This window comes from Pusillimonas noertemannii (assembly GCF_003096595.1).
Lineage (GTDB): Bacteria > Pseudomonadota > Gammaproteobacteria > Burkholderiales > Burkholderiaceae_B > Pusillimonas > Pusillimonas noertemannii.
The window spans coordinates 796294-847891 of sequence record NZ_QEKO01000002.1 but is presented as its reverse complement, the minus strand read 5'-3'; the positions used below and the strand labels follow the sequence as shown (position 1 = coordinate 847891).

Below are 51598 nucleotides of genomic sequence, written 5' to 3'. Positions count from 1 at the left end.
GTGCCCAGGTAGGCCAGCGGATCGCGGCTGAGCGCTTTTTCGGCGTTGACCGGCGGCAGGTCCAGGCGGTTCAGGATGGCGCCCATCGACTGGACTGCGATCTGCGCCATGGCCAGGGTTTGCGGATGGGTCGAGGCGCTGGTCAGGATGGTGACGGTCTGGCCTTTTTCCAGCTTCGAAAGCTTCAGGACTTGTTTCCAGGCCTCAAGCAGTTGGTGGTCACATACAGCCATGGTGTTCTCCGAGGTATGGCTTGTCATGGGTCAGCAATAACTTCATGTGTCCTCCGGCATCAATCCCGCGTCGATAATGTCGTAGATCATCTGTTCGAGGTCAGGATCATTCTGGCTCAACAGGCGATCGACGGGTGGACCTCCTTTCAGGAAAGCTACTATCTCGACCGCGTCCGATGCCTGGACTCCCGATAGCCAGCAGCGCTTGTCGGCTATCACCACGTTGGGGCCGCTGTTGCAGGCGGAGAAGCATAGATAAGGCTTCACCTGAAACGCAGTTACGCCTTCATCGCTCAGATGGGACTGCAAGGCATCTAAAACTGATTGGGCGCCTCGGCTACGGCAGTCAGTGTTTGTGCAAACAAATATGGTGCTGGCCTTGTTATCCACGTATTACTCCGCTTCCTGGATCCGATTTCATGTACTTCTTCATGCCCACGCTTGTCCTGGGCTGGCTGCGGTCTTGTCTTGCTCAAGGCCTTGACAGCGAGCCCCGCACTCTTTCTCCGCCGCGCATGCGGTGGACGAAATGAACTGATCATTGTGGTATGGACAGAGTACGAAATCCGTGCGGTGATGGGCTGTGCGCTCGATAGGGCAGATATGCATGATTTCGAGTTGCTTCGTGGATACCGGGGCACGGGCAAAATACTGCCGCAATACACTTTCGTCGCTCATGCATAGACTCATCAGCAGAGGAAGGAAGAACGCGAGCAAGCCTGTAACCGGCACGGCCAGGGCTACAGTCTCGGTACCGAAATGGCCGCTTGCCATAAGGACGCCAATAGCGGTCGGTATCCACATCGACGTCAGGCCGATACGGTTGTAAGCGGGCAAGTAGGCGCGCCGGAATTCGCTCCAGGCCGGCATGCGCATGCGTCGGCGAACGAGCCAGAACTCCCCCAGCATGACGTTGGCCCAGTTGACGAGAAACACGCTTAGCATCGTCATGATGGCACTGAAATACTGTAGCCACGGTGAAACGATGAGCAGATAACAGATGACGAGAAAAGGAAGAATGTAGGTTACGCGGCGCCAGTTGGCTTTCAGTGCGACGGCCGAGAAGTTCTCGAGCGCGTTCGTGCCGAAATATACATTGATGACATTGATGCGCAATTGGGTCAGAAAGATTAGCGCCAGCCCGAATCCGCCCAGAAGCTTGGTAATCGACACCCCGGGATCGGGAATCTTGCCCCCCGATGCGGCGAGTAGATACAAGCCCAGCAGCGGCGTAATGATCATGCATACCGTCATGCCCAGGCCCGAAAACAGCAATGCCGCCTTATTGCGTTCGGCTCGCCTGGAAAAACGCGCCTGCTCTGTGCACAGCAAGAGCATGATGGCTCCCAGCACGCCGGAAATGACCCCGAAGGCGCTCAGAATATTGACCCATGTCAGAGGGGCGCCTGACGGATTCACCGTCCACCACGCAGCGTCCAGGTTTGTGGCTGCAACCTCGGGGTTGACGTTGCTCATGATGCAATACAGCACCAGCAGTATTCCGACCAGGTACAGCCATATCGTGGCGCCCTGGAAAAGCGCCAGGAATTTCATGCCATATACCGACAGGGGAATGAACGCGATACAGACGATCGCCGCGCTGACGGCGGTTGACCAGCCGGTGAGTTCGCTCAAGCTGCTGGCCATGACGTGTCCTTCGAGCGCAAAGTAGACCGAAGCGAGCAGGCCGTAGACGATCAGCTGATAAGAGGCACCGACGAAGCCGAACGACTGCTTGCTCATCAGTATCTCCATTGCGCCTTCGTTTGCCGCCTTGCGGGCAAAGTAGAAAACACCTAGCCATGTATAGGCAAGTGTCATCAGAAAGGCGATCAACGTAGCCGTTCCACCATAGAATGTGGCCAGCAGCCCCGCCATCAGAGGGAACACCATTGCGGTATTCAGGCCGGAGAAACTCCATAAGGCCTGCCACGCGGACCAGCGCCACGACGCAGGTACGCGGCGCAGCGAATAGTCTTCGGTTTCCGCGCCGTGACCGCCTTCCCGGTGGCTGAAATGCCGGGTGTCCAGTACGTCGTCTTCTTCCAGCGCCTGGAGTTTGGACAGAAGCTTCATAACGCTATTTCCTCTAGAGAAAGAAAGTGGGTTGCGGCTTGCCGGGATGATTTCGGTCAAGCCAAGTCATGGTTTTCGCTATGACGCATGGTGCTTTATGTGATCGCGCGCGAACTCGGATCGGAATTTCTCCAAGGCGCTCAGTACCGGCGGGCCGGGCATTCGAATGAACCCGCAGATGCCTTTCGCCGCGTTGGCCTTGATCACTATGGGAGCTTGTGCAAGCAGCTTTTCCGACCCTTCGCCAGCCAGCGTTTGCTGCATGATTCGATGCAATACTTGTGTTTGCATGCGGCATCCGGGACATTGGCCGCAAGAGTTGCTCATGAAGAACTCGGTGATGCGGCTGAGTTCCAGGATCAGGTCGGCGTCTTCATCGAAGGCTCTGATGACGCCGCATCCCAATGAGGCGCCCGCTTTCTGCAGCGAGGCGTGGTCGAAGGGCACGTCGAGTTCGTCGTGGCCCAGGAAGCCGCCCGAAGGGCCTCCAGTTTGAACGGCCCTGATGGGCTTTCCAGATATCAGGCCCCCTCCATGGCCCATGACGATTTCGTGCAGGCTGATACCGAGAGGAACCAGCCGGACCCCGCTGTTGACGAACTCAGGCCCGAAGGTGCATAGCGCAACCCCCAGCCCGGCCGGGCTAAGCGCCCGGTAGCGCGAAGGGCCATGCAGCAGGATATAGGGAAGGTGCGCCGCGGTTTCCACGTTATGCACCAGTGTTGGTTTCCCATCTATCCCTTCCTGTATCGGAAAGGGAGGGCGCTCCCGGGGAATGGGCGGCCGCCCATTCAGCATCTCCAGCAATGCCGACTCTTCGCCCAATAGGTAGGTCTCGGGCACCGGCGAGATACGGACATCCAATGCACTGGGTTTCATGCTGCGCATGAAACTTTCTTTTATGTCGCGCAGCGCTTCCAGCGCCCCCGTAGCTGATTCCGGAACTGCAAAGTGCAGCACGTTGGCCGATACAGTATGGGCCAGAATCAGTGCTCCTTCGAACACCGTCAGCGGGTGCTCTTCAAGCAGATGGCGGTCCTTGGCTGATCCGGGCTCATGCTCGCCGCCATTGATGACCACGTGGCGTGTTCCGGCCGCCTGGCTCATTATGAGCTCGAGCTTGCGGGACACGGGAAACCCGGCGCCTCCTTTGCCGATCAGGCCAGAGGCTGCAACCTGTGCACATATTTCGCCGGGCGATAGCCGGCGTGCTTTCACATACGCCGGAAGCTCCCAGGATGCGCCAGCATCCAGCTGGCGGCGATCGAAGATATCGAGCACCAAATCACCAATTACATGATGTTGGCGACGCCCGACTGCATGTCGATGGCGGGCGCATAGTTGCCAAGCTGCTTCGACAGCGAGGCGGTATCGCTGTAGAACATGACTGTCGTCATCTTTCCGTTTTCAGTATCGACGAACATGCTTTCAAAGACATCGAACTGCAGGCCGCGGACGTCTCTGCCCGCCCAGTTTCCGGTGCCTGTTCCCGTGGTGCGCAGCGCGGCGAAGACCTTCGATCCTTCGGAAATCATTCCGGTGATTTCGAAATGCACGTTCAGCGAGGAGAAGATCAATGTGAAGAGCTTGCGCACGTCGTTCTTGCTGTTCAGCGGAATGGGGGCGGCCACATCGATCATGGTGCTGTCTTCCGCAAGATAGTCCATCATTGCTTCCACATTGTGGTCGTTATGCGCATCGACGAAGGCGCGTACTATTTCTTTGGGGGTCATGGTTTTCTCCAGGCAGAATTCTTCGGGTCGCGCGGTGCGTGTTTCGGTGCGATGGGAGTCATGCGGGCTTCAACTCGATGGCGGGCTTCTTGCTCCAGCCTGAAGTCTCGTGTTCGGGCTTCCAGATTTCCCATGGCATCCCATCGGGCACGGTCGGGCTTTTGTGCAACTCCATGGAAAGAGACGCATCGGCAAAGGACAGCATCAAGGTATACAGCGTGCGCGTCGATGCATCGGCTTGCGCATAGCTGGCGGCATCCCGCAAATAGGCGATTATCTCGGGCATGTCGGCCAACATCGCGTCATAGAATTCACGGATATCTTCGAGCGAGCTCGATTCGCGCTTGGATAGCCGCAGGGTCTCGGTGGGCTGCGCCCAGTCCAGAAACGCTTGCAGGCCTTCGAATCGGGCGGGCAGGGTATGTTTGGACATCATGGTTTTCTCCGGGCTCATGCCGACTGTATTTCGTTGGCCAGCACTCGTTCGGCGTGGCGGATGAGCACTTCCTGATCCTGCAGGTACATGCGCTTGAATACACCGGAATTGATCGATCGCTGCGCGCCGACCGTTGTGTTTCCGTCCTCCCGCCACAGGTCGCGCAGGCTGTATTTCATGTATTCGGCCGCCCATTGCCCCGCCAGGTCGTTCGTTTCGACGGGAGGAGCGTAATAGCGGGCGTTCCAGCTCGAGTGGTCGACCTGCTTGCCTGGCATCATCTTGTGGCCGATATATGCCTGGTAGCCGAGAAAAACGATGTGAAAATTTGGAAACAAATATAGAAAGTCGAAGAACCAATCCCGGGCGCGCGCGGGATTCACTCCGGGGCACCAGGTGTTCACGTCCACGCGGTTGGCCGTGTCGCTTGCAAGCGTCTGGCCTATGCGGCTCGCCAAGGCGGCCACCGGCGCCACACTGGATAGGTCAGCTTCGATCTCGGCCCGGTTTCCATAGAAACTTCCGGAACCATGCTTGCCCAGCAGCTTGAAATCGTAGGCATGCCGATCGGGGGCATCCGTCGATTCCATGAACCGGGGCGCTGACCTGCGATGCAGGTACTTGAGGTGGTAGCCGTCCAGTTGAGAGTCGCGCAGTACGGGCCAGCTGCATGGAAGGTCGGCGCGATACGAAAGATGTACGGTAGTCGTGTCGAATGGATAGTCGCCGTATAGGTCGAGAAGCTCCTGGCCCAGATGCTCACGCAGGGATTCCCGTGGCGTCGGATTCAGATTGACGAATATGAACCCGCCCCAGGTGTCGACGCTGACCGGAACCAGGTCCTTTTCCATGGACGGGACGTCGAAGAACATGCTTTTTTCCGTGACGAGCACATTCTTGCCGGTCAGCGAGTACGACCATCCATGGTAGATGCAGGTCAGCTTGCCAGGCACGGTTCCATAGTCGTCAAATAGGAGCTGGGTGCCACGATGCAGACAGGTGTTGTGAAAGCCGCGAATTACTCCGTCCGTCCCTCGAACCACAATGACAGAGGCGCCGGTGGCCTCAATGTGCTCGAGAAAATAGTCGCCCGGACGGGGAATTTCCTCTACCCGCTTGCCGGTACAGAGCCATGTCCTGGAGAACAGGCTCTTGATATGCTCGAAATAGCCAGGCGATGAATAAGAATCGATAGGCACGGGTCCCGTGCCCAGCTCCGGGTAATTCAATGTCCACCGCATATTCTGCAGGTCGCTTAGCTTCATGGTGAATCCTCTTCTTCATAGACCAGCACAGCTTGTACGTAGGCATTCTATGAACCGTTGCCGGGGCCCGGCTTGTGCCTGACAGAAGAAAAGTTTGTCTTGCAGTGCAGTCCGGATATCCGGAGACCTTGGGGAAAACACGAGTGGTTCGAAAAATCGGAACGCTATAGGATTAATTTCCCCATAGTGCGACGTTTCTGGCCAGCGTTTCATTCGTCGTTGCAATGAAGCTGTTCACTGCTGGCTTTCCATTTTTTCGAAATGAGCAAAGTATTCGACACCTCGACGGCGGGTACTGCGCTGGAAGACAAGCAGCGCTTTTGGTACCGCGCTATTCAGTCCTCTGTATATGAACTCGATATTTCGTTTGGCTCGACCACTGATTTCGGGGGCATGGTAGAGAACTGCGTTCTGGGTGATGTGCACTGGACTCGCGTCAAGTCCGCGCCGCTGCAATATCAGCGCAGCAGTAAACATTGCGACGGACGGTCGCCGCAAATCCTTCTCTGTGTTCCGCTTGTGGGCCAGACTGAATTCGAGCAATTTGGCCGCCAAATCAGCTCCCCCAGGGGGCACTTCATGCTCGAGCACAACGACTCGCCTTATCGCTTCAGCTATAAGAACCACAGTGATCTATGGGCGATACGCATTCCGGAAGAAATGCTGCGAATCCGCATGCGCAGCCCAGAGCGTTTCTGTGCAATGAACTTCGACGGCAGAAGCGGCGTTGCAAGGTTTCTACTAGACTACCTGGATGCCGTGGCGGGCAATATCCTGAGCACGACAGAGCCCGTTCGCGCCTTGATCGGCCGGCAGCTTGTCGATTTGCTGGCGGCCGCGATCGAGAACGATGACCGTGTTTTGAGCGCTGCCGGGTCCACTACCAAGGCCGCCCATCTAGCGCGAATAGAACAGTATTTGCGCAAGCACTTGTCCGACCCCGATCTTTCCGCGCAACAGGTGGCCGCTGCGTGCGGAATTTCAGTGCGTTATCTTCATTTGCTGTTCGAGGAAAGCGGATGGACGATGGCCCGCTGGATACGCGAGCATCGCCTTGAGCTGGCTAGAGAAATGCTGCGACTGGACCCAGGCGGAGGGTCTATCTCGCAAATTGCCTATCGGCTTGGATTCAGCGACCATGCCCAATTTTCCAAGGCGTTTCGTAAGAAGTTCGACTGTACCCCCAGCGACATGGCAAAAAGAATTGCACGCGACCGCTGACACTGTGGGGCATCGCCTCATGCTCGCGCCGATAGCCAGGTTTTATTCATAATGTGCGACGCGGCGGCCATGCGAAACCCCATGGATCGCGGCAGGCAGGCTATTAACAGCCTGCCTGCCGCAAGCAAGGGAAACTACCAACGGATCAGAAGATCCGGCTGCCTCAGGGCTTCACGAAGCTCCACTTTCCGTCCTTCACTTCGATCAGTACGCGGCCGCGCTGATCCAGCCCGATGTGGTCGCTGGGGCTCATGTTGTATACGCCGTTCACGCCCACCAGATCCTTGGTGTTTTCCAGGTTGTCGCGCAGGGCGGTGCGAAACTCGACGGTGCCGGGCTTGCCCTTCTCGAGCGCGGCGGGAATGGCGTTCTGCAGCAGCAGCCAGGCGTCCCAGGTCGAGCCTGCGAACGTCGACCGCGAATCGGGCCCGTATTTGTTTTCGTAGGCGGTGTTAAGGTCTACGCCCACCTTCTTGCTGGCCATGTCGTCGGGCAGTTGGTCGGCCACCAGCACCGGCCCCACGGGAATGAGCGCGCCTTCCACATTCTTGCCGCCCACCCGCAGGAAGTCCTTGCTGGTGACGCCGTGCGATTGATAGATGGGGCCGGTATAGCCGCGCTCGCGAAGCTGGGCCTGGGGCAGGGCGGCCGGCGCGCCCGACGCGCCGACGAAAACGACGTCGGGCTTGGAGGCCAGGATCTTCAGCACCTGGGCGGTGACGCTGGTGTCCGGGCGCTGATAGCGCTCGTTGGCGACGATTTCCAGGCCCGCCTTGCCGGCGTACTTCTTCAGCTCATTGAAGGCGGTGTCGCCCCAGCTGTCGGAGAAGCCGATGTAGGCGACCGTTTTCGCCTTGCGGTCCACCATGTCTTCGACGATGCGCGCCACCATCAGCCCGGCATCTTGCGTCGATTGAAACACCCAGTGGCGCTTGTCTTCAGGAGGGGCATAGGGCGCGATCAATATGAGCGGGGTCTTGTTCTCGGCCGCCACAGGGGTCATTGCGGCCGAGTTCGGAACCGTGTTGGGCCCGATGACGGCGTCGACCTTGTTCTCGCTGATCAGCTTGTGGATGTTCTTGACCGCGGTGGTGGGGTCGGTGGCGTCGTCCAGGAAGGTGTAGTTCACCTTCTGCCCGGCGACCTCGGGGGGCATCAGGGCGACGGTGCGCTGGATGTCCGTGCCCAGCGCAGCGGCCGGCCCGGTGGCCGAGGCCACGATGCCGATGTTGATGTCGGCCTGCGCCGCATGTGTAAGGCCTGCGCACAGCGCAAGGGCCAGGTACCTGATGTATGCCTTCATGGTTTGTCTCCTTTGGTTTGCTTATAAGTACATCAACGACATGTTGCGCCCTGCAGCGTGGCGAAGCCAGCTATCCATTCCGGTATTGCCCTGTAGTACTCCGGACTCACTTCGTATCGGCCGCCGGTCGCGGCGGACATGGCCGAGTTGGCCGCTATCCACGTCTTGACTTCATGCCCGGAATTGCCGGCCCGCGCCGTGATTTCCGTGTTCGAGAAGGCGTCCAGGGCGGCCATGTCGAGCCGCTTCAGGACGTCGAGAAAATCATGGTCCCAGTCGGGATTGATGGGAGGAAGGCCGGACTGGCCCGAGGCGAACTGCCGCGCGGCTTCGATGGTGCGCGCTTCGCGCTCGCCGCGCTGTTCCGGCGTGACGTGGCGTCCGTCCAGCAGGCGTTCGGCGACTTCCGGCGGAGCCGTCGCAAGCGAGGGCACGGGCGGGTTGTGCGACAGCCCGCCCGAAGCCATGAAGACGACGCGCCGGTCCAGCGACGAGGCGAAACGCCCCACCGCATCGCCGAGCAGCCTGGCCCTGTGCGCCGACGGCAGCGGGGGGGCCACTGAATTGATGAAGATCGGCACCACGGGATAGCGGTCCAGCGCGCCCGTCAGCAGCTGCAGCGGCTGCGCAAAGCCGTGATCGACCCGCATGCGGTGGGAAACCGCACAATCCACTCCTTGGTCCAGCACGGCTTGCGCACACTCGCCGGCCAGGCCGGCCGGGACGTCCAGAGGCCCCTTCAGGCAGCCGTAGTCGCCGATCGAGGACGCGGCCGTGCCGATGCAGAAGGACGGCATCAGGTCATAGAAGAAGCCGTTGAAATGATCGGGCCCGAACAGGAAGATGACGTCGGGCTCGAACCGGGCCAGGGAATCGCGCAGGCGTTGCAGCGCCTGCTCTACCTCGCTCTCGATCTCCTGGCCGGGATGCAGGCGTCCCATAAGCGGTGTATGCGACAGGCATTGCAAAAGCATGGCGCTCATGGGCGGTCTCCGCTTTGAAGGTGCAAGGCTTCGCGCAGGGCCTGGGTGGTGGTGTCGATCTGCTGCGGACCGCAGAGGGCGGCAATGAAGCGGTCGGGGCGCAGGAAGACCACGCCTCGGCCGTGGCGGTCGAACCAGGCCTTGAGACGGCCGGACACGTCGGCGATCGGCTGCACATTGGGGCCGTCGCGCGAAAGCTGGTAGCCCAGCTGGGTGTCCGGCCAGACTGAAATCAGGCGCGTGTCCAGCCGTTTCCATAACGCGCTTGTTTGCTCCGACATCCAGTACGAGGGGTCGATGCCCCAGCACAGTATGGCGAAGGAATCGCCCAGCACCTCGTCCAGGCGCACGGGCTCGTGGCCGGGTGCGCGCTGCACCGGCGGCTGGATGAACATGGTGCCCACCGGCGAGTTCGCATCGACGCCGTCGGGATAGGCCAGGGCGCCGTGGCGGTACCGGGGCATGGGCTTGAAGCGCATGCCCACGATGTAGCGCTTGACGGGCGGAATGACGTTGAGCATGAGGAAGAAGGCGTCGCGCAGCGCGGCGCCCACCGGGTTGGTGATGGACAGCACCTTGCCCGCCATGACCGACAGCCCGATCATCGCCTTGGCATGCTCGCGGCGTTCCGCCTCGTAGCTGTCCAGAAGCTCGTCGTTGGCGATGCCCTTCAGCACCAGGGCCAGCTTCCATGACAGGTTGGTGGCGTCGCGTATGCCGCTGTTGTAGCCCTGCCCCTGCCATACGGGCATGATGTGGGCGGCGTCGCCCGCCAGCAGGATGCGCCGGTCGCGAAAGCGGGCGGCCAGGCGGCCGCTGTGCGTATAGACGCGGGCCCGGATGATGTCGACCCGGTCAAGGTCGCAGCCCGCCTCGGCCAGCATCGAGCGCAAGATGGGTTCGGGCACGGTGTCGCCCTCGGCCTCTTTGTCGTGCAGCATGAACTCCAGTCGGCGCACGCCGTGCGGCAGGGCGATGGAGACGTAAGGGCGCGAGTGGTTGCAATATACCCAGGCGTGCGGGGTGGCGAGCGGGTCGTTGTTCAGGTCGACCACGATCCAGCGGTTCGGTTCGGTCTCGCCTTCGAACGGTATTCCCAGCGCCTTCCGGAGAGCGCTGCGTCCGCCGTCGCAGCCCACGGCGTAGCGGGCGCTGAAGCGATGCCGCGTGTCGTCGGCCCTGGCGGTAATGAGCACGCCGCTGCCGTCCTGCGCTACTTCCTCGACCTCGTGACCGAAGCGCACGCTGACACCGGCATGGCGCGCGAGGCCTTCGAACAGCACGCGGTCCACCAACGGCTGGATGAAGCCATTGCGGCGCGACCACCCGAACTCGTCGGTGCCGGGTTCCAGGGCGGCCAGGGTGCGGCCCTTGCCCGTGACGAAACGCAGGTGGTGATGAGGGGTTGTGTGCGGCAGCACGGCCGGGGCCAGGCCCACCGCCTGGAACGAGCGCAGGCATTCGTCGTCCATGCCCACGCCGCGCGGGTAGTCGATGAGCTCGCGCATGCGCTCCAGCACCAGCACCCGCAGGCCTTGCGCGCCCAGGTAGTTGGCCGCCAGCAGGCCGACCGGGCCCGCGCCGACGATGACGACGTCGAAAGCCTCTTCGTTCAGGACCGTTTCCATCGCTTTTGCCTCTGCATCGCTCAGGCGACGGTCTGGGCGATGCCGTCCAGCGGCTTGCCCAGCAGGAAGTCGATATGGATGCGATCGAAGGTGGGGGTGTCCTCGAACTGGGGCCAATGGCCGCAGCCGTCCATGACGGTGAACAGCGCGCCGGGAATCATGGAGGCGATGCGGCGTCCCTCGCCGACGTCGGCGGTGGGGTCGTCGGAGGTCCACAGCACCAGGGTGGGCGCCTGGATGCGCGCGTAGTCTTCGGCGCGGATGATGTTGCGCTGGCGCACCTCCATTTCCTGAAGAATCATGTTGTGGCGCATGCCTTCTTCCATGCCGTCGCGGCTGTACATGGCCTGGCGGGTTGCCACCAAGTCGTCGTATACCTTGGATTTGTCGGCCATCAGCCATTCCAGCCGGGTGCGTATGAACTCCCAGCTGGGGTCGGTGGCCGCGCGCATGGACAGTTCTTTGATCTTGGCCATGACCGCCGGGTCGGCCTGCGAGCCGCCGGCCGTGTTGAGCACCAGCCGATCGATGCGGTCGGGGTGATCGATGGCGAAGCGCGCCGCCACCCAGCCACCCAGCGATTCGCCGCTGAGACTGGCTTTTTCGATGCCCGCGGCATCCATGAAGCGCAGCAAGTGGTCGATGTAGTGCCGTATTTCGAGGTCGGTCGTGGCCAGGTCGCTCCAGCCATGGCCGATCATGTCGATGGCCCATGTGGAAAAGTGCCTTGCATGGGCCTTGAGGTTGCGCACATAGGCTTCGGCATGGCCGCCCACTCCGTGCAGCAGGATGAGGGCGGGCTGGTCTTTCGAGCCGGAATGCAGATAGCGTGTGGAGATCCCGCCCGCGTCCATCCAGCCCTGCTGAAACGTCACGCCGCGCAGGTCTGCCCAAATGCTTTGATATGCCGGCTTCCGGTCCGTTGCCATCTTGTCTCCTGTTTGTATTGATGCTTTAGTGAAAAGTAAATCAAGCCCGGCGGCGTTACAAAAATAAATACAATATGTGCAAGGAGTGCACACTATGCGCCCGGAGGCGGCGGATTGCCGGTGTATCGGCATCGCCGCCCCACAGCCTGAATTTGCCAGAGGGGCAGTCATGCAATTGCCGGAACATCATTCAAGCTATCCCATGGTTCGCGGTCTGTCGCGGGGCTTGCAGGTGCTTCGCGCGCTGAACCTGTGCGTCAAGGGGCGGGCTTCCAGCGGCGAGCTGGCCAGGTTGACGGGTCTGCACCGCACTACCGTGCGCAGGCTGCTCGAAACGCTGGTCTCCCAGGGTTATGTATGGCGCAGCGATTCAGACGACAGCTTCCAGCTGGCGCTGAAGGTCAGGGACCTGAGCGAGGGCTTTACCGATACCGAATGGATTTCCACCGTCGCCAGCCCGGTGATGGGCGCCTTGCTGCATAAGGTGGTGTGGCCTTCGGACCTGAGCCTGCCCAGCGGAGAGGCGCTGCAGGTGCGGGAGACCACTCACCGGTTCAGCCCGCTTTCATTTCACCGCGTGATGGTGGGGCGGCGCCTGCCCATGCTGCTGACGGCCGCCGGCCGTGCCTACATCGGGCATTGCGCCGAGGCCGAGCGCGAGCAGATATTGAAGCTGCTGCGCGCTGGGGGCGACGAGCAGGCCCGGCTGGCCTCAGACCCGGTCTATCTCAGGAATCTTCTTGCCCGTGTGCAGGCCGACGGCTATGGCACCAACGAGGGCGAATGGAACCACGACCAGGAGAAAGGCAAGATCGGCGCCGTGGCCCTGCCCATACTGCAGCACGGCCACGCGGTGGGTTGCCTGAGCGTCATCTACCTGCTGCGGGCCGTCAAGCGCGAGGACGCCATTGCGCAGTATGTCCCCGCCTTGCGTGAGGCCGTGGTACAGATCGAGGCCGGGCTGCACGCCTGAAGGAGTGCAGCGCAGGAAGGAGGGGGTGAAGAAAGGTCGACCGGGAAAGCGGCGCTTTCCCGGACAGGAAAGCGCTGCGAATCAGGCATGTTGCAAACGGAGGCCTGGTCAGGGCGAGGGGTTGGGGTAGCGCAGGTGGATGGCCTGGATGGCGTCCAGCACGTCTTGCGAAAGCGAAACCTCGACGCTGTCGATGTTTTCCTTCAATTGGTCGAGCCGGGTGGCGCCCATCAGGTTGCTGATGACGAAAGGCTGCTGGTTCACGAACGCCAGCGCCATGCTGGCGGGCGACAGCCCCGAGTCGCGCGCCAGCCGTACGTACTCGGCCGTGGCGAGCTCGGCCTGGGGCTTCATGTAGCGGTCGAAGCGCGTGAACAGGGTCATGCGGGCGCCTTCCGGGCGGGCTCCGTCCAGGTATTTTCCGGCCAGCACGCCCATGCCCAGGGGAGAGTAGGCGAGCAGGCCCAGGCCCTCGAGGTGGCTGAATTCAGACAGGCCGTTCTCGAAGCCGCGGTTGAGCAGGCTGTAGGGGTTTTGAATGGACGCAATGCGAGGCAGGTTCCGCGTCTTGGCAAGATTCAGGTATTGCGCCACGCCCCAGGGCGTTTCATTGGACACCCCGATATGGCGCACCTTGCCAGCCTTGATGAAGTCTTGCAGCACCTCGAGGGTTTCTTCGATGGGCACCGTGTGGGTGTCGTTGGGCCACGGATAGGCCGGACGGCCGAACGTGGTGGTGGTGCGATCGGGCCAGTGCAGTTGGTAAAGATCCAGATAATCGGTTTGCAGGCGCTTCAGGCTGGCGTCCAGCGCCTCGGTCATGTTCTTGCGGTCAAGGTGCGTCTGGCCGCTGCGGATGTGGCTGGGGCGTTTCGGATCGGTGCCGGGGCCCGAGACCTTGCTGGTCAGCACGATGTCTTTGCGTCGGCCCGTCTTGGCCAGCCAGGTGCCGATGTACTGTTCGGTGCGGCCCTGTGTTTCGGGCTTGGGCGGCACGGGATACATTTCGGCGGCATCAACCAGGTTCACGCCGCGCGAAAGGGCGTAGTCCAGCTGCTCGTGGGCCTCGGATTCGGTGTTCTGTTCGCCCCAGGTCATGGTGCCCAGTCCGATCAGGCTGACCTCGAGGTCGGTATGGCCAAGTTTGCGGTATTTCAAGGGTGGCGCTCCGGCTGAAGGGTTTCGGGCCATGCCGGCTGGCATGCCGATGATGGAATCGATGTTAACACTGCGATCCTTCGTTTCGAGGATTGACCACGCACTGCATCCATGCCCTAATAAAACATGCCTGACCATACTGAATCGCTCGACCCGCTGCGCAATTTCATTGCCGCATTGACCCGGCTGGTGGCAAGCACAAGTAACGAGGAAGTCCTGCTGCGTGAGGGCCGGAAGCTGCTTGCCGCCCTGATTGCAACAGATGAATGGCTGCCTGACGACTGCGCGCGCGCCCATCCCGACCATTACCAGCAGTATCTGCTGCATTGCGATCCGCTCGAGCGTTTCTCCATCGTCAGCTTCGTATGGGGGCCGGGCCAGAAGACCCCGGTTCATGACCACACCGTCTGGGGCATGATCGGCATGCTGCGGGGCTCGGAAACCGGCCAGCGCTACGAGCAGGCGCCCGATGGCCGGCTGCTGCCCGTAGGTGGCGTGGTGGCGCTTCGGCCGGGCGACATCGAACTTGTTTCTCCCGGGCTAGGCGATATCCATCAAGTGGCCAATGCCTTTGACGACCGCGTTTCGATCAGCATCCATGTGTATGGCGCGAATATCGGCGCCGTTGCCCGCAATGTCTGGGAGCCGGAAACAGGCTTGTCCAGGCGCTTCGTTTCGGGCTATTCGTCAAAGACGGTCCCCAATCTGTGGGATCGCTCTTCGGCGGTGCGCGGGGAACTGCAGCCGCCAGGCAGCGAGCCGGCCAATGCCCCGGGCCGAAGGCGGGCTGATCGGCCATGATCGTTTCCCGCTTCATCGTCTCGAAAGACGAGGTGGATTTCAGCGCCATCCGCGCCCAGGGGGCCGGCGGCCAGAACGTAAACAAGGTGTCCAGCGCCGTTCACCTGCGTTATTCCATACCCGGCTCTTCGTTGCCCCCCGAGATCAAGGAACGCCTGCTCGCCCTTCGCGACCACCGCATTACCGATGAGGGCGTGGTGGTCATCAAGGCGCAAGGCAGCCGCAGCCAGGAAACGAACAAGCTGCAGGCCATGCAGCGCTTGCAGGAATTGGTCGACAGCGTGTCGCAGCTGCCCAAGCCGCGCAAGGCCACCCGCCCCACCCTGGGCTCGCGGCGCCGTCGGCTCGAGGGGAAATCCGCCCGGGGCGAGGTGAAGAGGTTGCGAGGCAAGGTGCTGCCGTAACGCCATTGCCTTCAACGGCTAATAAACCGCCAGATCGGGCGGATTTCAGCCAGCAGCCAGCCAAACGGCAAAATAATGGCCAGGGCGATCAGGCCGCGGCCGGCCCAGTCCTGGTCGTCCAGCAGGTAGGCATTGCATAGGCGCACCGGCTGGTCCAGGTAGAGCATGCCGACGATGGCGGCCATCCAGCAAAAATTGCCCAGGAAAAACAGCTTGATGACAGCCGGCGCCAGGCGAAGCGAAGCGCTGAGCACCCATCCGGCGGCCGGCAGGCCCACATACTTGAATGTGGCCACGCGCCAGTCGGTCAGCGCATCGTCCAGCGCTTTGGGTATCATCCACGCCGTGCCGACCAGGCTGGCCAGCAACAGGCCCGGCACGCCGTATTCGTTGCAGGACCAGGGGCCGCGTTTTGTGTCCGATGCGACCGACCTTACCGGGTGCCGCCGGGCGGCCAGTTCGGTGAACACGCCGGCCAGGGCCAGCAGGGGAATCTGCACCAGCATGTGCAGGCTCATGAGGGAGGTAAGAGGCCGATACGCGCCCAGCGCCACGCCCAGGCACAGCAGGGCCAGGGCTGCGAAGACGGGCGGGCGTCGCCGAGTCATGGCGTCTTCCTGTCGCCGGCTCATGGCGCCTTCCTGCTCGGGGAGGCAGGCGATTCGGCCAAGGCGGCCAGGCCAGGCAGATCGTGCATGCCGCCGCGACGGCTCGTGGCCCTGCCTGCCGACAGTGCCCTGGCGACCTGCAGCGCCAGCCCGGGTTCGTCGATATCGACAATACGGGCAAGCCGCCCGTCCGGTGTTACCACGTGAAGTGCGGCATTGTGTTCAAAATCCCCCAGAACGGCCGGCACCACGATGATGCCGAATTGCTTCAGCAGGGCGGCGCCCTGGCGCGGTTGCTCGAAAGCCCGGAACTGCCAGACCGCCGGATCGGCATGCATGCCCGATGCGTAGCGGTTCAGGTCGGGCCCGCGGTCCCGCGGGTCGAAGCTGATGCTCAGCAGCCGCAGCTGCGAATCCAGCCCCTCGGCCTCGATGGCGGCCTGCAGGCGTTGGGTCACGTATCCCTGTGCCAGGCACAGGGATATGCATCGCGTGTAGAAGAAATTGACGATGGCGACACGCCCGTCGGCCTGCAATTCGCTGCGCAGCGAAGAGACGCGGCCATGCCCATTGATGATCTGTGCGTCTTGAAGGGCCCGGGGATTCAGGGCCACCTCCTGGCGGCGGGCCGACTCGGCGGTCACGACGGTAAAGCCATCGGTCAGGCTGTACAGCGCGCCGATTCCCACCAGCAGGGCAAGCAGCAGGGTCAGGGCCCATCGCATGGCAGCGCCGCTTTACCGGGAACGGAGCAAGGGCCGCAGGTCTTCGTCGCCCTTCCAGGGCGTGGCCTGGTCCCTGGTTTCCTCGCGGACCTGGGCAACGTACCTGGCATCGGTCGTTGACGCCGAGTTGCCAAAGCCGGTACGCACATGGTTGACGAGGGCGGCTATTTCTTCGTCGGAGAACTTGTCATGGAAATGCGGCATCAGGCCTTCGTACTTGGCGCCCTCGACCGTAAGCGGCCCCTGGACGCCATGCAGAACAATCTTGATCATCACGCCGGGGTCTTTGGCGCTTACCCATTCAGAGCCCGAAAGCGGCGGAAAGACGCCGGGCAGGCCCTTGCCGTTGGCCTGGTGGCAGGCGACGCAATGGGCCGTATACAGTTGCCCGCCGTCGGCTGATACGGGCACCGCGAAATCGGCCGCCACGCGGTTGTCGCCCAACGAAGGCGGCATGGGGTTGTACGTGGCGTAGAGGTAGTAGACGGCCCAGATAAGCAAGCCGGCAATGACGCTGAGGACCAGCTTGGGAACCGGGCGGCTGCCTTCCGAAGGTTCGGGCTGCTCGCGCTGCTGCTGAGAGAATCTGGGCTCGGTCATCGTGCTGCCCCATCAGATGCTGTCCCTTCAGGTGCTGTCCCTTCAGGCACGGCCTGCGCGGGGGCCTGAGGCAGCTCGGGCAGGTCGACGCCCGGGTCGATCGGATAAGTGCGATTCAGGCTGATCAGGTACTGGACCAGGTCCAGGGCCTCGGGCCTGGCCACCACCACCTTGCCGTCCGGCTGGTAGCTGGGCGGCAACTTGACGACGACGTCGCCTTCTTCGGCCTTGTCTTTCAGGGTGAACATGAAGGGAAAGGCGGGCATGGTGCTGCCGGGCGTATAGGCGCGCGGCTCGTACAGGTGTCCGAGATTCCAGTCGACGCTCGGCTGGCGCGCCCCGATATTGAGCAGGTCGGGCCCGGTGCGCATGGTGCCCAGCAGGTGCGGATGGTCGTAGTAATAGTCGCCCGCCACCGAAGCGCGGCCCCAGCCACGCTGGAAATCGGGCGCCTGCGACTGGCTGCGCGGCTGCTGCGAGTGGCAGTACACGCAGCCCATCGAGATATACACCTCGCGGCCGCGCAGTTGCTGGTCGGTATAGGGCTTGAGCTCGGCAGGCGCTTGCACGTCCGAGAGCTGCATGTAGGGCAGCATGACCAGCGTGGCGGTTGCAAGCGCCAGGGTCACCATGGCGCCGCTCAGCAGCTTGTATTCGCTTTCCATGATCAGGCTCCCGCCGCCGCCTGAAGCTCAGGCTGGTTCTTGCGTTGATGCAACAATGCCGGTCCTATGCGGTGGCGGCCGTAGCGCAGTGCCATCTGGGTGAAATGCACGGCAAAGACCAGATGGCCCAGCGTCATGAGCGTTCCGCCCAGGGTGCGGGCCTGCAGATAGGGAATGGTGACGAGCACCGACTCCATGAACGGCTTGGCCGCGTCGAGCATGTCCAGGCCCTGCAGCCAGCCGCCTATGCTCAGGCTGACGGCGTAGATGCCGATGCCGAGGGTGACCAGCCAGAAATGGACGCTGATGAGCCTGGGGTGCGGCCATTCCCAGTTCATGATGCGCGGCATGACAAAATAGATGGCGCCGAACATGACGATGGAAAAGAAGGCGTACAGGCCGATATGGGCGTGCGCCACGGTGAAGTGGGTAAAGTGGGTAACCGTGCTGACGCTGCGCAGCGCTTCGAAAGAACCCTCGACAGAGCTGAGGGTGTACATCATGGCGCCCAGCACGATGAAGCGCAGGGTGGGCGAATAATAGGTGGTCTTGAAATGCCCGCGCATGGTCAGATGCTGATTGACCGAGAAGGCAAGCACCGGGATGATCATCATCATCGACTGCACGATCGAGAGCGTGATCAGCCAGTGCGGCACCGGGCCGCCCACCAGATGGTGCCCGCCCACCTGGCCATAGAAAAAGGCCAGGGCCCAGAACCCTATCAGCGACAGGTTGTACGATTGAATCGGCCGGCCGATGATCTTGGGCAGAAAATAATAAACCGAAGCCAGGGCGATGGGCGTGTAGTAAAGCCCCAGCACATTATGGCCAAACCACCAGTTCATGGTGGCCTGCTCCACCCCATAGTGCACGGCGGGCAGCTTGCCCACCAGGTACAAAACCGGAAACCAGAAAAGCGCCGCGCCCATGTACCAGATCGACACATACAAGTGGTCGACCTTGCGATTGGCCAGCGTAAAGACCAGGGGCAGCGCGATGAGCGCGCCGCCCGCCACCAGCAAAATGCTTACCTGCCACGGTATCTCGAGCCATTCAAGGCCGTCGTTGATGCCCACCGCGATGCTGCCCAGGCCCGCGATCAGGCCCGCGTTCCACAGCATGCAGCCCAGCAGCGCGAAACGGCCGCCGTACAGATGGGTCTTGAGCAAACGGGGCAGCATCCAGATGGCGATGCCGAACGCCGCCATGGGGCACCACCCGTAGGCAACCATGTTCAGGTGCAGCGTGCGGGTGCGGCCGAAGGTAAGCCAGGCGTACTGGGTAAGGAACTCGGGATTATGCAGCTTGATCGAGCTGACCAGGCCGAAGGCCGAGGCGAACACCAGCCACACAATGGCACAGGCCAGGAAAACGAAGGAAACGTAGGCTGTTGATTGGTCGGCGTCGATCCGGTCGCGAAGCTCTTGCTGAAGCTTGCCGGCCAGCGACGGGTCGATCACCGCCTTGCCGCCCTCGGCCACCACCCTCTGCAAGCCCGCCCGCTGCTCAGAGGTTGCCGAAGGATCTTCGACGCGGCCGATTTCGCCGGTGGAGAAAATGACGCTGGCCGCCTCGGGATTGTCGTCGAACATATTACGCCGCAACGACCAGATGAAGATTCCCAGGCCGGTGACGGACAGGATGAAGCTCAGGAGCAATACGGTGACGGTATTCATGGTGCTTGCGCCAAACAAAACGGCAGATTGATTTGGCTTCGGATTTAATACATGTATTTTTTATACATCTTTTAAGCGAGTGGGTATCGAATAGGCCTACGCTGATAATGGGATTCAGGGGCGTGTAAACAGGTGTCCCGGCGATAAAAATAAAAATGGCCTACCCGTGGGGAAGGCCATTTCTTGCGGAATCTGCTTGGAATTGGTGCCGGCTAGAGGAGTCGAACCCCTGACCTTCGCATTACAAGTGCGCTGCTCTACCAACTGAGCTAAGCCGGCCAAAGGCGGTATTCTACCTTAATTAAAAGTGGAATGCCGCGCCATATAAGGCTTAGCACGCATTGAGCGCAACAGCACAGGACAAATAAATCAATAAAAATACTGCCCTATGCAGTAAGCATAAGATTACCGTATTCGCACTCTAAAATCAACAAGAATATTCAATTAAATCAGTTGGTTGCGTTCGATAGCGGCAGGTGTTCGCCCCAAGGTGTGGTGTCACCCCGTTGGCACCAGATTGGCACAAGAAATCGCGCCGTGGTGGGGCGTTCGAGCCTTGGGCAATGGACGGGGCACAGCCGCATGAATAGGGGCTTGCAGGCGCTGTAATCGCCAGCAGCTTGAGGGTGGAAAATTGCGTTTTCGTGAGCGAGTTACTGTCACAAGATGCGGGCACCTTGGGCAAGGGGTCGACCAAGTGGTCGGGCGCTGGACGCAGGCCAATAGGATGGGCGTGACATGGTCAGGGCGAGAGTGACGGGGTAGCTTTTCAGGGCTTGGGCAAGGCCCCGCGCTACCCTATGCCGCTTAAGAAATTTTCCACATTTTTAAACTTTCACCCTTGAACCGAAACCGCAGCCTGCCGCCTGCAATGGCAATTCTCCGGCCCCAGCGCCGCCCTCTACGTTCAATCCATGAACTTGCATCGCCGCCACCTGACGCCTGGCCAACAGGCTGTGATTGTGGCGGCTGCGCAGGATTGGGAGAGGGCGCAGAAACCTGGAGGTGATCGGAAGACGGATCAAGGTGCAACGTTGCACCTTGATTCAGCCAACGACCGTGCCACTCAATCCGGCGCAAGTCTGCGAACACAGAAAGCTGCGGACAAACTTGCCCGAGCCAGCCCTGAACTTGCGCTCAAGGTGGCGCATGGGGAGATTTCCTTGCCCAGGCGCTTAAGCAACTTGAGCCTGAGCCAGAACCGCAAGCCGCCGTCAGCTTATCGGCATCCGTTGGACGGTGCCAGTTGTCCAAGGCCGTCCGAAGCAATCGACCTACGCCTTGTAAGGGCGTAGCTCTACCAACCGAAACCGCCGTTTGCAGACGCTGCGGCGGCACTGTGGCCCCAGCGCAGCCTACTCCCTTCGAAAAAATTTTCGGTTCTAGAAACTTTCAGTTGCCGCAACCTGAACTGGGGGCAAATCTTGAAGCGGTAAGGTTCAGGCTTAGGGTTCGTCACTGAAGTCTGGTATTGTTTTTAAAAGAGAGGATGCTTCATCATGTCGCCCCTCATCCATCAGCTTTTGGGTTTCCACCAAGGCGTCTATCGCCGCTATTCGCTGCGTTATACGCTCTAGTGCTTTTTCGCGTTCAGCGCTGTCACCCGTGGCGCTGCTGTCTTCTATCTCGGAATTCATAAATTACACTCCTTCGAGTTCTTAACCTGTAGATACGCTATCGAGAACAAGGGCGGTAAAGTCGGCAAGCTGATCGTGATGCAACAGGACCACTTCGGCGGTATTGGCCAATTGTCTTGCCGCTATCGTGAAACTGCTATTGGTAATTACTGCACCTGTACTGATGCCCTCGTATGTCATACCGGCTATAACCTCCTGTACCGCTGCATTGCCTACTGGCGAGCTATAAAATTTGCATTGAAACGCCACGCGATTACCGTTTAGCTCCCCTATCAGGTCTACGCCTTGATCGCCCGAATGGCCTCGATGAACAACGGACCAGCCCAAGGCGGCCAGTATGTCACAGCATGCGTGTTCATAGTCATGTCCATTATTAACAATAGGCTGGGGCTTGCCCCCTGTTGGGGTGCGGCTTTTTTGCTCATCCTCATACTGATCCACCATCTGCCAGATAATCACAGATAAGGGCCTCTCAAATAAAGGCACTAAAAAAGCGGCCTGATGTTGTTTAAGGTCTCGATTAATTGCTGCCCTAACGGCATTTGATAGTGAACGAGCATTCACAATTGAGTCATTGATCTCTCGAAGGATCGTTTCTTTGAATGTCGGCAGGTAGTCCACAAAGTCATTGTCATACTTGAGGACATTAGCAATGAAGTAACTCAACTCCTTGATCCACTCAGTATCCCGCGCTTGTCCATAATCGTCATGGATAAGTTTCTGCTGCTTTTTTCGGCTTAGTGTGGGTAGATGCTTCCGAACAAGCTCTTGCAATTCTGCCCGAAGTGCATCGTGTTGCAATTGTCTCTCAGAGAGTGTTTTAACAATATCTTTCAGATATATTCTGTGTTCAATGTCCATAGCGCCCCCCTTTAATTACGCGAATGTATCATAGTGAATTATGTCTTAACGCTTGGTTTCGTTTTCGCTTTCGTGCAAGGGTGGAGTCGATATCGCCCACGGGCTGAGCTCTTGCTCGTAGATCGCCTCGCCCAGCGCTTCCGCCTGCACAAGCTGGGGAATAGTCAGGGGGGTGCTGTCCTTGTAGAGTGACTTCGGGCCGGGGGTCATCCGCGATAGCTTGATCGGCGGCGGATAAGAAGGGCTCCAGGTTCTCGCCTTGCGCCTTGCGCACTCGAAGGATAAGCGCATACGTCTTGTCCAAGTCCTCCTGAAGTCGGGATGCAGCCCGCACGATAGCGCCTCGGCCCTTTGTATCGAGGTATGGTTCGCTCAAGGCGCGTATGGTCTGATGCCAAGCTGTTTCAAGAATCAGTGCGCGGGCGGTCAGGCGGCGCAGTAGAAAGCCTTGCTCACAAAAACCATCGTCATTGAATACGATGCCAGCCTCGGCTAGGCGGGCCTCGTAGTCTGTATGGACGCGCTCAGGTGGGTACGAGCCATCGGGGGCGGACAGGTCGGCCAGCACGAAGGCGGAGGCCTGATCGGGGGCGGCTGGTAGTTTCTTTCTCATGGCGTTTTTGGTTTTGTAACATTTCAGGTGGCTGAACGCTGGGCGGAGGGTCAATTTCAGGGGGAAAGGGGAGTAAGGGGGAATAATCTATACCAGCTACTGAAAATCAGTATTTTTATATATAGAGCGTAGCGGTGAAATCAGTCCCCCGGATTCCCCTTTCCCCCTTGATCAGCGCTAGGCCGTCGCGCCTGATGCGTCGTCATCGTCTACGAATAGCGACGAAACAACCTGGTAGCGCTTTGCCGCCTTGCCGCCGCCTCCATTGACCGTACCGCACACCACCAGCTTTAGGCCATCTACTGGCGAGTTAACCTTTTGGGCCATCAGCTTTCCCAGTTGACGGGGCGACGTTACCGGCCTGTCGAAGCAGTCGCCCAGCGCTGCCCCCAAGCGCTCAGTCGCGTTCACAGGCCTAGCATTACTAAGGTTGTCGGATACGAGCGCCCACAGTTCACGAGCTGACATGGCCGTGATTCCCTCGGTTGCCAAATCGGCCCACGCTTGCAGGGCCTCGCCCCATAGGTTGCGCTCGTCGTCATGCTCCAGCAGTTGCTGTTGCAGCATTGGGGCGGGGTCCACAAAGCGGGGAGGCTCACCGTCTGCGCCTTTGAGCAGCTTGTCGCCATGCCCAGCCAACACCTGCCCCAACCAATCCACACAACCAGCAACCATACGCCGCCACTGGCTAAAGTCGCCGCTCGTTGCGCCCGCTGCCCTGCACTCGGGCGAAACCAGCCACGCCTGAATCAGCGTCAACGCCGCCCGAACAATTTCGCCGCGCCCAGCCTGAACCACGCCTCGCGGGTCAAACGAAAACTTCCGTTCGAGCACTCGTTCCGTTTTGGCGTCCAAGTAGCAGGTCAAAATGCGCCGGTTTGAGTCGCCGCGTAGCTGGCCATTATTGGCAGTAATTAGCCACAGTGCCCGCCCAGCTTCGACCATTTCGCTACTGCCCAGCAAGCGACCGCCACTTTTGCCACTAGTCAGCATAGCGTCAAAACTGCCTGTGCCGAACGTGCCGACGGCATTGTCGAGGATGTAGCATCCTTGACCCTTCACCAGCAGGGCGGTAATGGTTTTATCAAACTCTACAGGTTGCATGGGCGGTTGTGTAATCGAGAACCCGCCCGCCAGGTAGCCGATGGCTTCAGCAAGAAACGATTTACCTGTACCTGCAGACGGAGCGGTAAACATAAAGCCGGGCGCGACATCTAGCGAAGGCCTGATGACCGCCGTTAGCACCGCCGCCAGCGCCACGGATTGAGCGTTAATGTCGGCATAGGGAAACAGATGAAACGGGCCCCAGAGCGTATTAAAGGCCTCGATGATTTCAGCCTCGGATGGCTTGCGGGGGATAGGTTGCCAAGCATTGCGTGACGGGTTGATCAGCAGTACACCGCTGTCGGTGTGAAAACCCTCGTCTTCGACCAAGACGCCCTTTGCCGTGATGATGGGGTGCTTGGATACACCAGCCAGTTCCGGCAAATGGACACCACCTGTACCGGCTAGCTCACTGAGTCGCTGGCCTAGTTTTTCAGGGCAGCGCTTTGGCGTCGGCACTGGTGTCTTATTTTCCATACGAAAACCCACGAAGCTGCAGATGCTTTCGATTTCGTGGAGCAGCGCTTCGTTACGCAAGCCCACAATACGCCCGTCGTCGTTCACCGTGCAGATGCGGCCACCCTGAAGATAGAATTCCCCATGCTTGCGCATCTCCCGAGCTACACCTTCTGCTAGGTCGACGTATTTATCATCCACGACATGCAGCACCGACTTCGCCGTCTGTAGCGGGTACCATGTATCGGTCTTATGGTTGAATATCTCCGGTTTGCTTTTGAGCAGCTTCAACCAAGCAACCTGTCGCTGATCGGGCCGTGGATTGATCGGGTCGCAACAGTACATGCCGTTGTACTTTTCTGGCTCCTTCAGGATCTGGGCGACGGTGGCCTCGGTGCCATCCTCCAGATGCAGCGGCCACCCACCGTCAAGCGGGGCACCATTCAGCACAGCGCGAACCAAGTATTCAGCCTGACTCACCTCTATACCGCGCCGCTCCGCCTCTTGGGGCGCATGCTCAGCGATGTAGGCCGCTTTGGCTACAGCAATTTCGGAGGCTTTCGCTTCTTTGGCTTTTCTGAGCAGCACGTCGAAGTCGTGTTCTTCTTGTGGCGTCAGGCGGCCCACGCCACCAGCCTGCAAACACGGTTCATCACCACCCAGCAATATGCAGTCGCCCCGATCTTGGTACAGGCCGTCGCCCATCTCCGCACCGCCTGCAAAGTCCAGTCGGTTCGTCTGCCATACAAGGCCATCGGCGGGGGCGCGTTTCAATGCAGAGCCACTTTTGCTTACTTCAAGCCAACCATGACCATTAAGCCAAAGTCGAGCAAACAGCGCCGCGCCAATTTCAGGTATGCGTTGGGCGTCGTCTACGACGAAGTACAGCCGCTGGCCGTTCACGCCATACACTTGCTGCCTATCCGCCTCTCGGAACACGCAAGACGAACCGCTCGGACGCAACAAAACTTGCACCTGAACCAGTGCAGGCACGGCGTCGCAAATGCAAGAGAATAGTTCTTCTTTGGTCAGTGTCGGGGCACCGTGGGGGGCGTCATAATCGACCATCATCACACCTGCCCCGGCAGGCCATACAAAGGACTCTTTGGTACGAAACTGTTTTCCAGCGGGCGGCTCCTTACGAGCACCGCGCGGAACGATCGGGCCGTCGCCCTTTGCAGGCAAGCCATAAGTGAGCGCCTGCTTAGGTGTGAGCGTTTCTAAGAACTGTGCAAAATCAGTCAGGGTTGAGAACTGTCTAATCTGTGCATGGCCTTCTACCATGTCACCGCCCGTAACCTTGCGCGGGTTGCCGTCGGCATCAAGCTCTATCCGTTTGGCAAGGCGCGACGGCTTTGTCGCCGTCAATAAACACACCTGAAAGGTGGGGGCGGCAAGCGCCGCCTCGGTGGCGTTGTCGGCTTCGATGCCGATCTTGTCGTTTTGCATGAAGGCTCCTGTATTCATGCGGTTTTCCAGTCGAAACGCTCGACTAGAGGTACTGCCCAGCGGTACAATAAGAGCCTGAGGTGTTGGCCGTTGTACCGCGTCACTGCAAGCCCTGAACCAAATGCGGTTCAGGGCTTTGTTCTTTCTACCTGCTCATGAGGTCGACTTCATGCTCCCTCAACCATGCGCCATTAGGCCCCGCTGGGTTCATCGGGTCGTAGACGTGCAAGTCTTCCTTGAGGCTATCGAGCGCCTTCTCGAAGAAAGGCCCCGCCAGCTTGATTAGCTGGCATCGAGCCTCAGACCGTACCTGCTCAGTACTGCCGTGTAGCGCCTTCGTGTACAGGCCGGCATACTGTTCGCCCTTGCCCGCCCGGTCAATGAAAACGCGAACCTTGGCGCAGTACTTTAGATACAGCACCCACTTGAACGAGTAGTCGCTGGCCTTATCAACCAGCGCCGCATCCTGTGCAGGCATAAGAAAGGCCAGTGTCAACGGGTCGCCCATTCTGTGCCGTGCGCAGTCAACATGCTGAGCGGCTTCAATCAAGCGTTGCGCAGCACTGCCTGCATCCAGGCCAAAGCAAACTTCCCGGCCCAGGTGGGTCTCGAAGCGGCGCGAGATTTCATCGGCCAGTTCGTCTACGCGGGCCATTGCCCTATCGGTATCAGCCATCTTTTTCTCCTTATAGTTAGCTGATGAAGAGTGCCGGGGGAATTTATCGACCCCGCCCCCGGCATCGGGGCTTACATGCTGGACCTGTTCCCGATCCCCGCCGCAGGTAAAGACCATAGATGGCGGGGCACGGCGACATAGGACAGCATCCAACCTGTTCTAACTGTTTGTGTCGGCGGCAAAAACGCCCGCACTAATGACTGCGCTACCTGCCATGACCTCTCCGTAACAGAGCGGCACGGGGCGGCCTTGGGCGGACGTGTTCACTACGCCCAAGGATGTATTCGGTTCGTTTTGCGGGGCGTCCTGGATGCTCAACTTTGGCTGGGGCGAGAGCATCTGCGCTATGCCACCCAAAGAAAGCGACATGCCTATGCCAAAGGCGGCAGTTCCCAAGGCGTTGAATGCCCCCGTAGCGGCGATGGTGCCGATGCCTGGTACGAATGCAAGCCCAATCAGCGCCGCCCCCAGCACCACCTGGAACAGCCCGCCGCTCTTCGCGCCTTGAATAAACGGCATGATGCGAACCTCGCGACCATTGTGGAAATTGTGTAGCTGCTCTTCGGGGTCGATCTGAGCATCATCGACCAGTACTTTGTAGAAGGTCTTGCGCTCTTCGGAGCACATATAGGCCGCAAACCCTTCCACCTGTGAACACAGGGCGCGAACGGCCTCCGCAGGGCTGGAGACCCAGAACTTGTGAGTCTTGCCGAACGTGCGGCCAAGTGCGCCGCCTAGTTTGATAGTCGTTAATCTTTCGTGGTTCTCGGGCATTTCCGCCTCTTATTATTCGAAGGTTGGGGGTTACGCTGTTTGACGCGCCTTGTACTTGAGCACGGCAGCACGGTCGAATACGGCCAGTCGCCCAATGGTGTACAAGGGCTCGATTTCCAACTGCTTGCGATGCTTTCGGACATGCAAATTGTTGGGCGAGATGCCCAGCACTTGAGCCAATGCCTGATAGCCGAATATTAAATTGGGGTCGGGTTGATTTCCCATAGCCGCTCCTATTTTTTGTTTGAGTTATCGAGGTGCTATTCTGTAATTTTAGACTGTCATGTAACAGACCGTCTACAACTATTTGAAATAGCGCCAGAAAAAATTGCAGGCCGCCCACCATGGGCGGGCCTGCTCACTGCATTGACTGGTTGTTAAAGAACGCGCAGGCCATAAGCCGCCTGCCTGATACGCCCTCAGCGGGAGCGCATCAAGCCGAAGGCCTATTAAGCCGCCTGCAACAAGCCCTTGCTCTTTCGATGCAAGGCGATCATCGCGTCGTTAGCCTCCCGTATGCGTTCCAAATCAGTCGAGATCAATCTCAGTGCCACGCCTAAGGCGTCCGCATCGAGTACGTCGAGGGGGTTCAGGACGTGGTTTTGAGCAAGGGCGAGGACGCCCGAAAGCTTGTTCAGGGCAGTGTCGATATTGTCGAGATGCGTAAAGGTGCTCATAGTGTTAACTCCAATTCTAGGGGGCGGTGTCGTTCTACGTGTTATGCCGTTGCCTCCAAGCGGGCCAGCTTAGACGCCAACGCCCCCGCTTTGATGTGTGAATACCTAGACAGCATTTGTACGGTTTTATGCCCCGAGATGGCCTGCAACTCAAGCGTTGATAGGCCAAGCGAAGCCAACCTGCTTATGGCCGCGTGTCTCAGATCGTGAAACGTGACGTCCTCCAGCCATCCGGGGCGGGCCTCGACCCCGCGTTTAGCGCATTGCGCCTCATACGCTTTACGGGCTTTCTTCACTGCCACCGCCCAGGCCTTGCTCATGGAGGGGCTACTTGTATTGAATACGGAGCCTGTCAGGCGTTCCCCCGGTTCCGTCTCGGGCTTGATGGTTTCGAGCAAGGCCACCGCAGCAGGCGGCAGGGGGATTTCGCGGGCATCGCCGTTCTTAGTCTCTTCCAGTAGCGCCGTACCGGCTTGCAGGTTCACATTAGGCCATTGCAGGGCGGCCAGTTCGCCCAGGCGAGCGCCTGAATACCACGCCGCTTGTGCGATACGTGGCAAGGTGCTGTTGGGGGAGTGGATAAGGATAAATTGCAGTTCGTCCCAATCAACCGTGCGGCTGCGCTGGTTCGATACCTTGGGCTTGGTAACGAGCGCAAAGGGGTTTGCCAGCGAGTGGCCCCATTCCTTGATCGCTACGGTGTAGACGTGCGCCAGCACAGACATGCGGCGGTGGACGGTGGCGGGGGCGAGAGCCTTTAGCCAGTCATTACGCAGGCGGGCAAGCTCCACCGCCTGTATCTGGTCCATGCGCTTCTTGGCTATGTCTAGGCCAGACAGTAGCGCTATCAGGTAGGCCTCTTTTTTGGCCCCCCGCTTCTTGGGTGTTATTTTCGTGCGGTATTTCTTGAGGGCTTGGCCAAGGGTGGGTATGTCGGCTTTGCCAAACTCGAATACGCCACGCCGTATATCGTCCTCAGTCTGGACGGCCCACACCTGGGCGGATCGGCGCTCTATGAATGTTTTACTGAGAGGGGGGAAACCTTGGACGCGGACACGTACAAGGTACTTGCCGTTTCGCTTGATGATCGCAGCCATAACAAACACCTTTTCTAGGTATCTGTCACCATGCTGTCACGGGCCCCTTGAGCGGGGCACCTGAAATGCTTGGAAAGCCGCTTAAATAAAGGCTTTCAGCCGGTCGGGCGAACCCCTGACCTTCGCATTACAAGTGCGCTGCTCTACCAACTGAGCTAAGCCGGCCAAAGGCGGTATTCTACCTTGTTTTGTCGCGGGCCAGATCGGTATGCCTAAGACTTGGCCGCGGCGGCCAAATCAAAGGGATCGGATCCGCCGTACTCTGCGATCAGCTTCTGCAGGAAGAGAATGCCCGCCTCGCGTTCCTGCGGGTTGAGCTTTTCGAAGCCGGTCGAAATCTTGAAGTTGTTGTGGATGGCGGTTAGCGTTGAATCCGCGACCTGCTTGCCTGCGGGCGTGAGGCGGATTTGCCATCCCCCTTTTCGCTGGGGATCGGGGATGCGTTCGACAAAGCCGCGCTGCGTCAGTCTTTCGAGCTGCTTGGCCACGGCCCCCGAGGTGATCAGCAAAGCCCGAAATAAATCAGCCGGGCGCAACGCCAGTGAGTCATTCGCCCGGCGCAGCGCCAAGAGTATGCGCATATCGCCGGTGCCCATCTGAAAATGGGATTGTGTGTAAGCGCGGAACTCTTGATCCACCCGTTGTGCCAATGCAAGCAGCGATCCGATGGTGACGAACGAACCGGCGGTAAGGTCCGGGCGGGCCCTTTGCCATTGCTCGGCAAAGTTCTTGATGCTTTCCTCGGGATGATTGTCATTCATAGTGTACTTGGCAGGGGCGGCCTTATTTCAATGCGGCATCGCGCAGGGCCGAGGCTACTTGTTTTTGTGCCTGCTCACTTGCATCGATCGCTCCACGCATACCGAAGAACAAATGTGTGACGCTAGTATAGACCACATGCACCGCTGGAACGTTGGCCTCGATCAGCGCCTTCGCATAGGCCGAGGCGTCGGAACACAAGGGATCGCATTCCGCGGAAACCAGCAGGGCGGGCGCCACACCGCCATGGGACGGCGCCAACAAGGGAGAAAGGCGCCAGTCCTCGGCCTTTACCCTGGTTCCAAGCCCGTAGTTCTTGAGCGCATGCGCCATGTCGTTTTTGGTCAACAGATAGCCTTCGCCGAACCGGTCCATGCTCTCGCCTTGCAGGCGGGCGTCCACGGGAGGATACACCAGAGCCTGCAGGCGCAGCGTCGGCGCGCCCGCATCGCGGGCTTTCAGGGCGACCACCGCCGCCAGGTTGGCGCCGGCGGATTCACCCATGATCATCAGGCGCTGGCTGGGCAGGCCGTGCGAGGCCCCATGTTCGGCAGCCCAGCATGTAACCGCCCAGGCGTCATCGAGCGCGGCCGGAAAAGGGTGCTCGGGAGCCAGCCGATACTCGACGCTCACGACGGCCAGGCCCGAGTCGTTTGCCAGATGGCGTGCCACGCTGTCGAAAGTATCGATGCTGCCCAGCATCCACGCCCCGCCATGAAGAGCGATAACGACGCCGATGGGGTTGGCCGGGCGATAGATCCGGATCGGTATTTCATGGCCGTCGTCGCCTTTGACCGTAAGGTCGGTGACTTTGTCGATGGCCGGCCCAGGCGGGCGGTTTCGGGCCCGTTGCGCGGAGCCGGCACGGGCGGTCTCGATGGGTGTGCTGGACAGATCGGGTTGCTGCTTGCTCGCGTCGAGAAGGGGCTGCAGCGCGGGGTGTATGAAGGTCATGGTAGGCCGGTGGATGCAAGGTTAATGTTCGAAGCCGATCAGGTCGGCCAGCTTCACGCTGCCGTCCAGGACATCCGTACTATGTCCTTCATGAACGATATTGCCTCGGTCCATGATGACGTAGCGGGTGGAAAGCTCCATTGCGATGTCGATGCGCTGTTCGATCAGCAGCATGGTGAGCGAGCCGTCCGCGATGATGGCCTTGAGTACGTCCGAGAGCTGTTCGACGACCCTGGGGGCCAGGCCTTCGGAAGGTTCGTCCATCAGGATCAATCGCGGATTGCCCAGAAGGGCTCGGGCGATGGCAAGCATCTGCTGTTCGCCACCCGAAAGATGGCATGCCAGGTTGTCCATGCGCTGCCCCAGGCGCGGCAGCAATTCCAGGACACTTGACTGCGTCCATCGGCCTGGACGCGCGGAAACATTGAGATGCTCCCGGACGGTCAGGCTGGGGAAGACCTCGCGATTCTGCGGTACCAGCCCGAGCCCAAGCCGTGCGCGGCTGTATGCGGACATGCGGCTGATGTCTGTGCCGGCAAAGGCGATGGTGCCCGAGCTTTGTTGGGCCCGGCCCGAGATCAGTTCAAGCAGGGTTGTCTTTCCGACTCCGTTTCGGCCCACGACGGCCACGCATTCGCCTTGGTCCAGCCTCAGGGAAAGATGCTCGACGACGGTGGTTCGCCCCCAGCCGCCGGTCAGGTCCTTGATTTCAAGCATGGGCTCGCTCCTCTTCGAACCGCTCTGTTCTTTTGCTGCCAAGGTAGACCGTCCTTACTTCGCTTGATTTCATGACTTCGTCGGGGCTGCCGCTTAACAATATGCTGCCCTCGACCAATACGGTTACTTCCGAGGCGAAGCGCCTGACCAGTTGCATGTCGTGTTCGATCAACAGTATGGCGATTTCGGGTGGTAGGCGGTCGAGTGCGCGTAGAAGTAGATTGCTTTGAGCCGACGGGATTCCGGCGCCCGGTTCGTCCAGCAGCAGAACCTTGGGTTTCAGCGCGAGCGCGATGGCGATTTCGACGAGCCGCTGCTGGCCGTAGGCCAGTTCGCCGATCGTCCGCCGCTGCACGTCCTGCAGTCCGACCGTGCACAGTATGGCTTCCGAGCGTTCCAGCACGGCCTTGTCGGCTTTCGCGGGAGACCATGGCCGCCAGCTGCGCATTGCACATTCGCTCACGGCCAGGTACACGTTCTCGAGCGCGGTGAGACCGGAGAACAGGCTTGACACCTGGAATGTGCGTACCAATCCGCATTTCACGCGTTGGGCGAGATTTTTATGCGTGACATCCTGCCCATACATACGCACCGTGCCGGCGTCCGGCCGCAGCACTCCGGACAGCAGGGCGATCAGTGTCGACTTGCCGGCGCCATTGGGCCCGATCAGGGCGTGCCTGGCGCCAGGAGCCAGATTCAGGCTTACGTCTTGGGTCACGTTGAGGCCGCCGAACGCCTTGCGCAGGCCGACGGCCTCCAATGCGTAGGTGGCGGGTTGGATGGCGCCCCCTTCCTGGTCCTGGGAAGCCGGCCGCCGAGGCACATGCGTCATGGCGCCTCCTTGTCTTTATTTCGGTTGTCGAATTTGCCGGCCATGGCGTAAAGGACGCCGAGGATGCCGCCCCGGGCAAACAGGGTCACGAGCACCAAAAGGAATCCGATGGCGATCATCCAGGCGTGGGGGTTCCACTGCTTGCTCAGGTCTTTGACGAGAAGATACAGCGGAGCGCCAAGCAGGGCCCCGAACAGATGTCCCACGCCACCCAGCACGAGCATGACGACGACATCGATGGACGTCTCGACGCTCAGCACCTCCAGGCCGACGAATTCCGTCGTCTGGGCCAGTAGCGCGCCGGCGATTCCCGCGATGAACGCGCTGATCATATAGCTCACCACAAGATGACGCATTACCGGCGACCCGATCAACTGCATGCGCAGGCGATTTTCGCGAATGCCGCGCAAGGCGATGCCAAAGGGGGAGGCGGCCATGCGCTGTACGGCGAAGAACACAATCATCAGCCAGGCAAGAACATACAGGTATTCTGTGGTGCTATAGATGCTCCATTCGAAAACGCCGAATATTGGAGACAGGACAATACCCTGCAATCCATCGTCGCCGCCGGTCAGCCAGCCCATCTTGTTGCCCGCCTCGAAGAACAGAACGGCGATGATCAGCGTTACGATGACCTGCGGCAAGCCCGTCAGGCGAAGGACGAACGGGCCGGTTATGGCCGCCAGCAAAGCCGAGCACGTGGCTGCCAGCAGCACTCCGCTGATGGGCTCTTGCCAGCCGGCTATCGCCAGCAGGCCTGCGGCATATGCCCCCACGCCGAAAAACACCGCGTGCCCCAGCGTAACGATGCCCGCGATTCCAAGCGCCACGTCCAATGAGAGGGCGAATAGCGCCATGACGGCCACATAGCTGGCCAGCGACAGGTAAGAGGGGAATGCGACGTATACGCTCAGCAGGGGTATGGCCAACAGGGCGAGGTCGGTCCAGCGGAAGCTTCGAGAGCCCACCACATCCGAGCCGAGGGACGATACGATTATTTTCATCCTAGGACTCCCTTCGGGGCGCGAATAAGCCCGCGGGTCGCAACGCAACCACGACAATCACCAATACATAGATGACGAATCCGCCCATTTCGGGAAGAAAGTAGCGGCCCGCGGTGTCGGTGATGCCGACGACGATGGCCACGGCAATAGACGATTTGATGTTGCCGAAACCGGTGAGGGCCACGATTATGAAGATCAGGGGAAGGTATTTGAGGGGATAGAGAGGCTCCAGCGGAAACAGGGCGGCCCCTATCCCCCCTCCCAATGCCGCAAGGCCGGTTCCTATGGAGAACGCCAGCATGACCACGCGATCCACGGGAATACCTGTTGCCTGCGCCATGCTCCGGTTGTCCACCGAGGCGCGCAGTTGCGCCCCGAAGTTGCTGCGGTCAAATACCAGCCAGAAGGCGGCAATGATGACGATGCCGACGGCAAGGATGAACAGCCTGTACACCGGAAAGGCTCGGCCAAAGAGCCCGATTTGCTGCGACAGCGATTTGGGAAGCGGAATGGAGACGATATTGGGCCCGAATACCAGCGCCAGCGTGCCGATGACGACAAAGCACATTCCTAGCGTCACAAGGATCTGATCGAGCTCCGGCAGCCGGTACAAATGAATGTAGATGGTTCGTTCCGCGACTGCACCCAGCAAGGCGATGCAAATCGTGGAAAAAACAATAGCACTGAAATAATCCAGCCCCCATTTGGCCATGACGTTTACGATCATATAGCCTCCGATCGCCGCGAAGGCGCCATGGGCTATATTGGGAACCCGCATCAAGCCCATCGTCATCACGAGTCCGATCGAGAGGACGAACAAGACTACGCCGTAGGTTCCACCGTAAAGGACAATGAAGGCCAGCGATCCGAGGAGTTGTTCCATGCGAGATCTCCGCTTCTCGTATCGTCAGTTTGCCATCCATTCGTCGGTGGGCGCCTGAACCGCCTCGATTTTATCGACCACGACATTCTTCAGCTTGCCGTCGACTTTCTCCACCTTGCGCAGATAGATGTTCTGCACCAGTTCACGCGTGGAGGGGTCTATTTTCATGGGGCCGCGGACTCCGTTCCACGAGGTGCCCTTGACGGCTTCCATTGCGGCGGGTCCATCCCAGGACTTTCCTTTTTGCGATTCCACCATTTGATACAGCAGGTGGGCGCCGTCGTAGGCAGAGGCGCTGGCGAAATCGGGTTGGGTGTCTGGGCCGAAGAGCTCTTTCAGCTTGGCGACAAAAGCCTGGTTCTCGGGGTTGTCGAGGGCTTCGGCGTAATACAGCGACTGGTAGAAGCCAAGTACGGAATCGTCGTATTCAGGCAGCATGTGGTCTTCCGCCTCTCCCATGCCGATCACCATCGCGCTTTTCATCAGGCCGCGCTCGGCCAGGGCCCGCATCAGGCCGATCGCGGGCGCGCCGGGGGGAACGAACACATTGACGACGTCGGGCTCTGCCTGTGCGATACGTTCGACGATGGCGGCAAAGTCCACCGTGCTGAGGGGAACACGGGCCTCTCCAATGATCTTGCCGCCTTGCGCCTGGAAGGTCTTTCCGAATGCTTTTTGGGCGTCGTGGCCGGGGGCGTAGTCAGATACGACAATGTATGCGCGCTCTTTATCGTGCTTGCGCGCAAACACGGCGGCAGAGCTTGCCGACTGGGCCGTGTGCTGTCCCGTCTTCAAGAAGTACTTGGAAGACTTGGGCACCAGTGGCGACGAGGCGATGAACAAGACGGCTGGCGTCTTTGTCTTTTCGATCAGCGAACTGACTGCCAGCGCATCGGATGTCAGGCTGAAGCCGGCGAGCATATTGACTTTCTCGCGTACCAGCAGCTCTTCGCCCAGGCGCTTGGCGACCGCGGGGCTGGGGCCGCCGATATCCCGGAACACGAACTCGATATTGCGTCCGCCTGCTTGCTTTCCGTGCAGGGCGACATAGGTGGCGATGCCTTGCCGGAAGGACCTCCCATTTTGGGCGAAGGGCCCCGTGTCTTGCGACAGGACGCCGACCTTGATGGTTTCCTGGGCGACCGCTGGGGAGATAAGGCTTAGCGCCAGTGCGGCCTGGAGCAACGGCCGCAACAATGCCGACAGTTTTTTCATTTGTCTTCCTCTTGAGGTGGTTGGCCGGTGGGCCGGCGTATTGTCTTGTTTGTACTTATTGATGGGTATTGATGGGCGCCGGCTCAGCCCATGGTGCCGGTCGGCGCCGCCGCGGGATCGCCGCGTTTATGATTCGCTTGTATCCAGTTCCGGCATGACCAGCTTTTGCCAGCGATCGCCCTTTCGCACGGTTGTGTCGATAAGCGATACGACGCTGGAGTAATCCGCCACATGGACGCCTATGGGGTCCTCGCCCGCCTGGCAGCGGCGGACGGATTCCATCAAGCGCGCCCTCAGGTGCATGACCGCCCTGTCAGCCGCCACCAGATGTTCTTTGGCGCGGTTCACAATGGGCCCCATGGAAATGGCCAGGACCGCGTCTTCTTGTTCTATGCCGCTGAAGCCTGTAAAGCTTTTGTCCATGCGGTGGCGATCCTGGTTCATGCGATTGACTTCCCAGTGGGCGCGGAACTTGCAGTCTTCTTCGTTCCAGAACCGCTCGTCGAGCAGCCCCAGAATCTGCAATACGCCCTGACGGTCGGCTTTCTCGTCACCATGACAGATGACATAGGTGCTGGTTACATGGTCGTTCTGGGGAACTTCAAACAAATAGTATTGAAAGCTGCCGGGCGCCGGGATGATGCGCCCGGTCGGAAAAATGACCGGGGTGACGCGGATGCTGTGAGTTTCCGTGCCGTCGGACTCGATGGGGCCTTTCCGTTGGGCCGCGTAGATATAGCCATACTCGGTATCGACAATGTCCAGAGAGGGGGCGTGATCATCCACGGCCATGATGCCCAGATCCACCGTTTCCACCGCAGTGTCTTCGGAAATAGCCACGTGATCGTGATGCAGGATGCCGACGTGCGAGCTGTCGGTGCCGCCCTCGTAAAGCTGGAGGTAGTTGGCGTCCGTGTCCACGCGGACCACCACCCGGTTCTCGTCGGCGCCCCGCATGAATGCATAGCGTTGAAAGACGGGTTGTTTCTCTTTGGGCCCAATGTAGGTCCAGACGAGCCCCCCTTCTTCGCGCACGGGGAAGGAGGGGGCTTTCATGCGCTCGCGGAAGCTGGCGCTGTTCGGATGATTGGGCATCTCTTGGATGGAGCCGTCTATGCCGAACTTCCAGCCATGGTAGAGACAACGGATACCGTTGTTTTCCACCCTGCCCAACGCCAGGGAAACACCCCGATGCATACAGGCCTCGTCCAGTACGCCGACTTGCCCGTCGGTGTTGCGGAATACGACGAACAGCTCGCCCAGAAGCTCTGTGCGCAGGGGCGCGCAGTCGGGTGCGGGTAGCTGCGCCGACGTACAGACGGGCAGCCAGTAGCGCCGCATGGTTTCCCCCATCGGGGTGCCGGGGCCCACACGCGTGAGCAGCTCGTTCTCTTCTTGCGTAAGCATATGTCTTCCTCCAAATGTGCGATCTTGAGAATAGTTATGAGCAAATCGCTTCCATGGAAGTATATTAGCATCGCCAAAATAGGCCGTCAACGAAATGCGTGCGAATACACGGCTGCGAGCCTGCGCGTTGAAAAGCACAACGCGCCGGGCGGCATGCATTGCGCAAGATCCGCCGGCGGTGAGGTGTATGGGGTATGTGGAGCAGCTCGCCGGAATCAGGCGGCAGCTCAAGGGGCAAGGCGGCGTTGGGCCGGGGCTGACGCCCTAAGTGCAACCTCGGCCGGAGGCCGAGGCTCTGCGGGTTCGGAGGGGAGGTAGCGAGGGTGCCGGCGGATTCGGGCCGCCGTTGTCCTCGCGCTGTCTCGTCCTACAGCTTGAACAGCTGCACCGCGTTGCTTCGTCCTATCTTGAGGCGGTCGGCCTCGCTGATGGAGGTCTGGTCGAACCAGTTGGCCGCGTGATCGACGTTTTCAAACGGCCAGTCGGTCGAGAACAGGATGCGGTCGGCGCCGATTTCCAGGATGGCGTCGATCAGGGTCTGGGTGCGGAAGTTTCCCGACGTGGTCAGGTAGAAGTTTTCCTGGAAGTATTCGGAGAACGTTCTCTTTGCCGGATACCCCTTGGGTGCGTCCGTCCAGCCGTTGCGATTGTCGATGCGCCACATGCTGTAGGGCAGGCCTTCGCCCAGGTGGCCCAGAATGATCTTCAGGCCCGGATAGCGGTCGAACAGGCCCGAGCCCATCAGGCGCAGTGCGTGCACGGCGGTTTCCTGCCCAAACGCCCAGGTGGGGCCCAGCAGCCATGGGTGGCCCTGGTAGATCTGCGCCCAGGCTGCGATGGGATTGCGCGGATGCAGGTAGAAGGGGGCGTCGAGCTGTTCGACGACCTTCCAGAAGCCGTCGAACTGGGGTGCGTCGTAGTAGACGACATTGTCGGGTGTGCCCACTTGCGAAAAGCCGTTGACCAGCGCGCCGCGAAATCCTAGTTCTTTCATGCATCGCTCAAGCTCGCGGGTGGCCAGCTCGGGGTCTTGCATGGGCAGGGCGGCCAGGCCCTGGAAGCGGTCGGGGCGCTTTGCAACCTGCTCGGCCAGGAAGTCGTTGGCGCGGGTGGCGATCTCGGTGGCCCGCTTCACGTCATGGATGGCCTGGACCGCAGGGGCGTTCAGGGAAAGCAGCATCATTTCCATGCCGTTGTCGTCCATCTGGCGCAGGCGGTATTCCTGGATGTCCAGAAGCCGCTTGCTCAATTCCTCCCAGCTGTTGTCGGGAAGAAACCCCGCCGAGTCGCTGAGGGTTTCGGGTATGGCGAAGTGTTCCTCGAGGCCGATCTTTCCTTGCATGGTGGTTCTCCTGTGGTCCTGTGGGTTCGGTGCTGTAAGCGATGAAGGGGGTCAGTACTGGCCTTTGGGCTCCAGGCCCAGCATCTGTTGGCCGACCATGGACGACACGGCGTCCCAGTTCAGGCTGATGTGCTTGGCGATGGTGTTGCCGTCGCGCCAGAAGCGCTGGATGGGCTGCTCGAGCGCCATGCCGTTTCCGCCGACGTTGGCGAATATGGCCTCGATGGCGTCGCGCGCCATGCGGGTGGCAAAGGCGTGGTCCCGGCGATTGCGTATGCGGGTGTCGACGTCGATTTTCTGCCCTGCGGCGGCCATGCGCTCGACGTCGGCCGTGTCGCGATAGATGAGCAGGCGGGCGGCGTCGAGCAGGGCCGTGGCCTCGGCCATGCGTGACTGGACCGGAAAGAAGTCTTTGAGGCGGCCGCCGCCGCCCGCCACCGCGCCGCGCGTAACCCGTACGCCCACCATCTCGGAAAATTCGTCGATGGCGCCCTGGGCGGCGCCGAGTATGGGCGCCACCAGGCAGACCGGCACCGTGGACAGGAACGGCAGCCGGTAGAGGGGGTTGTCGTTGGTCCGGGCGCCGGGCGGATTATTGGACGAGGCCTGGGCGAAGGTGAGTTTGCGGTGCTCGGGAACGAACGTGGGCTTTTCTATCCACACGGTCTTGGAGCCGGTGCCGGCCTGGCCGGCGGTGAACCAGTCGTCATCCACCGCCCAATCCTTGCGCGGGACCAGAAGGAAGCCGGCGTGTTTTTCGGGTGTTTCGTCGTCGGGCGGGAAGAACACGCCTATCAGGGCCCAGTCGGAGTTGTCGATATTGGATGACCAATGCCATTTGCCCGAAACCAGGTAGCCGCCGTCGGCTTTTTCGCACGTGGCCGCGGGGGCGTACGAGCCGCACATGATGGCGTGGGGGTTGTCGTTCCAGACGTCTTCCTGGGCCTGCAGGGGAAAGGTGCCCAGCAGCCATTGGTGAACCGAGCCAAGAGAGCAGCCCCACGAGGAAGAGGGGCAGCCGCGGCCCAGCTCGCTGATGACGTCGATGAAAGCAGTGAAGCCGTATTCATAGCCGCCGAAGCGGGCGGGCTGCATCATGCGGAAGAAGCCGGCTTCCCGAAAAAGGGCGGTTGCTTCTTCGGACACCCGGCGTTCGGTTTCAGTGCGGCGGGCATGCTCTTTGAGGTAGCCGCCGGAAAGTTCGCGCGCCCTGGCCATCAGGGTTTCGAGAGAGGGGGCGCCTGCCACCGGGCTGCGGCGGCCCGGCGCATCGAACCAGGCGGCTTCGGGAGGTAAGAAATCGGATATGTCTTGGTGATCCATTTGTCGCCTCTGCCTTTCGGTGGTTGTCATTGAAAGCTCATTTCAATCTACCTCATTTTATTTGTATTTTCAAATAAAAAATGAAGAGACCATGGGAGGCGTCAGTGTAAATACCGATATACTGCCTCTTTTCCTAGGCAGCTAGAATCCCATAAGAGCCATCATTTATAAAGGGTTATTCATGGCCATGCGAAATTCAGGAAGACAGGGTAATCCCTTAAATATTAAACAGTGAAACTTCTTTCGGTTTGCTCTACACTGAAAATAAAGTTGCATTATCAATAAAAATTGGTGGGCAGCAGTCGGGCCTTCCAGCGCAACGCAAGCCACTACGGAGAGCAAGATGATTCCAGCAACGCGCATCGCAGGCTTCCGCCCCCCCGGGGGATGCGACACCCCGGTTCCGCAGCCCGACCTGCGCGATCTGCGCAATGCGCTTGGCAAGTTCGCCACCGGTGTCTGCGTCATTACCACGCGCGGGCCCGACGGCAAGCTCGAAGGCCTTACCGCCAATTCGTTCTGCTCTGTATCGCTCGATCCGCCCATTGTGTTGTGGAGCCTGCGCAAAGACGCCGGAAGCCTGCCGACCTTCGAACGGGCCACCCACTTCTGCATCAACATCCTGCATGCCCGCCAGGTAGCCATGTCGCAGCATTTCTGCAGCCCCAGGCTAAACAAGTTCGAAGACTGCTCGGCCGAATTCACCGATGGGCTCGATGGCGTGCCGATACTGCGCGATGCGCTGGCCACCTTCGAGTGCGAGCAGGTCGAACGCCACTGCGTCGGCGACCACATCGTTTTCTATGGTGCCGTCAGGCGATACGCTTATTCGCAAGAGTCGCCGCTGGCTTTCCACGCCGGCAGCTACACCACCATACAGCCCCTGTGCGATTGAAGGCAGGCGCTCAAATCAAAACAAAACACCCAAGGAGACAAGACATGCTGAAATCACTAGGAGCGGCAATATTGGGCCTGGCGCTGGCGCAGCCCATGGCCCAGGCGCAAGAAATCAAGGTAGGCTTCATTGCCAGCTTGTCCGGCAGCCAGGCCACGCTGGGCCGAGACCTGCTCGACGGCTTCCAGCTGGGGGTCGAGTCGGTGGGCGGAAAACTGGGCGGCCTTCCCACCGAGGTTCTGGTCCGCGACGACCAGGGCAAGCCCGACGCCGGCGCCCAGGCAGCCCAGAAGCTGGTCGAACGCGACCGCGTATCCATCGTAACGGGCATCAACCTGTCCAATGTGCTGCTTGCCGCGGTGCCGCGCGTGCTCGATGCAGACGGCATCTATCTCAGCATCAACGCCGGGCCGTCCGAGCTGGCCGGAAAAGGATGCAACAGCCATTTCTTCAGTGTGGCCCACCAGAACGACACCGTGCCTGAAACCATGGGCATTCACCTGAACGATCTCGGCATCAAGAACCTGTATGTCATGGCGCCCAACTTCGCGGCCGGCAAAGACATGATCGCCGGCCTGAAGCGCACCTTCAAGGGCAATATCGTCGCCGAGATCTACACGCAGTTCGGCCAGCTTGACTACTCGGCCGAACTGGCCAAGCTGCGCAGCGTCGAGACCGACGCGCTGTTCGTGTTCTATCCGGGCGGCATGGGGGTCAATTTCTTCAAGCAGCTCGACCAGGCTGGCCTGAAAGGAAAAATCCCGGTCTATACCGTCTTCTCTACAGATCAGGACACCCTGCCCGGCATCGGCGACGCGGCGCTTGGCCTGGAGTCCACCGCCTACTGGAGCGAGAACCTCGACAACCCGCTCAACAAGCAGTTCGTGCAAGATTTCGAGAAAACCTACAAGCGCATTCCCTCGCCGCGCGCGGCCATGGGCTATGACGGCGCCAGGCTGATCGACGCCGCCCTGAAGCAAAACGGCGGGCAGTTCAAGTCGGCCGACGAATTCGCCAAGGCTTTGCATAGTGTCGACTTCAAGTCCATACGGGGCAATTTCAAGTTCGACAGCAATAATTTCCCCATTCAAGACTATTACCTGCTGAAGGTCGAAAAAGACGATCAGGGCAGGCTGGTGAACAAGGTGATCAAGACCATTGCCACCGACTATGCCGATTCGTATGTGGGCCAGTGCAAGCTTTCCAAGGCGAAATCCTGATCTCCGCGAGCCGATGACGCCATGATCGCTTCCCTATTCGTCGAGCAGATGCTCAATGGCCTGCAGCTGGGCGTCATGCTGTTCCTGATCGCCGCCGGGTTCACGCTGGTGTTCGGCATCATGAACCTGGTGAACCTGGCCCACGGCTCGTTCTACATGATCGGCGCCTACATGTTCGCCACCATCCTGCAAAAGGTCGGTGCGTTCTGGGTCAGTATCGTGCTGGCCGCCCTGGTTACGGGGTTCGTCGGGGCGGTGCTCGAGCGGCTTGCGCTCAAGCCCTTCTACCGGCGGCCCTACCTTGACCAGGTGCTGGCCACGCTGGGCCTCATCCTCTTCTTCAACGAGCTGACCCGCATCATATGGGGGCCGCAGCCGCTCAATGTAACGCTGCCGGGGGCGCTCAATAGCTCGGTGCCCATCATCGTCGGCCTTTCCTACCCCATGATCCGGCTGGTCATCCTGGCCGTCGGCGTGCTGGTCGCCCTGGCGCTGTACCTGATCATCTCCCGAACCCGCGCCGGCATGCTGGTGCGGGCGGGCGCCAGCAACCGCGTTTTCATCGGCGCGCTGGGCATCAACGTCAATCGCGTCTTTTCCTGGGCATTCAGCGTCGGGGCCGCGCTGGCGGGCCTGGCCGGCGCGCTGGCCTCGCCCATACTGGCCGTCGAGGCCGGCATGGGCGAAAGCGTGCTCATCTTCGCCCTGATCGTCGTGGTCATAGGCGGCATCGGGTCATTCCGCGGCGCTTTCGTCGCGGCCATCCTGGTCGGGCTCATCGACACCTTCGGCCGCCTGATGTTTCCGCCGCTGCTGGGCGATATCTCCGTCTATCTGCTGATGGCCGCCATCCTGGCGTGGCGCCCACAAGGACTATTCCCGGCCCATGGATAAATTGATGGAACTCTTTCTCTTCAAGCCGTCCGGGGGGCAGGCCTCGGCCCGCCGTCTCCCCTCGTGGGCGCTGCTTGTAATCATCGGCGCGGGGCTGGCCCTGCTGCCGGTGCTCACCCACCTGATCGATGCGCCGTTCTACATTACGCTTTTCAGCCGCATCATGATCTTCGCGCTCATTGCGCTAAGCCTGGGCTTCATCCTGGGGTTCGCGGGGCTGGTGTGCTTCGGCCAGGCCGCCTTCGCGGGGGTGGGCGCCTATGTGGTGCTGATCATGTCCGATCACGCCGCCAATGGCGTTCCCCTGGTCGAATGGCCCTTTGCCATCGGCAGTTCGAGCAGCGCCTTCATCACGTGGCCGGCCGCCATGCTGGCGTCGGGTCTGGTGGCGCTGGTCATCGGGCTCATCGCCCTGCGCACCCGGGGGGTGTACTTCATCATGCTGACCCTGGCCTTCGCCCAGATGATCTACTTCTTCTTCGTGAACCTCGACGCCTATGGCGGCGAAGACGGCGCCAGCCTGGCCGAGCGCTCCAGCACGGCGGGGCTGCTCGACCTGGACGACAAGATCGTCTTCTACTATGTCACGTTCGCCATATTGGCCCTGGCCTACATCATCCTGCGCAAGTTCGTCGATTCGCGCTTCGGCATGGTGTTGCGAGGGGGGCGCCAGAACGAGCGGCGCATGGCGGCGTTGGGCTATTCCTGCTTTCGCTATCGCCTGGTCGCCTTTGTCATCTCGGGCGCAATCGCCGGCCTGGCGGGCGCCCTCATGGTCAATCACGGCAAGTTCATCAGCCCTTCCTTCATGCATTGGGTGCGTTCCAGCGACATCATCGCCATGGTGGTGCTGGGGGGCACGGGCAATCTCATGGGGCCGATACTGGGCGCGGCAGCCATCCTGGGCCTCGAAGACGTCCTGTCCGGCTATACCGAGCACTGGCACCTGATCTACGGGCCCTTGCTGCTGCTGTGCGTGCTGTTCGCCCGGCGCGGGCTCTATGGCATCCTGACCGGAAAGGGGGCCGACAATGACTGAACTGCTGCGCGTATGCGAGCTAAGCAAGCGTTTCGGCGGCCTGCTGGCCAGCAACCGTCTTAGCCTGCAAGTGAAAGAAGGCGAAACCCATGCCCTGATCGGCCCCAACGGGGCAGGCAAAACCACCCTCATGAACCAGCTTTCGGGCGAATTGTCTCCCACCGAGGGCCGCATCCTGTTCCGCGAGCACGACATCACCCATCTCCCGGTCTACCGGCGCACGGCGCTGGGCATAGCGCGCTCATACCAGTTGACGACGATCTTTCCGGGGTTCTCCGCCCTTGAAAACGTCATGCTGGCGGTGCAGGCGCATCAAGGCCACAGTTTTCATTTCTGGTCCAATGCGCGTCGCGAGCCGGGCCTGCGCCGGCCCGCCCAAGAGCTGCTGGCGCGGGTGGGGCTGGCCCCCCGCGCCGAAGTGCTGGCCAGCAATCTGGCCCACGGCGAACAGCGCCAGCTTGAGATCGCCATGGCCCTGGCGTCCGAACCCACCTTGCTGCTGCTGGACGAACCGCTTGCGGGCATGGGGGCCGAAGACGGGCAGCAGATCATCGGGCTGCTTGAAACCCTGAAGCGGCAGCACACGATACTGCTCATCGAGCACGACATGAACGCGATCTTCAGCCTGGCCGATCGGGTTTCGGTGCTGGTCTACGGCACTGTCATCGCCACCGGGTCGGTGGACGAGATCCGCGGCAACGCCGATGTCCAGAAAGCCTACCTGGGAACCAAGGACGAAGGAAAAGGGGTCCAACATGCTTAGGGTCGAAGGCCTTGAGTCCGGCTACGGCAACAGCCGTGTGCTGTTCGGCATTTCCCTGCTGGTGGATGCGGGTGAAGTGGTTACCATGCTGGGCCGCAATGGCATGGGCAAGACCACCACCATACACACGCTGCTGGGCATCGTCCCGCCCCGGGCGGGGCAGGTGACTTTCCAGGGGCAAGCCATAGCCGGCATGCCGCCATACCGCATCTGCCGCCTGGGCATAGGTCTGGTGCCAGAAGGCAGGCACGTTACCACCAATCTCAGCGTCGAAGAAAACCTCGTTGCCACGGCCCGGGGCCCGGGGCCGTGGAACCTGGCCGAGGCGTACCGGCTGTTTCCTCGCCTGAAAGAGCGCCGTCGCTCCATGGGAGGGCAGCTTTCCGGGGGCGAGCAGCAAATGCTGGCCATTTCGCGCGCCTTGCTGACCAATCCCAGCCTGCTCATTCTTGACGAAGCCACCGAAGGGCTGGCGCCCCTCATACGCGAGGAAATCTGGCAATGCATTCGCGAGCTGAAGCAAAAAGGGCAGTCGATACTCATCGTCGACAAGAACATCGATACCCTGGCGCAAATCGCCGACAGGCATTACATCATCGAAAAGGGCCGGGTCATCTGGAGCGGCACCAGCGGGCAGCTGCAGTCCGACCCTGAACTCAGCCGCCGGCACCTCAGTGTGTAACGCCCGCCAGCCGCCGCCGCGGCCCGTCCGTTCAGGGCCGGCGGCCGCGAACCTCGGCCTTAACCGGTAAAATCGAAGCGGATGGCATATTTAAAGATTCACCCCCATGAAAGTCGAAGGCGAATTCAAACTTGACGATTACGCGCTTGAAAAAGCAGTGCCCTACCTGCTCAATCGGGCGGGGGTGCGCATAGGCGAAGCGTTCTCCGAAGAACTGGTCAAGTTCAACCTGACGCTTCCCATGTATCGTGTGCTTGCCTCGCTGCTGCGCATCGATGCCCAGCGCATGACTCATCTGGCCGAGTACACCTCGATCGACATCTCGACTTTGTCGCGGCTGGTGGCCGGCATGGAAAAAAAGGGCCTGGTAAAGCGCGAGCCGGGCCGAAAAGACAAGCGGTCGGTGCATGTCATGCTGCAGGAACCCGGCCGCGATCTAGTAATGCGCCTTGCCCCGCTTGCGGACCTGTACGAAAGGGTTGCGCTGGCCAACATTACGGCCGAAGAGGTGGCTACCCTCAAGCGCCTGCTCATACGCATCTACGACAACATCGAGTCGCTGGGTTCGCGCTAGGGCGCTTGCCCTGAAGCGCCGATGCGTATTTATTTGACGATGGTAAGCCGCGGCCGTTTCGGATCGTCGTCGTCCGGAGACGGCTTTTCGGCCTGCTCGGTTTCGCTGGTGTCGGCGGCGGGCTCGGTGCCCGGATAGGCTTGCGATTCTTGCACTTCGAAGCCCATGCCCGCGCCGGTTTCGCGGGCGTAGATCGCCGATACGGCGGCTACCGGAACGAAGATGTGCTCGGTGACGCCGCTGAAGCGGGCCTGGAATTCGATGTATTCATTGCCCAGCACCAGCCGGTTGGTGGCCAGGGAACCGATATTGAGCGTGATTTGTCCGTCGTGGATGTGGGCGCGGGGGACGACGGTGTTGGCATCGACCGTGACGACGATGTGGGGGGTATAGCCGTTGTCGGTGCACCACTCGTGCAGGGCGCGGATCAAATAAGGCTTGGTAGAGGATTCGGGCATGGACATAGGCAATGGGCCGGGGCACGTGCCCCGGCGGGCATGGGCTTTTAGCGGCGCATGACCTTCTCGGAGGGAGTCAGCGCCTCGATGTAGGCTGGGCGCGAGAAGATGCGTTCGGCGTACTTCTGGATGGGGGCCGCGTTCTTGGGCAGTTCGATGCCGTAGTGGTCAAGGCGCCACAGCAGCGGCGCGATGGCGACGTCGAGCATGGAGAATTCTTCGCCCAGCATGAACTTGCTCTTGAGCAGCATGGGAGCCAGCTGGGACAAGCGGTCGCGGATGTTGTTGCGCGCGTGCTCAAGGGCTTTCTCGTCGGGTGCGGCGCGGTTTTCAAGCGTCGAAACGTGGACGAAAAGCTCTTTCTCGAAGTTGTACAGGAAGAGGCGGGTGCGTGCGCGCATGACCGGATCGGCCGGCATGAGCTGCGGGTGCGGAAAGCGCTCGTCGATGTACTCGTTGATGATGTTGGACTCATACAGGATGAGGTCGCGTTCGACAAGAATGGGTACTTGCCCATAGGGGTTCATGACAGCGATGTCTTCGGGCTTGTTGTAGAGATCGATGTCGCGGATTTCGAAATCCATGCCCTTTTCGAACAACACAAAGCGGCAGCGCTGCGAAAAGGGGCAGGTCGTTCCAGAGTAGAGAACCATCATGTCGAGGCATCCCATCCAAAAAATACATGAGCAAAAGCTTGCTCAAAAAAATGAAATAGGCGTATTACTTTACGCCTATTTTAGAATCGTTGCCCCGAAGGCGGGCCTGTCGCCAGGCCTGGCCCCGGGGCTATGCCGGCAGCGCCGGATTTACTTGACGTGCTTCCAGTAGGCGGCGTTGAGGCGCCAGGCCACGACCAGGAACAGGCCCAGGAACAGCAGCACCCACACGCCCAACTGCTTGCGGAACAGCTGGCCAGGCTCGGCCATCCAGCCCAGGAAGTTCGCCAGGTCGGCCACGTTGTTGTCGAACGCGATGGACTGGGAGCGGCTCTGGGCCTGGAAAGTGTGCTGGGTGCTTTCGCCGCCGCGATGGTTCTGCAGCGTTTCGGCCTTGGTTTCAGTGTAGCCCAGCGGATCGTAGGTGGTGGAAGTGCGCTGCCATACCGTCTTGCCGTCTTGCTCGACCTGGTGAGTGTGGCTGTGCGTATGGGTAACGGGACCCTGCAGCTGCCACAGCGGGTTGGGCATGCCTACGCTCGGAAACACCGCGTTGTCCCAGCCGGTTTTCTTGGTGGTGTCGCGGTAGAAGGTGCGCAGGAAGGTGTAGATATAGTCGACGCCGGTGGGGCCCAGGTTGGTGGACTTGGCGCGCGCGATGACCGAAAGGTCGGGGGGCGCGGCGCCGAACCACTTCGCACCGTCTTGGCGGGTAAGGGCGATGGTCATGAGATCGCCCACCTTGTCGGTGGTGAAAAGCAGGTTCTTCTTGATTTCGTCTTCGGTCAGGCCCAGCTGGGTAAGCTTGTTGTAGCGCATGGAATTTGCGCTATGGCAGCCGAGACAGTAGTTGACGAACAGCCTGGCCCCGTTTTGCAGCGAAGCCATGTTGTTGAGGCGGTCGGGGGCGTGATCGAGCGGATACCCGCCCTCGGCGGCTACGGCCACCGAGCAGGTCAGGGTCAGGGCAAGGACGCCAAGCAACTTTTTGATCATGTTCATTCCGTATGTGTTATGGCCTTAGTGAGCGCTGAACGTGATGCGTTCAGGAACCGGCTTGAACGTACCCAGGCGGCTCCAGACGGGCATCAGCAGGAAGAAGCCCAGATAGATCAGGGTGCCGATCTGGCTCATCAGGTTGAAGACCGGGCTTGGCGGCTGCGTGCCAAGATAGCCCAACACCAGGAAGGTGACAATGAAGATGCCATACAGATATTTGTGCCAGGTGGGGCGGTAGCGGATCGAGCGCACCGGAGAGTGATCGAGCCAGGGCAGGAAGAACAGAATGACCACCGAGCCGCCCATGGCCACGACGCCCCAGAACTTGGCGTCGATGACGCGCAGCAGGACGGCGACGACCAGCAGGATGACCGGTACTACGATGCGCCAGATGCCGCGCAGGTTGCCGCGCAGGAACATGGCCACCGCACCCAGCACCGCGGCGGCTGCCAGCACCCAGGTGAAGTCGGCCGTGATGGCGCGCAGCATGGAGTAGAACGGCGTAAAGTACCAGACCGGCGCAATGTGCGGAGGCGTCTTGAGCGAGTCGGCCGGGATGAAGTTGTTGAACTCAAGGAAGTAGCCGCCCATTTCAGGGGCGAAGAACACAATGGCGGCAAAGACGATCAGGAAGCCCGCCACGCCCACCAGGTCGTGCACCGAGTAGAAGGGGTGGAAGGGAATGCCGTCGATCGGACGCCCCTTGCTGTCTTTGGGGCCGTCTTTGATTTCGACGCCGTCGGGGTTGTTGGAGCCGACTTCGTGCAGCGCAATGATGTGCGCCACGACCAGGCCGATGAGCACCAGCGGGATGGCAATGACGTGGAAGGCGAAGAAGCGGTTGAGCGTGGCGTCGGAGACGACGTAGTCGCCGCGGATCCACAGCGACAGTTCAGGGCCGATGAAGGGAATGGCCGAGAACAGGTTCACGATGACCTGAGCGCCCCAGTACGACATCTGGCCCCAGGGCAGCAGATAGCCCATGAAGGCCTCGCCCATGAGACAGAGGAAGATGGCCATGCCGAAGATCCAGACGAGCTCGCGCGGCTTGCGGTACGAGCCGTAGAACAGGCCCCGCAGCATGTGCAGGTAGACCACGACGAAGAACATCGAGGCGCCGGTGGAGTGCATGTAGCGGATCAGCCAGCCCCAGGGGACTTCGCGCATGATGAATTCGACGGACTCGAAGGCCAGATTGCCATCGGGCTTGTAGTTCATGACCAGGAAGATTCCGGTCACGATCTGAATTACCAGCACGAGCAGCGCCAGTGAACCGAAGAAGTACCAAAAATTGAAGTTCTTCGGAGCGTAGTATTCCGACATGTGCTCTTTGAACAGCTTGGACGCCGGAAAGCGCCTGTCTATCCATCCTAAAAGCCCTGTCGTTTCGACGGTTTTCTCGCCAGCCATGGAAACGTTTCCTTTCTATCTCTATCTTACGAGGCGTAATGGTTCAATGCGGGTCAGGCCTTGTTATTTTCGTCGACACCAATGGTGACGTGCGTGCCGTCGGCCGAAAACTCGTAAGGCGGCACCTCGAGGTTGTCGGGTGCGGGTTTGTTTTTGTAGACGCGGCCGGCCAGGTCGAAGGCCGAGCCGTGGCAGGGGCAGAAAAAACCGCCTTCCCAGTCGGCGGGCAGGCCGGGGCCGGGGCCGGCGGCCAGGTGCGGCGTTGGCGAGCAGCCCAGGTGGGTGCAGATGCCTACGGCAACAAAGAACTTGGGATCGCGCGAGCGGTATTCGTTACGGGCGAACTCGGGCGTGAAGCCGGGGCGCTCGGATTGCGGGTCGGCCAGGAAGGGGTCGTTGTTGGGAAGCTCGTCGATCTGCTGCTGGGTGCGGTGCAGGACCCACACGGGCTTGCCGCGCCATTCGACGGTCCGCATCTGGCCCTCGGGGATGGAGCTGAGGTCGACTTGTACCGGGGCGCCGGCAGCGCGGGCCCTGGCTGACGGTGCAAACGACCCCACGAAAGGAACGGCCGTTGCGACGCCGGCGGCACCGCCGACTGCACAGGCGGTCGCCACCCAGAAGCGTCGCGACGGATCGGGAGGAAGATTGGCATCGATGGCCATCGTTCCGTCCGCGGAAACGTCGTCGAACTGTGACTTGTCCTGACTCATGCTTGTATCCTTGTTCGTGCCCGTATCGGGCAGCGCGATTCAGTGTATTTTGGAGTGTTGGATATTCTCTCAACCGCGTATTATAGCGTTAGCCCGCAGACGGGTGAAATTACTAGGGGATATCTCATATGAGCACTGCACGCGGTTTTTTGGCTGAGTTTCGCGAGTTCGCCGTCAAGGGCAACATGATCGATCTGGCCGTCGGTGTGATCATCGGCGCGGCTTTCGGCAAGATCATCGACTCGCTGGTGAAAGATATCATCATGCCCATCATCAGCTTCATACTGGGCGGGCAGGTCGATTTCACCAACCTCTTCTGGGTGCTGAAAGAACCCGAAAACTACACGGGCCCCCGCAGCTACGAGGCCATCGTCGAGGCGGGCGGAAACGTGCTGGGCTGGGGCAACTTCATTACCATCCTGATCAATTTCCTGCTGCTTGCGCTGGTGGTGTTCATGATGGTCAAGGCGGTCAATCGCGCCCGACGCGCGGTCGAACGCGAACAGGCGGTGGCCGAGGCCCAGCCCGAGCCCACGCCCGACGATATTCTTCTGCTGCGCGAGATCCGCGACCTGCTCAAGAAATAAGTGCGCCGCGCGCTGGCGGACAAAGCGGCCTGGTCCGCCTACACCGGGTTGGCCAGGTCGACGAACTCTACCCTTATGCCGAACCGGGCTGCAATCGCTTCGCCCACCGCTTGCGCCCCATAGCGCTCGGTGGCATGGTGGCCGGCCCCGATAAAGCCCACGCCTGTTTCATGGGCCAGGTGGAAATTGGGTTCAGAGGCTTCGCCGGTAAGGTAGGCCTGGGCGCCGGCGTCGATGGCGGCCTGCATCATGCCTTGCGCCCCGCCCGTACACCATGCGATGCGCTCTACCCTTTGCCCGGGCTCGCCCAGGACCAGAGGCTCGCGCCCCAGAGTCTGCGCCAGGTGCCGCCCCAGTTCATGCAGGGTGGTGGGCTGTGCGCAGCGGCCCAGCCAGATCAGGCCGTCGGGGCCGCAGGTACGCGGATTGCCTTCGGCGTCGCGGTCGGGTGTAAAGCCCAGTACCCGCCCCAACTGGGCGTTGTTGCCCAACTGGGGGTGTGCATCGAGGGGAAGATGGTAGGCAAAGACGTTCAGGCCATGCTGCAGGGCCAGGGCGATGCGTTCACGCTTGGCGCCGACAATGCGCGCGTCTTCGTTCTTCCAGAACCATCCATGGTGTACGAAGACGGCATCGGCCTTTCGCCGTATGGCTTCTTCAAGAAGGGCGCGCGAAGCGGTGACTCCGGTGATAATGTGACTGATCCTGTGCTTGCCTTCGACTTGCAGCCCGTTGGGGCAGTAATCCCGGAAGCGTTGCGGCTGAAGCGTTTCGTCCAGCCAGGCGCTCAGTTCGGTCGTATCGATTTGATTCATGCTTGATTCCAGCCTTATGCGTCGATTCTGGTTGCTCTTCGCCCAAACGGTAACGGTGTGTCTGGGTATTTTATTCATTGTGGCCACGCTTAGGCCCGATTGGCTCGAGCGCACGCCCGTGCCCGCCCAGCCGCTCGCGCGGGCCCCCGCCGCCGATGCGCCGGGCCTGGCGGGCAGCTACGCTGAAGCGGTGGCGCGGGCGGCGCCCGCGGTGGTCAATGTCTACACCACCAAGCAGATCCGCGAGCCCATATCGCCGCTGCTGAACGACCCCGAGCTGTCGCGGCTGCTGCGCGGCCTGCCCGGCTTCACCCGCAAGCGCGAGGCCACGGCCCTGGGGTCGGGGGTTATCGTGCGGCCCGACGGCTACATCCTAACCAATTACCATGTGATCGAAGCGGCCGACGCCATCGAGGTTGCCCTGCACGACGGCCGTGAAGCCCGCGCCAAGCTGATTGGGGCCGACCCGGAAAGCGACCTGGCGGTGCTCAAGGTCGACCTCGACGACCTTTCCAGCATCACGTTCAACGGCACGCACGACCTGCAGGTGGGCGACGTGGTACTGGCCATAGGCAACCCTTTCGGGGTGGGGCAGACCACCACCATGGGCATCGTCTCGGCCCTGGGACGCAATCGCCTGGGCATCAATATCTACGAAAACTTCATCCAGACCGACGCGGCGATCAACCCCGGCAA

General features: G+C 60.5%; 55 protein-coding genes and 1 tRNA gene (1 of these 56 cut by a window edge). 13 read left to right on the top strand and 43 right to left on the bottom strand.

From position 1 onward, the window contains the following. From C7440_RS11170 to C7440_RS11140, 7 genes are all read right to left on the bottom strand, one after another. The coding region (locus C7440_RS11170; RefSeq protein WP_480383344.1) for a 2,5-dihydroxypyridine 5,6-dioxygenase NicX family protein at positions 1–233 on the bottom strand (233 nt) is incomplete at its 3' end. Positions 234–275: 42 nt separating this feature from the next. Then, complete coding sequence (locus C7440_RS11165; protein ID WP_017523076.1) at positions 276–623, bottom strand: (2Fe-2S) ferredoxin domain-containing protein; 348 nt, start codon at positions 621–623, stop codon at positions 276–278. Between the two features lie 39 nt (positions 624–662). Then, a complete protein-coding gene (locus tag C7440_RS11160) occupies positions 663–2309 on the bottom strand; it encodes a purine-cytosine permease family protein (protein ID WP_017523077.1) in 1647 nt (548 codons plus the stop codon). 78 nt (positions 2310–2387) lie between these two features. Continuing rightward, positions 2388–3527, bottom strand: a complete 1140-nt coding sequence (locus C7440_RS11155; protein ID WP_279305861.1) for an NADH-ubiquinone oxidoreductase-F iron-sulfur binding region domain-containing protein — start codon at positions 3525–3527, stop codon at positions 2388–2390. 74 nt (positions 3528–3601) lie between these two features. Continuing rightward, positions 3602–4042 carry a nuclear transport factor 2 family protein gene (locus tag C7440_RS11150; RefSeq protein ID WP_017523079.1) on the bottom strand — a complete coding sequence of 147 codons (441 nt, stop codon included), beginning with the start codon at positions 4040–4042 and terminating at the stop codon, positions 3602–3604. 58 nt (positions 4043–4100) lie between these two features. Beyond that, complete coding sequence (locus tag C7440_RS11145; protein WP_017523080.1) at positions 4101–4478, bottom strand: hypothetical protein; 378 nt, start codon at positions 4476–4478, stop codon at positions 4101–4103. A 14-nt stretch (positions 4479–4492) separates the two neighbouring features. Further along, complete coding sequence (locus tag C7440_RS11140; protein WP_017523081.1) at positions 4493–5743, bottom strand: SRPBCC family protein; 1251 nt, start codon at positions 5741–5743, stop codon at positions 4493–4495. Positions 5744–6004: 261 nt separating this feature from the next. Here C7440_RS11140 and C7440_RS11135 point away from each other — a divergent pair, with 261 nt between their 5' ends. Next, complete coding sequence (locus C7440_RS11135; RefSeq protein WP_017523082.1) at positions 6005–6964, top strand: AraC-like ligand-binding domain-containing protein; 960 nt, start codon at positions 6005–6007, stop codon at positions 6962–6964. Positions 6965–7127: 163 nt separating this feature from the next. Here the strand turns inward: C7440_RS11135 and C7440_RS11130 are convergent, their stop codons facing one another. Genes C7440_RS11130 through C7440_RS11115 form a run of 4 tightly spaced genes read right to left on the bottom strand, consistent with a single transcriptional unit; the run spans position 7128 to position 11807 of the window. Continuing rightward, the gene (locus C7440_RS11130; protein WP_017523083.1) at positions 7128–8267 is read right to left on the bottom strand and encodes an ABC transporter substrate-binding protein; all 1140 of its coding nucleotides are present in this window, start codon (positions 8265–8267) and stop codon (positions 7128–7130) included. Between the two features lie 32 nt (positions 8268–8299). After that, the gene (locus C7440_RS11125) at positions 8300–9250 is read right to left on the bottom strand and encodes a 3-carboxyethylcatechol 2,3-dioxygenase (RefSeq protein ID WP_017523084.1); all 951 of its coding nucleotides are present in this window, start codon (positions 9248–9250) and stop codon (positions 8300–8302) included. Continuing rightward, the gene (locus C7440_RS11120) at positions 9247–10878 is read right to left on the bottom strand and encodes a bifunctional 3-(3-hydroxy-phenyl)propionate/3-hydroxycinnamic acid hydroxylase (RefSeq protein ID WP_017523085.1); all 1632 of its coding nucleotides are present in this window, start codon (positions 10876–10878) and stop codon (positions 9247–9249) included. Before C7440_RS11120 ends, C7440_RS11125 begins: the two co-directional genes overlap by 4 nt. 20 nt (positions 10879–10898) lie before the next feature. Continuing rightward, a complete protein-coding gene (locus tag C7440_RS11115; RefSeq protein ID WP_017523086.1) occupies positions 10899–11807 on the bottom strand; it encodes an alpha/beta fold hydrolase in 909 nt (302 codons plus the stop codon). Positions 11808–11976: 169 nt separating this feature from the next. On the opposite strand from C7440_RS11115, the gene C7440_RS11110 reads away from it, so the two are divergent. Then, a complete protein-coding gene (locus tag C7440_RS11110; protein WP_017523087.1) occupies positions 11977–12780 on the top strand; it encodes a DNA-binding transcriptional regulator in 804 nt (267 codons plus the stop codon). 108 nt (positions 12781–12888) lie between these two features. Here the strand turns inward: C7440_RS11110 and C7440_RS11105 are convergent, their stop codons facing one another. After that, entirely contained in the window at positions 12889–13938 is a 1050-nt protein-coding gene (locus tag C7440_RS11105) for an NADP(H)-dependent aldo-keto reductase (RefSeq protein ID WP_116518559.1), read from the bottom strand. Between the two features lie 126 nt (positions 13939–14064). Between C7440_RS11105 and C7440_RS11100 the strand changes: the two genes are divergently transcribed. Both C7440_RS11100 and arfB read left to right on the top strand, forming a co-directional pair. Then, the gene (locus tag C7440_RS11100; RefSeq protein ID WP_116518558.1) at positions 14065–14739 is read left to right on the top strand and encodes a cysteine dioxygenase family protein; all 675 of its coding nucleotides are present in this window, start codon (positions 14065–14067) and stop codon (positions 14737–14739) included. Next, positions 14736–15143, top strand: a complete 408-nt coding sequence (gene arfB, locus C7440_RS11095; RefSeq protein WP_116518557.1) for an alternative ribosome rescue aminoacyl-tRNA hydrolase ArfB — start codon at positions 14736–14738, stop codon at positions 15141–15143. The genes C7440_RS11100 and arfB overlap by 4 nt, the downstream gene beginning before the upstream one ends. A gap of 11 nt (positions 15144–15154) precedes the next feature. Here arfB and C7440_RS11090 read toward each other — a convergent pair whose 3' ends face one another. From C7440_RS11090 to C7440_RS10975, 25 genes are all read right to left on the bottom strand, one after another. Then, positions 15155–15775: a hypothetical protein gene (locus tag C7440_RS11090; protein WP_116518556.1), complete on the bottom strand. Its 621-nt coding sequence runs from the start codon at positions 15773–15775 to the stop codon at positions 15155–15157. Next, complete coding sequence (locus C7440_RS11085; protein WP_116518555.1) at positions 15772–16476, bottom strand: SCO family protein; 705 nt, start codon at positions 16474–16476, stop codon at positions 15772–15774. Before C7440_RS11085 ends, C7440_RS11090 begins: the two co-directional genes overlap by 4 nt. Positions 16477–16488: 12 nt before the next feature. Beyond that, positions 16489–17076, bottom strand: a complete 588-nt coding sequence (locus C7440_RS11080; RefSeq protein WP_116518554.1) for a cytochrome c — start codon at positions 17074–17076, stop codon at positions 16489–16491. Next, entirely contained in the window at positions 17073–17741 is a 669-nt protein-coding gene (locus C7440_RS11075; RefSeq protein WP_116518553.1) for a cbb3-type cytochrome c oxidase subunit II, read from the bottom strand. The genes C7440_RS11080 and C7440_RS11075 overlap by 4 nt, the downstream gene beginning before the upstream one ends. A 2-nt stretch (positions 17742–17743) precedes the next feature. Next, on the bottom strand, positions 17744–19417 hold the full coding sequence (locus C7440_RS11070; protein WP_116518597.1) for a cbb3-type cytochrome c oxidase subunit I: 1674 nt from the start codon (positions 19415–19417) through the stop codon (positions 17744–17746). A 203-nt stretch (positions 19418–19620) separates the two neighbouring features. Next, positions 19621–19696, bottom strand: a tRNA-Thr gene (locus tag C7440_RS11065). 1166 nt (positions 19697–20862) lie between these two features. Next, positions 20863–21054 carry a hypothetical protein gene (locus tag C7440_RS11060; RefSeq protein ID WP_116518552.1) on the bottom strand — a complete coding sequence of 64 codons (192 nt, stop codon included), beginning with the start codon at positions 21052–21054 and terminating at the stop codon, positions 20863–20865. A gap of 21 nt (positions 21055–21075) precedes the next feature. Beyond that, positions 21076–21915 (bottom strand): restriction endonuclease, encoded by an 840-nt coding sequence (locus C7440_RS11055; protein WP_116518551.1) that lies wholly within the window; start codon positions 21913–21915, stop codon positions 21076–21078. A 45-nt stretch (positions 21916–21960) separates the two neighbouring features. Further along, positions 21961–22125: a hypothetical protein gene (locus C7440_RS19870; protein ID WP_165832544.1), complete on the bottom strand. Its 165-nt coding sequence runs from the start codon at positions 22123–22125 to the stop codon at positions 21961–21963. Positions 22126–22705: 580 nt separating this feature from the next. Next, positions 22706–25537 carry a hypothetical protein gene (locus C7440_RS11050; protein ID WP_118984232.1) on the bottom strand — a complete coding sequence of 944 codons (2832 nt, stop codon included), beginning with the start codon at positions 25535–25537 and terminating at the stop codon, positions 22706–22708. A 145-nt stretch (positions 25538–25682) separates the two neighbouring features. Then, a complete protein-coding gene (locus C7440_RS11045; protein ID WP_116518549.1) occupies positions 25683–26213 on the bottom strand; it encodes a hypothetical protein in 531 nt (176 codons plus the stop codon). A 159-nt stretch (positions 26214–26372) separates the two neighbouring features. Further along, positions 26373–26987 carry a tail assembly protein gene (locus tag C7440_RS11040; RefSeq protein WP_218940641.1) on the bottom strand — a complete coding sequence of 205 codons (615 nt, stop codon included), beginning with the start codon at positions 26985–26987 and terminating at the stop codon, positions 26373–26375. Positions 26988–27017: 30 nt separating this feature from the next. Next, on the bottom strand, positions 27018–27212 hold the full coding sequence (locus C7440_RS11035) for a hypothetical protein (RefSeq protein ID WP_116518548.1): 195 nt from the start codon (positions 27210–27212) through the stop codon (positions 27018–27020). Positions 27213–27436: 224 nt separating this feature from the next. After that, a complete protein-coding gene (locus C7440_RS11030; protein WP_116518547.1) occupies positions 27437–27664 on the bottom strand; it encodes a hypothetical protein in 228 nt (75 codons plus the stop codon). Positions 27665–27705: 41 nt separating this feature from the next. Further along, on the bottom strand, positions 27706–28761 hold the full coding sequence (locus C7440_RS11025; protein WP_116518546.1) for a tyrosine-type recombinase/integrase: 1056 nt from the start codon (positions 28759–28761) through the stop codon (positions 27706–27708). A gap of 212 nt (positions 28762–28973) precedes the next feature. After that, positions 28974–29522, bottom strand: a complete 549-nt coding sequence (locus tag C7440_RS11020) for a MarR family winged helix-turn-helix transcriptional regulator (RefSeq protein ID WP_116518545.1) — start codon at positions 29520–29522, stop codon at positions 28974–28976. A gap of 22 nt (positions 29523–29544) precedes the next feature. Further along, positions 29545–30474 carry an alpha/beta hydrolase gene (locus C7440_RS11015; RefSeq protein WP_116518544.1) on the bottom strand — a complete coding sequence of 310 codons (930 nt, stop codon included), beginning with the start codon at positions 30472–30474 and terminating at the stop codon, positions 29545–29547. Between the two features lie 21 nt (positions 30475–30495). Next, a complete protein-coding gene (locus C7440_RS11010) occupies positions 30496–31191 on the bottom strand; it encodes an ABC transporter ATP-binding protein (RefSeq protein ID WP_116518543.1) in 696 nt (231 codons plus the stop codon). Further along, entirely contained in the window at positions 31184–32023 is an 840-nt protein-coding gene (locus C7440_RS11005; RefSeq protein WP_116518542.1) for an ABC transporter ATP-binding protein, read from the bottom strand. The genes C7440_RS11010 and C7440_RS11005 overlap by 8 nt, the downstream gene beginning before the upstream one ends. After that, a complete protein-coding gene (locus C7440_RS11000) occupies positions 32020–33027 on the bottom strand; it encodes a branched-chain amino acid ABC transporter permease (RefSeq protein ID WP_116518541.1) in 1008 nt (335 codons plus the stop codon). The genes C7440_RS11005 and C7440_RS11000 overlap by 4 nt, the downstream gene beginning before the upstream one ends. Position 33028: 1 nt before the next feature. Beyond that, a complete protein-coding gene (locus C7440_RS10995; protein ID WP_116518540.1) occupies positions 33029–33910 on the bottom strand; it encodes a branched-chain amino acid ABC transporter permease in 882 nt (293 codons plus the stop codon). A gap of 24 nt (positions 33911–33934) precedes the next feature. After that, the gene (locus C7440_RS10990) at positions 33935–35125 is read right to left on the bottom strand and encodes an ABC transporter substrate-binding protein (protein ID WP_116518539.1); all 1191 of its coding nucleotides are present in this window, start codon (positions 35123–35125) and stop codon (positions 33935–33937) included. A 126-nt stretch (positions 35126–35251) separates the two neighbouring features. Continuing rightward, positions 35252–36532, bottom strand: coding sequence for a Rieske 2Fe-2S domain-containing protein (locus C7440_RS10985; RefSeq protein WP_165832543.1), 1281 nt, complete (start codon positions 36530–36532; stop codon positions 35252–35254). A gap of 367 nt (positions 36533–36899) precedes the next feature. Beyond that, positions 36900–37874: an amidohydrolase family protein gene (locus tag C7440_RS10980; RefSeq protein ID WP_116518537.1), complete on the bottom strand. Its 975-nt coding sequence runs from the start codon at positions 37872–37874 to the stop codon at positions 36900–36902. A gap of 51 nt (positions 37875–37925) precedes the next feature. Beyond that, entirely contained in the window at positions 37926–39197 is a 1272-nt protein-coding gene (locus tag C7440_RS10975; protein ID WP_116518536.1) for an acyl-CoA dehydrogenase family protein, read from the bottom strand. 343 nt (positions 39198–39540) lie between these two features. Between C7440_RS10975 and C7440_RS10970 the strand changes: the two genes are divergently transcribed. The 7 genes from C7440_RS10970 (at position 39541) to C7440_RS10940 (ending at position 45264) form a co-directional block, all read left to right on the top strand. Beyond that, positions 39541–40092: a flavin reductase family protein gene (locus C7440_RS10970; RefSeq protein ID WP_116518535.1), complete on the top strand. Its 552-nt coding sequence runs from the start codon at positions 39541–39543 to the stop codon at positions 40090–40092. 44 nt (positions 40093–40136) lie between these two features. Continuing rightward, a complete protein-coding gene (locus C7440_RS10965; protein ID WP_243410884.1) occupies positions 40137–41312 on the top strand; it encodes an ABC transporter substrate-binding protein in 1176 nt (391 codons plus the stop codon). A gap of 21 nt (positions 41313–41333) precedes the next feature. Continuing rightward, positions 41334–42206, top strand: a complete 873-nt coding sequence (locus C7440_RS10960; RefSeq protein ID WP_116518533.1) for a branched-chain amino acid ABC transporter permease — start codon at positions 41334–41336, stop codon at positions 42204–42206. A gap of 4 nt (positions 42207–42210) precedes the next feature. Beyond that, entirely contained in the window at positions 42211–43245 is a 1035-nt protein-coding gene (locus tag C7440_RS10955) for a branched-chain amino acid ABC transporter permease (protein WP_116518532.1), read from the top strand. Further along, positions 43238–44008, top strand: coding sequence for an ABC transporter ATP-binding protein (locus C7440_RS10950; RefSeq protein ID WP_116518531.1), 771 nt, complete (start codon positions 43238–43240; stop codon positions 44006–44008). Before C7440_RS10955 ends, C7440_RS10950 begins: the two co-directional genes overlap by 8 nt. Next, positions 44001–44690 carry an ABC transporter ATP-binding protein gene (locus C7440_RS10945; RefSeq protein ID WP_116518530.1) on the top strand — a complete coding sequence of 230 codons (690 nt, stop codon included), beginning with the start codon at positions 44001–44003 and terminating at the stop codon, positions 44688–44690. Before C7440_RS10950 ends, C7440_RS10945 begins: the two co-directional genes overlap by 8 nt. Positions 44691–44796: 106 nt before the next feature. Beyond that, entirely contained in the window at positions 44797–45264 is a 468-nt protein-coding gene (locus C7440_RS10940) for a MarR family winged helix-turn-helix transcriptional regulator (RefSeq protein WP_116518529.1), read from the top strand. A 29-nt stretch (positions 45265–45293) separates the two neighbouring features. Here the strand turns inward: C7440_RS10940 and C7440_RS10935 are convergent, their stop codons facing one another. From C7440_RS10935 to petA, 5 genes are all read right to left on the bottom strand, one after another. Beyond that, on the bottom strand, positions 45294–45722 hold the full coding sequence (locus C7440_RS10935; RefSeq protein ID WP_116518595.1) for a ClpXP protease specificity-enhancing factor: 429 nt from the start codon (positions 45720–45722) through the stop codon (positions 45294–45296). Between the two features lie 47 nt (positions 45723–45769). Beyond that, a complete protein-coding gene (locus C7440_RS10930; protein ID WP_026067670.1) occupies positions 45770–46378 on the bottom strand; it encodes a glutathione S-transferase N-terminal domain-containing protein in 609 nt (202 codons plus the stop codon). A gap of 150 nt (positions 46379–46528) precedes the next feature. Further along, positions 46529–47380 carry a cytochrome c1 gene (locus C7440_RS10925; protein WP_165832542.1) on the bottom strand — a complete coding sequence of 284 codons (852 nt, stop codon included), beginning with the start codon at positions 47378–47380 and terminating at the stop codon, positions 46529–46531. An 18-nt stretch (positions 47381–47398) separates the two neighbouring features. Then, positions 47399–48787, bottom strand: coding sequence for a cytochrome b (locus C7440_RS10920; protein ID WP_116518527.1), 1389 nt, complete (start codon positions 48785–48787; stop codon positions 47399–47401). Positions 48788–48840: 53 nt separating this feature from the next. Then, positions 48841–49500 (bottom strand): ubiquinol-cytochrome c reductase iron-sulfur subunit, encoded by a 660-nt coding sequence (gene petA / locus C7440_RS10915; RefSeq protein ID WP_116518526.1) that lies wholly within the window; start codon positions 49498–49500, stop codon positions 48841–48843. A 128-nt stretch (positions 49501–49628) separates the two neighbouring features. Here petA and mscL point away from each other — a divergent pair, with 128 nt between their 5' ends. Further along, the gene (mscL, locus tag C7440_RS10910) at positions 49629–50087 is read left to right on the top strand and encodes a large conductance mechanosensitive channel protein MscL (RefSeq protein WP_116518525.1); all 459 of its coding nucleotides are present in this window, start codon (positions 49629–49631) and stop codon (positions 50085–50087) included. A 38-nt stretch (positions 50088–50125) separates the two neighbouring features. Here the strand turns inward: mscL and C7440_RS10905 are convergent, their stop codons facing one another. After that, the gene (locus tag C7440_RS10905; RefSeq protein WP_017523111.1) at positions 50126–50902 is read right to left on the bottom strand and encodes a Nif3-like dinuclear metal center hexameric protein; all 777 of its coding nucleotides are present in this window, start codon (positions 50900–50902) and stop codon (positions 50126–50128) included. A 16-nt stretch (positions 50903–50918) separates the two neighbouring features. Here C7440_RS10905 and C7440_RS10900 point away from each other — a divergent pair, with 16 nt between their 5' ends. Then, positions 50919–51598, top strand: partial view of a S1C family serine protease gene (locus tag C7440_RS10900; protein ID WP_165832556.1) — the 5' portion only. It continues 478 nt past the right edge of the window; the window shows 680 of its 1158 coding nt (coding positions 1–680); its start codon is at positions 50919–50921; its stop codon lies beyond the right edge, outside the window.

Coding starts and splice junctions, on each gene's coding strand:
- C7440_RS11160 (WP_017523077.1), bottom strand. CDS start 2,309: ATGAAGCTTCTGTCCAAACTCCAGGCGCTGGAAGAAGACGACGTACTG.
- C7440_RS11150 (WP_017523079.1), bottom strand. CDS start 4,042: ATGACCCCCAAAGAAATAGTACGCGCCTTCGTCGATGCGCATAACGAC.
- C7440_RS11145 (WP_017523080.1), bottom strand. CDS start 4,478: ATGATGTCCAAACATACCCTGCCCGCCCGATTCGAAGGCCTGCAAGCG.
- C7440_RS11140 (WP_017523081.1), bottom strand. CDS start 5,743: ATGAAGCTAAGCGACCTGCAGAATATGCGGTGGACATTGAATTACCCG.
- C7440_RS11135 (WP_017523082.1), top strand. CDS start 6,005: ATGAGCAAAGTATTCGACACCTCGACGGCGGGTACTGCGCTGGAAGAC.
- C7440_RS11130 (WP_017523083.1), bottom strand. CDS start 8,267: ATGAAGGCATACATCAGGTACCTGGCCCTTGCGCTGTGCGCAGGCCTT.
- C7440_RS11125 (WP_017523084.1), bottom strand. CDS start 9,250: ATGAGCGCCATGCTTTTGCAATGCCTGTCGCATACACCGCTTATGGGA.
- C7440_RS11120 (WP_017523085.1), bottom strand. CDS start 10,878: ATGGAAACGGTCCTGAACGAAGAGGCTTTCGACGTCGTCATCGTCGGC.
- C7440_RS11115 (WP_017523086.1), bottom strand. CDS start 11,807: ATGGCAACGGACCGGAAGCCGGCATATCAAAGCATTTGGGCAGACCTG.
- C7440_RS11110 (WP_017523087.1), top strand. CDS start 11,977: ATGCAATTGCCGGAACATCATTCAAGCTATCCCATGGTTCGCGGTCTG.
- C7440_RS11100 (WP_116518558.1), top strand. CDS start 14,065: ATGCCTGACCATACTGAATCGCTCGACCCGCTGCGCAATTTCATTGCC.
- arfB (WP_116518557.1), top strand. CDS start 14,736: ATGATCGTTTCCCGCTTCATCGTCTCGAAAGACGAGGTGGATTTCAGC.
- C7440_RS11090 (WP_116518556.1), bottom strand. CDS start 15,775: ATGAGCCGGCGACAGGAAGACGCCATGACTCGGCGACGCCCGCCCGTC.
- C7440_RS11085 (WP_116518555.1), bottom strand. CDS start 16,476: ATGCGATGGGCCCTGACCCTGCTGCTTGCCCTGCTGGTGGGAATCGGC.
- C7440_RS11080 (WP_116518554.1), bottom strand. CDS start 17,076: ATGACCGAGCCCAGATTCTCTCAGCAGCAGCGCGAGCAGCCCGAACCT.
- C7440_RS11075 (WP_116518553.1), bottom strand. CDS start 17,741: ATGGAAAGCGAATACAAGCTGCTGAGCGGCGCCATGGTGACCCTGGCG.
- C7440_RS11070 (WP_116518597.1), bottom strand. CDS start 19,417: ATGAATACCGTCACCGTATTGCTCCTGAGCTTCATCCTGTCCGTCACC.
- C7440_RS11060 (WP_116518552.1), bottom strand. CDS start 21,054: ATGAATTCCGAGATAGAAGACAGCAGCGCCACGGGTGACAGCGCTGAA.
- C7440_RS11055 (WP_116518551.1), bottom strand. CDS start 21,915: ATGGACATTGAACACAGAATATATCTGAAAGATATTGTTAAAACACTC.
- C7440_RS19870 (WP_165832544.1), bottom strand. CDS start 22,125: ATGACCCCCGGCCCGAAGTCACTCTACAAGGACAGCACCCCCCTGACT.
- C7440_RS11050 (WP_118984232.1), bottom strand. CDS start 25,537: ATGCAAAACGACAAGATCGGCATCGAAGCCGACAACGCCACCGAGGCG.
- C7440_RS11045 (WP_116518549.1), bottom strand. CDS start 26,213: ATGGCTGATACCGATAGGGCAATGGCCCGCGTAGACGAACTGGCCGAT.
- C7440_RS11040 (WP_218940641.1), bottom strand. CDS start 26,987: ATGCCCGAGAACCACGAAAGATTAACGACTATCAAACTAGGCGGCGCA.
- C7440_RS11035 (WP_116518548.1), bottom strand. CDS start 27,212: ATGGGAAATCAACCCGACCCCAATTTAATATTCGGCTATCAGGCATTG.
- C7440_RS11030 (WP_116518547.1), bottom strand. CDS start 27,664: ATGAGCACCTTTACGCATCTCGACAATATCGACACTGCCCTGAACAAG.
- C7440_RS11025 (WP_116518546.1), bottom strand. CDS start 28,761: ATGGCTGCGATCATCAAGCGAAACGGCAAGTACCTTGTACGTGTCCGC.
- C7440_RS11020 (WP_116518545.1), bottom strand. CDS start 29,522: ATGAATGACAATCATCCCGAGGAAAGCATCAAGAACTTTGCCGAGCAA.
- C7440_RS11015 (WP_116518544.1), bottom strand. CDS start 30,474: ATGACCTTCATACACCCCGCGCTGCAGCCCCTTCTCGACGCGAGCAAG.
- C7440_RS11010 (WP_116518543.1), bottom strand. CDS start 31,191: ATGCTTGAAATCAAGGACCTGACCGGCGGCTGGGGGCGAACCACCGTC.
- C7440_RS11005 (WP_116518542.1), bottom strand. CDS start 32,023: ATGACGCATGTGCCTCGGCGGCCGGCTTCCCAGGACCAGGAAGGGGGC.
- C7440_RS11000 (WP_116518541.1), bottom strand. CDS start 33,027: ATGAAAATAATCGTATCGTCCCTCGGCTCGGATGTGGTGGGCTCTCGA.
- C7440_RS10995 (WP_116518540.1), bottom strand. CDS start 33,910: ATGGAACAACTCCTCGGATCGCTGGCCTTCATTGTCCTTTACGGTGGA.
- C7440_RS10990 (WP_116518539.1), bottom strand. CDS start 35,125: ATGAAAAAACTGTCGGCATTGTTGCGGCCGTTGCTCCAGGCCGCACTG.
- C7440_RS10985 (WP_165832543.1), bottom strand. CDS start 36,532: ATGCTTACGCAAGAAGAGAACGAGCTGCTCACGCGTGTGGGCCCCGGC.
- C7440_RS10980 (WP_116518537.1), bottom strand. CDS start 37,874: ATGCAAGGAAAGATCGGCCTCGAGGAACACTTCGCCATACCCGAAACC.
- C7440_RS10975 (WP_116518536.1), bottom strand. CDS start 39,197: ATGGATCACCAAGACATATCCGATTTCTTACCTCCCGAAGCCGCCTGG.
- C7440_RS10970 (WP_116518535.1), top strand. CDS start 39,541: ATGATTCCAGCAACGCGCATCGCAGGCTTCCGCCCCCCCGGGGGATGC.
- C7440_RS10965 (WP_243410884.1), top strand. CDS start 40,137: ATGCTGAAATCACTAGGAGCGGCAATATTGGGCCTGGCGCTGGCGCAG.
- C7440_RS10960 (WP_116518533.1), top strand. CDS start 41,334: ATGATCGCTTCCCTATTCGTCGAGCAGATGCTCAATGGCCTGCAGCTG.
- C7440_RS10955 (WP_116518532.1), top strand. CDS start 42,211: ATGGAACTCTTTCTCTTCAAGCCGTCCGGGGGGCAGGCCTCGGCCCGC.
- C7440_RS10950 (WP_116518531.1), top strand. CDS start 43,238: ATGACTGAACTGCTGCGCGTATGCGAGCTAAGCAAGCGTTTCGGCGGC.
- C7440_RS10945 (WP_116518530.1), top strand. CDS start 44,001: ATGCTTAGGGTCGAAGGCCTTGAGTCCGGCTACGGCAACAGCCGTGTG.
- C7440_RS10940 (WP_116518529.1), top strand. CDS start 44,797: ATGAAAGTCGAAGGCGAATTCAAACTTGACGATTACGCGCTTGAAAAA.
- C7440_RS10935 (WP_116518595.1), bottom strand. CDS start 45,722: ATGCCCGAATCCTCTACCAAGCCTTATTTGATCCGCGCCCTGCACGAG.
- C7440_RS10930 (WP_026067670.1), bottom strand. CDS start 46,378: ATGATGGTTCTCTACTCTGGAACGACCTGCCCCTTTTCGCAGCGCTGC.
- C7440_RS10925 (WP_165832542.1), bottom strand. CDS start 47,380: ATGAACATGATCAAAAAGTTGCTTGGCGTCCTTGCCCTGACCCTGACC.
- C7440_RS10920 (WP_116518527.1), bottom strand. CDS start 48,787: ATGGCTGGCGAGAAAACCGTCGAAACGACAGGGCTTTTAGGATGGATA.
- petA (WP_116518526.1), bottom strand. CDS start 49,500: ATGAGTCAGGACAAGTCACAGTTCGACGACGTTTCCGCGGACGGAACG.
- mscL (WP_116518525.1), top strand. CDS start 49,629: ATGAGCACTGCACGCGGTTTTTTGGCTGAGTTTCGCGAGTTCGCCGTC.
- C7440_RS10905 (WP_017523111.1), bottom strand. CDS start 50,902: ATGAATCAAATCGATACGACCGAACTGAGCGCCTGGCTGGACGAAACG.